The organism is Curtobacterium sp. BNK-1, assembly GCF_048685235.1.
Lineage (GTDB): Bacteria > Pseudomonadota > Gammaproteobacteria > Enterobacterales > Enterobacteriaceae > Pantoea > Pantoea agglomerans.
The window spans coordinates 57,672-114,634 of record NZ_JBLQTJ010000002.1 but is presented as its reverse complement, the minus strand read 5'-3'; the positions used below and the strand labels follow the sequence as shown (position 1 = coordinate 114,634).

The following is a 56,963-nucleotide window of genomic DNA, read 5'->3' as shown; positions in this document are numbered from 1 at the left end:
GCGCCATTTCCAGGGTGATGTGATCCTGTGGGCGGTGCGCTGGTATTGTCGCTATCCGATCAGCTATCGCGACCTTGAGGAAATGCTGGCGGAACGCGGCATTTCGGTCGACCATACGACGATCTATCGCTGGGTCCAGTGCTACGCCCCGGAGATGGAGAAGCGGCTGCGCTGGTTCTGGCGGCGTGGCTTTGATCCGAGCTGGCGCCTGGATGAAACCTACGTCAAGGTGCGGGGCAAGTGGACCTACCTGTACCGGGCAGTCGACAAGCGGGGCGACACGATCGATTTCTACCTGTCGCCGACCCGCAGCGCCAAGGCAGCGAAGCGGTTCCTGGGCAAGGCCCTGCGAGGCCTGAAGCACTGGGAAAAGCCTGCCACGCTCAATACCGACAAAGCGCCGAGCTATGGTGCAGCGATCACCGAATTGAAGCGCGAAGGAAAGCTGGACCGGGAGACGGCCCACCGGCAGGTGAAGTATCTCAATAACGTGATCGAGGCCGATCACGGAAAGCTCAAGATACTGATCAAGCCGGTGCGCGGTTTCAAATCGATCCCCACGGCCTATGCCACGATCAAGGGATTCGAAGTCATGCGAGCCCTGCGCAAAGGACAGGCTCGCCCCTGGTGCCTGCAGCCCGGCATCAGGGGCGAGGTGCGCCTTGTGGAGAGAGCTTTTGGCATTGGGCCCTCGGCGCTGACGGAGGCCATGGGCATGCTCAACCACCATTTCGCAGCAGCCGCCTGATCGGCGCAGAGCGACAGCCTACCTCTGACTGCCGCCAATCTTTGCAACAGAGCCCTTGAGAGAATAGAAGCCCTCCGCGCCGAACTCGCACGTCCTGTTGTCGTGGCGCTTGACGGGGGAAGCGGCTCCGGTAAGTCAACGATTGCGGCAAGGTTGGCGAAGCTGACCGACATAGCCTTGGTTACGCTCGATGATTTCTATCAAACGCAGGTTCCCGAATCCGAGTGGCCTCACAAAACCGTGGCGGAGCGGTTGAATCGCGTTTTTGAGTGGGACCGCGTTCGCGAGGCAATAGAGCCTCTACGCAAGGGGGAACCTGCACAGTGGCGAGCTTTCGACTTCATGCAGGGACTAGGCCCGGATGGCACTTACAGCCTCAAGAACGAATTTACCGAAGTCGCGCCAGCGCCCACGATTCTGCTCGAAGGAGCTTATTCCGCATCTCCGTTCCTTCGGGATTTGATCGACCTCGCCGTGATCGTGGATGTGCCGACCAAAGTGCGGCATGAACGGACTGCTGCGCGCGAACAGGGCGCGGAGGGCTTTTTAGCCGCGTGGCACGCTGTTTGGGACGATGTTGAAAGCTACTATTTCGAGCGCGTCTGCCCGCCAAGGTCTTTTGATCTGGTGATCCAGAATTAAATTCCTTCGCGCCCCTTATGTCGCGCAAATCCTGAAACCTGCACCACGTCCGCAGCGGCGCGGAATCCGGGCCGCGACGTGTCGCGAAAGTCAGTCGCACAAGTTTGACTTTCGCACCTGATTTTTGCGACAGATTTTTCCCTGCAAAATCAGCGCCGGCGATTTTGTCGCAAAAATCAGGAATTTCGCGACAAATTGATCGCGCCCCGGAATGCGAAGCCCCGCTGTCGGCCATTGTCTGAAGTTCCTCACGGGCAGGCGCTTGATACTTTACTAACTTGTCTGTAAAGTTTGGCTACTCTCACTGAATGGTGCTATCATGCCTGCCGCCCACTCGAACCGCTGGGTTCTTCTGGTGACCGTCGCCGCCGGTCTCCTGCTTATCGTTCTGGACAATTCGGTCCTCTACACGGCCCTGCCTACCCTGACGCGCGAGCTTGGCGCGACGGCAACGCAAGGGTTGTGGATCATCAACGCATACCCCCTCGTCATGGCCGGCCTGCTGCTCGGCACCGGGACGCTGGGTGACAGGATCGGTCACCGGCGCATGTTCCTCATCGGCCTCGTGCTGTTCGGTGTCGCGTCGATTGTGGCGGCCTATTCGCCTACAGCGGAAATCCTGATCGGGGCGCGGGCCTTTCTGGCGGTCGGCGCGGCGGCGATGATGCCCGCGACACTCGCCCTCATCCGCGTCACCTTCGAGGATGACCGGGAACGCAACATCGCCATTGCGATCTGGGGGTCGTTGTCGGTCGTCGGCGCTGCGCTCGGACCGATCATCGGCGGTTTTCTGCTCGGCCATTTCTGGTGGGGGTCGGTGTTCCTCATCAATGTGCCGGTAGTGGTCGCTGCCTTCATTTCGGCGCTGATCGTTGCGCCGAAGGTGGCCGGCGATGCGACCAAGCCTTGGGACGTGGTGTCGTCGTTTCAGGCATTGGTGGCGCTGTCGGCTTTTGTGATCGCGATCAAGGAATCTGCCCATGCCGGGCAGTCGTGGGCCGTCCCCGCTATTTCGCTGCTGGTTGCCATCCTCGCCGGAGCGCTGTTCGTCCGCCGGCAACTGCGCCTGCCGTTCCCGCTGCTCGACTTCTCGATCTTCCGCAATGCCGCGTTCACATCGGGCGTTCTAGCGGCCGCGTTCTCCCTGTTCGCCATCGGCGGTGTTGAGCTTGCTACGACGCAACGCTTCCAGCTCGTTGCGGGCTTCACGCCGCTGGAAGCCGGGATGCTGGTTTCGGCGGCGGCGCTCGGATCATTGCCGACTGCGCTGCTCGGTGGTGCATTCCTGCATCGTATTGGCCTACGTATCCTTATAGCTGGCGGGCTTGCGGCGGGATCGCTGGCGGTCCTGCTTGCGACATGGGGCATCACTCATGGCCTTGGCTGGCTGATCGCCGGTCTGGCGCTGACCGGTGCCGGCGTAGGTGCAACAATGTCGGTGGCATCAACGGCTATTGTGGGCAATGTGCCTGTGCATCGCGCCGGCATGGCGTCGTCGGTCGAGGAAGTGTCCTACGAGTTTGGCAGTCTGTTCGCTGTCACAATTCTCGGAAGTCTTTTGGCCTACCTCTATACGGTCAACGTCGTGTTCCCCGCCGGAACCTCGGAAGCGGCCCGCGACAGCATGGCGTCGGCGCTGGTCTTTGCCAACGAGGCGGGGGCCGATGGTGTTGTCGTGCGTCAAGCGGCAGGAATCGCATTCGACCACGCCTATACGGTCGTCATGTACGTGGCGGCGGGTGTTCTGGCCGTGGGTGCCCTGATCACCGGCATCCTGTTGCGGCGCTACGGTCCCGGCTCGCAATCGTCAGCCTATCCCACACAACACTAAGGAAGCCGACATGGCGAGAGCCAGCAAGCGCCTCGAAGTGCTTGAAGCCATTGTGAGCATCATCGAGCGTGACGGCCTCACCGCCGTCACCCTCGACGCCGTAGCGCTCGAAACCGGCATGACACGCGCCGGCCTTCTGTATCATTTCCCGTCGCGCGAAGCCCTGATCCTCGCCACCCATGAGCATCTGACTCGCTCATGGGAACAGGAGCTGGAAGCGAGCGCCGGCAACACCTCGGACAGGGCGACAGACGCCGAACGACACGCCGCCTACATCAACACCTGCGCAAGAGCTGCCCGGCGGGTCGAACTGCTGCTCATACTGGAAAGCTCCGACAATCGGCAGCTTGGCGATCTGTGGCAACAGGTCATCGACCGCTGGGCACCTCCTGCGCCGATTGGAAACGACGCTGCCGAGTTGGACAGGTTCATTTCGCGCCTTGCCGCCGATGGGCTGTGGATTCACGAGGCGCTGTCGTCGCGCCCGCTCCCCGAGCAACTGCGCAAGCGTATCGCGGCGCGCCTCGTCGCGATGGCCGCCGGACCTGTTGAGGCGGAAGAAAACCTCCCGAAATAACTGGTGTCCCCCCACAACCCTACTGCGCCGGTGCTGCCGGCGCTTTCACGGTGATGGTGCATTGCTGATCTGAACCGGCCGTGCGCGCGGCCTCGGCGCATTGCCCGATCGCCTCGGCATTGTCGCGCACGAGCTGCGAGGAATCGGCCACGCCGCGCCAGCTTCGGGGATCGGCCACCCGCATCATGGTGACGCCGGCGTTCCATCGGTCCTGACCTATGACGGTCGCCGCAACATGGGTGTCGGCCGAGAAGGGCAGGAAACGCGGCAACAGCAAAATCAGGAATATGCCGACGAACAGCCCGACAAGGCCGGCCATCCATATGCGGAAATCCTGACTTTTCCGGTCGTAGGCGCTTTTCGTATGAGCGGCGAGGTTCCGGCCGGCGCGCTCGAGGTCGGACGCCTGCCGCTCGAGCTGCTGCGCGGCGGTGCGTATCAGGGCCTCGCCGCTGCGCTCGAGGAGCGCCGCATAGTGTGTCGCACCCTGCCGGAGAATAGGCGATTGCTCTACGCCGTGCAGCCGCTCCGCAACATTGTCGAGCGCCTGCACGAGCTGGGCGAGCTGGGGCTTGTAGTCCTGCGCCGGCTCGATCTTTTCGAGCTGGTCGAAAGCCGCTTCCAGCCCGCGCCGCATCACGGTCATTTCCGCGCCGATCTGCGCGCCCTGCGTCTCGATCGTGCGCCGGAGCGCGTCGAACGCGGCGTGGGCTACCTGAACGATATCCAAGGATTTCCTGACCCTGCGCTCTATCCCGATATTGCTGAGGCGGACTGCAGGCTGGTGGTTATGCACTCAGCGCAGCGGGATGGCATCGCCACCCGCACCGGTCACCTTCGACCCGAAGACGCGCTCGACGAGATTGTGCGGTTCTTCGAGGCGCGGGTTTCCGCCTTGCGACGGAGCGGGGTCGCTGCCGACCGGCTCATCCTCGATCCGGGGATGGGATTTTTCTTGAGCCCCGCACCGGAAACATCGCTGCACGTGCTGTCGAACCTTCAAAAGCTGAAGTCGGCGTTGGGGCTTCCGCTATTGGTCTCGCTGTCGCGGAAATCCTTCTTGGGCGCCACCGTTGGCCTTCCTGTAAAGGATCTGGGTCCAGCGAGCCTTGCGGCGGAACTTCACGCGATCGGCAATGGCGCTGACTACGTCCGCACCCACGCGCCTGGAGATCTGCGAAGCGCAATCACCTTCTCGGAAACCCTCGCGAAATTTCGCAGTCGCGACGCCAGAGACCGAGGGTTAGATCATGCCTAGCATTCACCTTCCGGCCGCCCGCTAGCGGACCCTGGTCAGGTTCCGCGAAGGTGGGCGCAGACATGCTGGGCTCGTCAGGATCAAACTGCACTATGAGGCGGCGGTTCATACCGCGCCAGGGGAGCGAATGGACAGCGAGGAGCCTCCGAACGTTCGGGTCGCCTGCTCGGGTGATATCGACGAGGTTGTGCGGCTGATGCACGACGCTGCGGCGTGGATGTCCGCCAAGGGAACGCCCGCCTGGGACGTCGCGCGGATCGACCGGACATTCGCGGAGACCTTCGTCCTGAGATCCGAGCTCCTAGTCGCGAGTTGCAGCGACGGCATCGTCGGCTGTTGCACCTTGTCGGCCGAGGATCCCGAGTTCTGGCCCGACGCCCTCAAGGGGGAGGCCGCATATCTGCACAAGCTCGCGGTGCGACGGACACATGCGGGCCGGGGTGTCAGCTCCGCGCTGATCGAGGCTTGCCGCCATGCCGCGCGAACGCAGGGGTGCGCCAAGCTGCGGCTCGACTGCCACCCGAACCTGCGTGGCCTATACGAGCGGCTCGGATTCACCCACGTCGACACTTTCAATCCCGGCTGGGATCCAACCTTCATCGCAGAACGCCTAGAACTCGAAATCTAACGTCCGTTCGGGCATCGAGGTCCATGTCGGGGTGGGACGGGCCCGTGGCTTCAAGATCACTTGCAGTCCGACCGCGATGTCTTGGTTGCGCGAGAGGTTGTCGATATCCTCCACTTCCATCATCAACCCTGGATAATGCCGCCGCCGTCATCGCCGCCGACGCCCGTGCCGGGCTTTTCGGGCCTGTCAGGCTTGCTCGGCCTTCAGCCTGCCTGGGCGAGATCTCCGGCGGACGGATTAACGGCGGAGCTTCGCCGCCTTTCGTGCGTGTGAAGGCCGAAGATAGTTCTCTCAAAAACATCCGTTTATGAGAGATACCAAATGTCATTTTCAGAAGACGACTGCACCAGTTGATTGGGCGTAATGGCTGTTGTGCAGCCAGCTCCTGACAGTTCAATATCAGAAGTGATCTGCACCAATCTCGACTATGCTCAATACTCGTGTGGGCTCTGTTGCAAAAATCGTGAAGCTTGAGCATGCTTGGCGGAGATTGGACGGACGGAACGATGACGGATTTCAAGTGGCGCCATTTCCAGGGTGATGTGATCCTGTGGGCGGTGCGCTGGTATTGTCGCTATCCGATCAGCTATCGCGACCTTGAGGAAATGCTGGCGGAACGCGGCATTTCGGTCGACCATACGACGATCTATCGCTGGGTCCAGTGCTACGCCCCGGAGATGGAGAAGCGGCTGCGCTGGTTCTGGCGGCGTGGCTTTGATCCGAGCTGGCGCCTGGATGAAACCTACGTCAAGGTGCGGGGCAAGTGGACCTACCTGTACCGGGCAGTCGACAAGCGGGGCGACACGATCGATTTCTACCTGTCGCCGACCCGCAGCGCCAAGGCAGCGAAGCGGTTCCTGGGCAAGGCCCTGCGAGGCCTGAAGCACTGGGAAAAGCCTGCCACGCTCAATACCGACAAAGCGCCGAGCTATGGTGCAGCGATCACCGAATTGAAGCGCGAAGGAAAGCTGGACCGGGAGACGGCCCACCGGCAGGTGAAGTATCTCAATAACGTGATCGAGGCCGATCACGGAAAGCTCAAGATACTGATCAAGCCGGTGCGCGGTTTCAAATCGATCCCCACGGCCTATGCCACGATCAAGGGATTCGAAGTCATGCGAGCCCTGCGCAAAGGACAGGCTCGCCCCTGGTGCCTGCAGCCCGGCATCAGGGGCGAGGTGCGCCTTGTGGAGAGAGCTTTTGGCATTGGGCCCTCGGCGCTGACGGAGGCCATAGGCATGCTCAACCACCATTTCGCAGCAGCCGCCTGATCGGCGCAGAGCGACAGCCTACCTCTGACTGCCGCCAATCTTTGCAACAGAGCCTCCGTCGCCATGCTCACCTCGCTTTGGTGCACACGAGTATTGAGCATAGTCGAGATTGGTGCAGATCACTTCTGATATTGAACTGTCAGGAGCTGGCTGCACAACAGCCATTACGCCCAATCAACTGGTGCAGTCGTCTTCTGAAAATGACACAGTTAGGGTATAGCTCAGGCTGACATCCAAACAGGACGCCCTAGTCCGGGGGTGACTCGCAGAAATTGCCCTCTTCCTGTAGACTGTTGCGGCCATTGAGTTACTAAAGACACTCGATAAGACCTCATGCTTACCCTGCAAAACATGATCTGGCTGCCTACGCCGCCATAGCGCTTCGCCCCCCCGCATCATCTGTGACTGCTTGCTCTGCCAGCGGTCGCTTTCTGCTGTGCTTTAGGTTTTAACACCCGCCACAGCTCCTCTACATCCGACATTTGACCTCGTATCGACCAGCTGCACTTGGCCTGCGCCATGCTGTGCTGCGCGATCCATTGCCTTGGGAATTCTGATGCTCCACTCGTTAAAACAAACCTGGTTATCCAACATCCGTGGCGACATCCTCGCCGGTCTTGTGGTCGCACTGGCCCTAATCCCTGAAGCCATCGCCTTCTCGATCATTGCTGGCGTTGACCCTAAGGTCGGCCTTTACGCCTCTTTCTGTATCGCTGTGGTGATCGCCTTTGTCGGTGGCCGCCCAGGCATGATTTCGGCCGCAACGGGTGCCATGGCACTGCTGATGGTGACTCTGGTCAAGAACCATGGTCTTGAATATCTGCTGGCCGCCACGCTGCTATGTGGCGTGCTACAAATTGCTGCTGGCTACCTGAAGCTCGGATCGCTGATGCGCTTCGTCTCGCGCTCGGTGGTGACCGGTTTTGTCAATGCACTGGCGATCCTGATTTTCATGGCTCAGCTGCCCGAGCTGACTAATGTCACCTGGCACGTCTACGCCATGACAGCCGCAGGCCTCGGCATCATCTATCTGTTCCCCTATGTCCCCAAGATCGGCAAGCTCATCCCATCGCCGCTGGTGTGCATCATCGTGCTGACCGCCGTCGCCATGTCGGTTGGTCTGGATATCCGCACGGTCGGTGATATGGGTGAACTGCCGGATACGCTACCGATCTTCCTCTGGCCTGATGTGCCGCTGACATTCGAGACGCTGGCCATCATCTTTCCTTATTCGGCAGCACTGGCTGTGGTCGGTCTGTTGGAGTCGATGATGACCGCGACCATTGTCGACGACCTGACCGACACCCCGAGTGACAAGAACCGCGAGTGCAAGGGCCAGGGCGTGGCCAACATTGCTTCGGGTCTGATCGGCGGTATGGCTGGCTGCGCGATGATTGGTCAGTCGATCATTAACGTGAAATCCGGCGGTCGTTCTCGCCTGTCGTCTCTTGCCGCAGGCGTATTTCTGCTGCTGATGGTGGTTTTCCTCGGCGACTGGCTGAAGCAGATCCCAATGGCTGCGCTGGTGGCAGTGATGATCATGGTGTCCATCGGCACCTTCAGTTGGGATTCGCTGCGCAACCTGAAGAAGCATCCGTTGTCGACCAACATTGTCATGGTCGTCACCGTGGTGGTCGTGGTGGCCACCCACAACCTGGCCTTCGGCGTGTTAGCCGGCGTGCTACTGGCTGCGATGTTCTTCGCCAACAAGGTTGGCCATTACATGGCGATCAGTTCTTCGCTGGACGAAGCCGGCGAGCATCGTAGCTATAACGTCACCGGTCAGGTGTTCTTCAGCTCGGCTGACAAGTTCGTCGCAGCCTTCGACTTCAAGGAAGCCCTGAACAAGGTAACCATCGACCTGAATCGTGCACACTTCTGGGATATCACCGCTGTTGCAGCCCTGGACAAGGTAGTCATTAAGTTCCGCCGTGAAGGTACTGAAGTCGAAGTGCTGGGCTTAAACGAGGCCAGCGCCACTATCGTGGATCGCTTTGGTGTTCACGATAAACCTGACGCCATTGATCAACTCATGGGCCACTGAGAAGGAGAACAACAATGACCCACGTAATTGCCTGTATCGACGGTTCCACCTCGGCTCCAGCTGTTTGCGACTACGCGGCCTGGGCCAGTCTGAGCCTGGAAGCGCCGCTGACCTTCCTGCATGTGCTGGATCAGCGCCAGTATCCGGTTGCAGCAGATTTGAGTGGCAACATTGGCCTTGGCAGCCGCGAGCACCTGCTTGATGAGCTTGCTTCCCTGGATGAACAGCGCGGCAAGTTGGCCCTTGAACAAGGGCGAATCATGCTTGCAGCCGCGAAAGAACGGGCCGTGAATGATGGTGTGCGCGCACCGGAGTCCAAGCAGCGACATGGCGATTTACTGGAGAGCTTGCAAGAGCTGCAAAGTGAAACGCGCTTGCTGGTTATCGGTCGCCAGGGCGAGTCTAGTGGCGGTCTGAGTCAGCATGTCGGAAGCCAGCTGGAAAGCGTTATTCGTATCATGCACCGGCCAATCCTGGTCACCCCGGCCAACTTCCAAAAGCCCAAGAGCGCGATGCTGGCATTCGATGGCGGCGCTACAACCCGCAAGGGTGTGGAGATGCTGGCAGCCAGCCCGCTGCTGAAGGGGCTGCCGATCCATCTGGTCATGGTTGGGCCCGTGAACGACGAAGCGTCCGCGCAGCTGGACTGGGCGCAGAAAGTGCTGATCAACGCCGGATTTACCGTTCGCGCTGAGACTCGGAGCGGTGAAATAGAACGTACCCTGCACGCCTATCAGAAAGAGCATGGCATCGATCTGCTAGTGATGGGGGCTTATGGACACTCACGTATCCGGCAGTTCCTGGTCGGCAGCACCACTACCAGCATGCTCCGTACCACCACCAGTCCGCTGTTACTGCTGCGCTAATGAGCCTGGACGACGCCCTCGATCTTGCCCATTTCAAGACCCTACTGGAACAGCGGGCTGCCGAGCTGGATCGATTGCTGGGAGACGCTGAGTCTCGCTCGCAATCGGTAGAGCTGGATCAAAGCAAGGTGGGGCGTCTATCGAGAATGGACGCACTCCAGCAACAAGCGATGAACGATGCGATCCGCAGTCGTGCACGGCATGAACGTGTCCGTCTCCAACTGGCCCTCAAGCGCTGGCACGAGGGCGACTATGGCTGGTGTAACCAATGCGGCGAGTTGATCGCCTCGGGCCGTCTGGAGTTCGATCCGGCCACGCCGTTGTGTATCACCTGTGCCAGCCGCGCCGAGTCGGGTTGAAACCATCACGGCTCGTGGCGTCAGTCTGATTTAACGAGGCTTCTAATGTATTTGATGGCTAAAAACTGGCTGGGCCGAACACGGAAAGTAAGTGTTTGGATGTGGGCGCTTGTATGCCTTGTGTTGCTCACCGTATTCCAAGTACGTACTCATCACCTTGATGATCGTCTGTACTTTTGGATCAAGACCCACTGGCACACAGACGATTGGCAGGAGCGCTCTGTGTGGCTGCCTGGCTATCGGGTTGAGCTGGATGCTAAGGCGGTTCCCGGTGTGGACAACAACCTTTCGGGCCTGACCTTCGATCCTGACCTAAATCTGCTGTGGGCGGTTACCAATGGCCCGAACGAGCTGCTGGCCCTCAGTCGTGACGGTGACGTGGAGCGACGTTACAGCCTGGATGGCTTCCACGACGTGGAAGCGGTGTCCTATGCCGGCAACGGTCAACTGGTCATTGCCGAAGAGCGGCGGCAGAGCCTGGTTATCGTGGATATCCCCATCGACGAATACGGTAAGCTTTCTCCTGATCGACCATTGAGCCTAGACCAGTATTCAGCGCTAACCTTGGCGCTTGGCAAGGAGGACAACAAAGGCCTTGAAGGGCTCGCCTACGACCTAAAAGGTGATCGTTTGTTTGTGACCAAGGAGCGTGACCCCCGGCAATTACTGGAAGTGAGCGGCCTTCGTGCCAGCCTGGAAGGAGGCGTTTCCCTGCACGTCCGCGACATGTCCAACCTAGTAAAAGACAAGGTGTTTGCCACTGACTTGTCTTCGGTTGTATTCGATCAACAGAGCGGCCATCTGATCCTGCTCAGCGACGAGTCGAAACTGCTGATTGAAATGACCGACGAGGGCAAGGTGGTGAGTTTCCGCTCCTTGGCGAGGGGGTTTGCTGGTTTGCTGAAAGGTATACCCCAAGCCGAAGGCGTAACCATCGACGATGAAGGGTATTTGTACGTGGTCAGCGAGCCGAACTTGTTCTATCGCTTTACCCGCGAGACAGATTGACCAGTCAACAAGCTACAGTCAGGCGTGGCCGGGACGCTTGAACTGTTAGCGTACGATTTTTTCCGAATTCTGCGGGCTCCCCTACTGAGCAGTTTTGCCTTTAATGGCCAGATGGTTAATGACATTAACCACTCTGCGCTGGCGGCGACCAGCAAAGCGATCACGCCCGTGCTGTTGCCGATTGGTGTCACTCAGGATAACTGGCAGGCAACAGTGGGGCTGGTGAGCGGCATCATGGCGAAAGAGGTCGTAGTCGGCACGCTCAACAGCCTTTACACCACAGAGGCAATCCAGAGCAGTCCATTTGATCCGCAGGCTTTTGACCTGCCTGGTGAGCTTAAAGAGGCGCTGACAGAGACCTGGGCGGGGTTAACGGCTGCCTTCAGAATTGATGCGCTGGCCCATCCCATCGATGCCAGTAAAGGCGATGGTGAGATGGCGACTGGTTCGATGGGCGTGATGTCAGCCAAATTTGGCAGTGGCTTTGCCGCTTACAGTTACTTAATTTTTGTCCTGCTTTATGTTCCCTGCGTCTCGGTCATGGGGGCTATTGCGCGGGAAGCCGGTAAAAAATGGATGATGTTCTCCTTCTTCTGGGGACTCAATATTGCCTACGCCACCGCCACGCTGTTTTACCAGACCGTCACTTTTGCCGACCATCCTGCATTTAGTGCGACCTGCCTGATAATTGTGCTGGTGCTGAACGGAATCATCCTGCTGGCATTGCGAAAAGCGGGAAGCCGGGTGCAGTCAATACCGGTCATGCTCAGGGAGGAAAAGGGGAGTTGCAGCGGCTGCCACGGCGGCTGTGATAAGCAGAAAGGCTTTGCCCGGTAAAAATAAGTACTGATGACATTCACTCTTTCCGCTGCCGGCGATTCCTGGCCGCAGCGGACAGGTGAGGATTGTCCTGTTGATTGTTCTTACGAATTTGAAGCCAGAATGGTGGGATGATTAGCGTATGAGCAGTGACAAAGGCAGCATGACAATTAACCCCGCCAGAAGCATTATCCTTCCCGCTAAGGCGGATACTTACCAAAGCAGGTCTGACCATGCACTGCAGCATGCCCTTATTATGGATAGCAGCTCCTGTTTTGCAGACAGATTCGCAGCATGCGGTATGGCAGTAAGAATAAATCAATTAAATCAGCCGGATGAACGCTATGGATGCCCGCCGCAGCGATAATCCGTACCGGCTTACACACAGGCTGTCCACTTTTTCTGTGGATAACTTCAGCCTGAATAAGGGCTTTATTCTCATTTCAGGAGCCATCAGCCAGGATAATCAGGGTCACCATATTGCTCCATAAACTCCACCATGGCACCTTTGTGTGCATCCACATGGCGAATATAGCGCATCAGTGTTTCTGGTTTTTTCCACGTGCCTTCCTGCATGATCCTGGCAATCGGATAACCTTTATCTGCCATATCCTGCGCAGCTCCTACCCTGGCGCTGTGGCCACTCCAGCCGGTGTAGCGATTTTTGTTGGCCTTTACTGCGCCCTCTTTTCCGGCAGTGCGCCATGCCCGGCTAAAAATCTGTTCCAGTGCCCTTGTGCTCATCGGCTTTTCGGCAATCAGTGGCCGGCCAGACCGATGTACTGCAGTAAACAGCCAGGCATCAGGCTGGCTGGATAGCCCTGACGCTTCAATCCACTCTTCCAGTCGTTGAGTTGAACGGGCGCTGAGCGCCTTAATCAATCCGCCGGTCTGCACAATAGTTTTTGTCCATGCCACATCCAGAATGATGCGACCATCACCGGCACGCATCACATCCCGCACCCTCAAACGCGACAGTTCACTGATACGCAATAGCGTTGCATAAGCCACATGTAAAAAAGCCAGATCGCGAAGCGCCTGAAGGTTATCAGAACCTGACCATTCTTTATCCAGCGCCAGCAGGTCACTCAGCCTGAAGGGCACGGCCTGGCCTGCCCGCTCACCGTTGATCACCGCCACACGGTTTATCTTCTTCATCGTCCGGAAAACCAGCGGAGAGACATTGGGCACCGGCAATCCGGCGTTACGGTGTAACATCGAAATTAACGCCGCGTGTGAAGTGACGGTTGAGGAGGCCCGGCCGCTTTCAGCCAGAAAAGAAAGATAGTCACGCAAATCGTCTGCACTCATCGGCAGGAAGCTGCGCTGGTTATCTTCCGACCAGCGATTGCAGATTCGCATTACGCTAAGCAGCTGTCGCCAGGTGTTAGGTGAGAAAGCCTCTTTATCCTGAACGAACTGCCGGAGCCGCTCGGTGATATCGCTATTCCGGTCAACCGTCAGAGGGGTTAACGGCACTAACTCACTCATATTTGCTCACTTATCAACCAAAGATGCCGATGATCGCGCTACGTTAATTCTGAGAACTAAGCAGGGGGATAACCGGGCATAATTTACGTAGCGTTGTCATTTTCAGGACGAACTCTACTGCTATCCATCTTAACCCGGCACCTTCCCTATGTCATGACTTCGTATAAGAACAATTATACGAAGTTAGTATATCGTAACTGATCCCGTCTGGCTTTTAACGGATTGACGCTCATCGCAGTCAGTCAGGGCAGGTACAGGTCACACGCTTTATCAATAGCTGAACGTAACTCACTGCGAGTTGTTCAAGTGAAACCACGACGCAAAAAAATGTCTCAAACTAAGGCGCGTTTAAACCAGGGTATGAACGGTTTAATCATTATTTAATTAAATCAGCACATCACGATGCTTTATTTTCCCAGCGCAATAATGAGCCGGAGCATCAAAATAGAGATGTTGAAAAATGGCAGACTACGTTAATTAGTTAGTCAGTTAAATTAATAACTCATAAAAAGGTTCCATATAACACTGCTCACAGGAAATATCCTTTTAAAATTTTTATAGAGTACATAAATTAAACACAACTTCCCGATATTACGTTCATAGTTCTGAACAGGCGACATGTCATTTACGCTACCAAAAGAGACCCAGGCATTAACCCTCAGAACAAAAAACTAAATACCAGCTTATCGCCGATTTAAATACCAGACAGCACTTCCTTTCATCTATCTTGTTCCCCTGCATATCAAAAGCGTCGATAAGTATATGCATCAGCTTTTTAATCGAATAAAGCGGCTAATGTATTTGTCGCAGCAGTCTTATTCTGGCTGATCAGCCGGATTAAAACGTATTAACGAGTTATACACATTTTATGGCGGCGTCTGGAAGAACGCACAGAACGTCGGCTTCACCCAGGGTAAATATGAGGATGTTTTCATGAAAAAAACGTTATTATCGCTGTGCCTTTTAGGTCTCTCCTGCGCCCCAGTTGTTACGCAGGCACAACAGTCTGTGACCTGTGTCAGAGCCTCAGAGCAGGATGTGGCCAACCTGTTTGACGCCTGGAATGACTCTCTGGCAACCGGTGATGCAACAAAAGTCTCTGAATTATATGTCAGCGATGCCGTTTTGCTGCCGACCATTTCAAATCAGGTACGTCTGACCGATCAGGAACGTATCGATTATTTTAAAGATTTCCTGAAAAAAGGGCCGAGCGGTAAAATTGATTCCCGGACTATCAGAATCGGTTGTAATAAAGCGATTGATACCGGCGTTTATACATTTACTTTTAAAGATAACACGCACGTCACAGCACGCTACACCTTCACTTATGTCTGGGATGGTAAGGGCTGGAAAATCTCAACCCATCACTCTTCAGCTATGCCAGAGCCTGTAAGCAAGCCTGAACAGACGCGCTGATGAAAAAAGAGCCAGCGTCATGATGTGATGCTGGCTCTTTTCCCTTTACGCGAAAATAAACGTTCGGGCTTGAAGATAATAATGTCTGACTCATACTTAAGAAATGGCAATTAATATTCTTCGCATTTAGCGTGTCTGTTTCCTGTATCACGGACAGTATAAGTGCCATTAAATGGCCAGCATCAGTTTCCCATCCGAATAAAATGAAATCTGTCGGTTTGGTACTTCCATTGCAGGCTGATCAATTCCCAAACGCAAATATCTGCCCATGAAATAGCGGTTTTACACTCCATTTCCATTGCCTATCTGCCAGATGAAGGTCGGATCGGTGCCGTTCACCTCCCAGTCACCCACGTTACGTAGCTTGTAGATCACCGGATTGTGCGACGACACCGTTCGTGCATTACGCCAGTGGCGGTCGAGTGCCTTGCTGACTCGGGTATCAGATGCACCCAGCGCATTGAAGAATTCTGTTGCCGTACGCGTCACCAGCTCAACGGCCACCGCCTGTGCCTGAGCGGACTCTACTTCGGCCAGCACATTTGCCGCATGAAGCTGTGCCTCATCTGCGCCACTCAGTTGCAGCTCAAATGCCCGCTGCAACGAGTGGGTCGCCCGGTGGACGGCGGCTTCGGCTGCCCATGCCCAGCTGCTTATCTGACCGACCACCTGCAACACCTGAACATCCTGCTTCACCTGCGAAGCATTACCATGACTGTAAATGCGTTTACGCTGCGCCACGCCCTGAGCGGCATCGCGCACCACCGCCCGCCCGATGCCCGCCAGCGTGGCCAGTAAGACATGCTGATAGAATGCCGTCTGATAGCGGAAACGCTCACTGAAATCATAGACATGTGGCAGTTCAACCCGGGCCTGATGAAAGCGCGTAGTACCACTGCCGGTCAGTCGCTGCCCGAAGCCATCCCAGTCATCATCGCGCTCCACCTCATTCTGGTGGGTGTTCACCAGGGCAATCACATCACGACCGTTATCCGCGCGCTGAGCATAGACATCAATCCAGTCCGCATAGAGTGTGCCGGTGCTGTAGAACTTCTCACCGCTGATCCGCCATCCCCCCTCATCGGGAGAAACCTGAGTGTTGACTTCACCCAGCTTAACCGCGCCGATCTCGCTCCAGCCGCTGCCCACCAGCTCACCGTCCACAAAGCGGCGGAACCAGCGACGCCGATCCTCACTGGCTGGCTGGTTCAGGCGATCCTCAATAAATGCGAAGTGCGCACGCAGCGCCTGTGGCAGGTTGGAATCTGCCTCAGCCAGTTCGGTCAGCAGAGCAAATAACTGCGGCAGGGAAACCCCAAAGCCGCCTTCTTCTTTAGGGATACGCAGGGTGCCAAAGCGCGCCGCTTTCAGCCAGCGAATCGGTTCATGCAACAGTGTGCGTTCGGTTTCACGGGCACTTGCCCCCTCAGCGATGCGGGCGAACAGCGGCCTGAAATGCTGAACCAGTTCGTCAAATTCGGTACGATTTAATTCAGACATGATCCTCTCCTGAGTCGGGTTGTTCATCGATGTCCTGTCGGGTCGGTTCAAAACGAATGATTAACAGGAAAATAATCGGGATAAGGGCGGCCAGCGAGACAATCCAGAACATATTGGTGCCGTAACGCGCCTGCAAAATTGGCAGAATAAACAGCGCCAGCGCGCTGCCCACACCGGAGAGCGAACGACTAAAGCCGACACCGGTGGCGCGTATGTGGGTCGGGTAGGAGAGCGCCGGATAGATCATCAACTGCGCGCCGGGTCCGAATCCCTCTGCAAAGAGCCACAAACCCAGCATCAGCACCGCAAACACCACGCCAGCTGTCGCCTGGGGATGACCAATCAATGCCAGCGAAATCAGCGCGATAAACTGCAGCGCAAATCCGGCGATTGCGACATGCCGTGAGGGAAATTTCCACGCCAGTCGCATCCCCAACAGCCCGCCGGTAAAGGCGAACAACGCATTCAGTCCCAGCGAGGCAGAGATAGTTTCAAATACGCCCGCGCCGAGAAATTGCGCCAGGATAGAGGGCAGGAAGAAAGCGATGGCGGTGTATTCAAACGAAATACAGACGTTCATCACCGCACTGACGACCGTGCGCTCCAGATAAGGCTTCTGAAACAGTACGCGAAAACGCACTTTCGGCGTCGCTTTCACCGCATCGGTTTTAGCGGGCGGCTCCTCATGCGCAACAATGCCGTAAGAGTCACGCAGAATACGCACCGCACCGCTCAGGTCGCCCTGATTCGCCGCCCACAGCGGTGACTCATTCATAAACTTACTGCGCACCGCAATAATCAGTAGCGCCGGTACGGCGCCAAACAGCAGCGAGGCGCGCCACAGCCAGTCGATATGTTCGGCGGGCAGCAGGAAATAGAGTGCAAAAATAATAAAGAAGCAGGCAGACGAAGCGGCATACCACATCGGGCACCAGGCTGCGAGGCGCGATGCTTTATTGCCCTTGCCGGAGAACTTAGAGAATTCTGCCAGATAGGCCATGGCAACCGGCAGATCGATCCCGACGCCGATGCCCATCAGAAAACGGGCACCAATCAACACCCAGACGTTGGGGGCTAGACCTGCCGCAATGGCGGAGACGACAAAAAACAGCATGTCCGCCATAAACACTGAGTAACGGCCATATTTATCGGTCAGCCAGCCGCCGACAAGATTACCCACAATGGTGCCGATCATGATTGACGACGTCACCAGGCCCGTGAGTACCGGGGTTAAACCAAACTCCTTCACCACATCATCGATGCCGTAGGAGAGGGTAGTGAGATCGTAGGCATCAAGAAACACGCCGCCCAGCGCCAGGAAAACAATCCAGCGCGCATAGCTGTTTTTCTCGGTGTTACTGTTGATCAGCCGGGCCACATCACTCACCGATCGAACCGGTTGAGAGTGAGGCGGTGGCGCAGTTAAGGTGTTGTCAATTTCTAATGTACTCATCGTATCCTCGTTATTATATTCAGCAGGTAACGAGGGTTTTATATGAATTACTGGCATAGTTAACAACCAACAAAATCAGATAACTATTATAATTAATTCAATAAGATAGATTTATATTTCGCCCACACCAGACCCCGCATGAAATATAAAATTCATCCGGTAGCATTCAGCGAAATGTTGTTTTTATACTGCTGAAACGGGTGAGGTTTCAGCAGCACATGGCAGACCGGTTCAGCAACGGTTAACAGCAATGACCGGTCCGGTAATGCCTGTCCATCTACCGGCGACAAGACGTACTCTTGTTTCTTTGCACTTTGCTATGCGCCGGTTATTCATGCCGGGCAGCCAGCCGTCTCTGTTATGAAACTTCCACCCTTGCTGCTCGCTGTTCCACATCCGCACCCCGGCGATAACCGGCACCCGGATGCGGCAACGCCAGCCGCGGCCCCTGGCCAAATAACTTTTCACGCAGCGTACCGGGCTGATACTGCTGCTTGTAGACGCCACGCTTTTGCAGTTCCGGCACCAGCAGTTCCACCACGTCAGTAAAGGTTTCGTGCGTTACGGCGTAGGCGAGGTTAAAACCATCGACGTCTGTCTCTTCGACCCAGCTTTGCAGCTCATCGGCCACCGTTTCAGCGCTGCCCACCAGCAGCGGACCAAATCCGCCAATGCCCACCCAGTCTGCCAGGCCCTGTACCGTCCATTGGCGGTTGGGATCGGCAGTGGAGAATGTCTCAACCGCCGATTGAATCGCATTGGTGTGCAGATGTTTCAGTACCTGATCCGGCTGATACTGCCCGAAATCAATGCCGGTCCAGCCTGAGATCAGCGCCAGCGCGCCTTCGTAACTGACATAGCGTTTGTACTCCTGCCATTTGGCCTGCGCCGCCAGGTCGGTTTCACCCACAATGACTGTCTGCAGGTTGAAGATCAGTATGGAGCGGGGATCGCGTCCCGCTTCAGCGGCTCTCCGGCGAATATCCGTCACGGTTTTCTTCAGCAGAACTTTCGAAGGTGCCGCCACGAACACGCATTCGGCATGCTCCGCCGCAAACGCTTTACCGCGGCTGGAGGCGCCCGCCTGATATAGTACCGGCGTGCGCTGCGGCGAAGGTTCACACAGATGGATGCCGGGCACCTGGAAGAATTTACCCTGATGATTTATCGGATGGATTTTATTCGGGTCGCTGAAAATATGACGTTTACGATCGCGCAGGACCGCGCCATCTTCCCAGCTTCCCTCCAGCAGCTTATAGATAACCTGCAGATATTCATCGGCATAGTCGTAGCGCGCATCGTGGTCGGTCTGAGCCTGATGTCCGATATTACGCGCACCGCTTTCCAGATAGGAGGTTACAATATTCCAGCCAATGCGGCCTTTGGTCAGATGATCCAGCGTCGAGATCCGCCGCGCAAACGGGTAGGGGTGTTCAAACGACAGTGAGGCGGTCAGGCCAAAGCCCAGATGTTCCGTCACCAGCGCCATCGGCGTGATTAACGCCAGCGGATCGTTTACCGGCACCTGCGTGGCGTGCCGAATCGCGGCCTGGTTATTGCCATTGAGCACGTCGTAGACCCCAAGCACATCAGCAATAAACAGTCCATCAAACCTGCCGCGCTCCAGCAGGCGTGCTAAGTCGGTCCAGTACTCCAGATCTTTGTACTGCCAGGAACGATCCCGGGGATGCGCCCATAAGCCGGGCGATTGATGACCGACACAGTTCATATCGAAAGCATTCAGGCGAATTTCACGTTGCGATGACATAGCGACTCCTGGGCGGATGCGGCAATCGCTTGCCGCCCACCTTTTAGTGATTGTTCCGGAAGGGTGATTCAGTAGATGAGTGAGCCGGGACATCGCTCGCTGAGGGGCAGCGGCGTAGTGGAGAGTAGCTGCCGTGCTACGGACTCAGCATGTTCTGCAACCTGCGGTAATCCCATGAGTTCGCCAAAGCGACCACGCGCGGCAGGCCCGGCTACATAGAGATGAGGATTGGCATCACCCTGCGCATTCAGCGTCTGTGACAGCGCGTTAACCTGGATGCCCAGCGCCAGCGGGTCGGGCTGAATCACGCCGTCGCCGTGGAGCTGGCGCAGCAGCGCGTTACTTTTAAGCAGTGCGTTGTGCGCTGGCCCGGTGGTGACAATCACTTTTTCCACCACCCGGATTTCTGATTGCGCTCCACGCCGGCGCAGCGTCAGCTGAAGATTGTTTCCCACCGCTTCCGCGCCCATCAGACGCGCCGCCAGCAGTGACAACTGACCGCTCGCCTGCTGCTGGTTGAGTATCTGGCTTACCTGCGGGGCAATCCGGTAGCGGTGAACATCCCACCAGGGGCGTAGATGGTGCAGAAAACGCTGCTGCTCATGCAGTGAAAGGCTCTGCCAGATACGCTGGCCGTTACGGCGGATATCATCCAGCACCAGCTGCCAGGGGAGATTTAACGCGGCTGCCTGTTTTACCTCCTGACGCACCCGATGTAACCAGCCACGTGCGCTGGCGGGCTGCGGCTGACTGTAATCCAGGGTGTAGCTCTCATCGCTGCCGCTCAGGTTGGCTCGCGGCAGCTGTCCACGGCGTGAGAAGGCGGTAATCTCTCCGCGATGCTGCTGGCGATGCAGCGATGCCACCACATCGGACATGGTCAGACCTGAACCGATAATCGCTACCCGCTCGTCAGGTGCGACCTGTGCCAGCGCGCCATCCTGCCAGGGATTGGCAATCAACCCGGGATGCCCCTGTAAGGGCTTCAGCAGCGCAGGCAGGTCCGGCGGTGGATGGCTGATTGCCAGCACCACCTGATCGGCCCGGATCTTCTGCCCTGAGGCTGTGGTCACTACGCCATCCTGCAGCGCAACTGCGCTGTCACGCAGATGGCTGAGTTTTACCGGCGAATGCTGCTGCTGATGCACAAACTGCGCCTTGACCCAGCGACCAAACTCCCCGCGTTGCGGGTAGACATTGCCGTCACGCCACAACGCGTCCGGGTCGGCCTGAAAGGCGGGCGATGCGCGATAGTCGCGGTCAAATATGCCCTCCTCATCCCCAGCAAGCTGCATTCTGGCGGCTGGCACATTGATGCGGTGGGCCGGATCGGTGGTGCCGTATGCCACCCCCTGAGCAAGCTGCGCTCGTGGTTCAATCACCGTCACGTGCAACCCTGCCTGGCCAGCCCGGGCCAGATGGATCGCCAGCGCGGTGCCGGTAAAACCACCGCCGATAATGACTATCTGCTGTTGTGACATAAGCGAACCTTCTCTTCTGTTAACTGGCGCTGGCCTGTTTATCAGGACGACGGTCGCCGCCAATGGTTTCACCAAAAGGACCGGTGTTCACGCTGCGCTGTTTCTTTTCGGCGTTGGCAGCCAGGGGTAACAGCGGCATCACCAGTTCAGCGAAGCGGTGCGCCTCTTCAAGGTGCGGATAGCCGGAGAAAATAAAGTTCTCGATCCCCAGCGCCTGATACTCCCGGATGCGATCGGCTACCTGCTGCGGACTCCCCACCAGCGCAGTACCTGCGCCGCCGCGCACCAGGCCGACGCCTGCCCAGAGATTGGGACCAATGCGCAGGCTGTCTCGCGAGCCCTGATGCAGCGCGCTCATCCGCGCCTGTCCGGCTGAGTCCATGCGGGCAAAGATCTTCTGCGCGGCGGCAATAGTCTCTTCATCCAGATGAGAAATCAGCCTCTCGGCCGCCGCCCAGGCTTCCTCTTCGGTTTCACGGACAATGACATGCAGCCGGATGCCGTAGGAGAGGCTACGGCCACTCTCCTGCGCCCGCTGACGAACCACCGCCAGTTTTTCCGCTACCTGTTCAACCGGCTCGCCCCACGTCAGATAAGTGTCGATCTGATTCGCCGCAACGTCGATAGCGGCATCAGACGAGCCACCAAAATAGAGCGGTGGGCCATTTTCCTGCACCGGCGGAAAGAGGATTTCAGCGCCTTCCACGCGGATGTGCTCACCCGAAAAATCGACCTTCTCGCCTTTAAGCAGGCGGGAGTAGACCTCAAGAAACTCTCTGGTCACCTGATAGCGCTCTTCATGACTCAGAAAGATGCCGTCACCTTTGTTCTCCACCGGATCGCCACCCGTGACCACGTTAATCAGTAAACGTCCGCCAGAAAGCCGATCCAGCGTAGCCGCCATACGCGCCGCCAGGCTTGGCGGTTGCAGGCCAGGACGCACGGCCACTAAATAGCGCAGCTTTTTGGTGATCGGAGCCAGTGCAGAGGCGACCAGCCAGGAATCCTCGCAGCTCTTACCGGTCGGGATTAATACACCGTAGTAGCCCAGATTATCTGCCGCCAGCGCAACCTGCTGTAAATAGGGTAAATCGACTGCTCTGCCGCCTTCGGTGGTACCAAGATAGCGCCCATCGCCATGGGTGGGCAGAAACCAGAAGAGGTTGAGGTTTTCCTGTATCGCATGACTCATTAGCAGATTCCTTTATAACGATATTTGAATTTAATACATAGGCATAAATTCTTTAGTTATATAGCTGTTAGCAGGATGCGTGCCAGTCTGCTACTTAATATTTATCTCATTAATTCAACGATATATTCATAATTTCGCTTGATGCATATTGCTGCATTTGCGACAGGTAAAGTTACAGCCTGCTGCATTGGCAACAATCCGGTCCGGTTAGCCTCTCGTTTCCGCGTTAGCCACGCGGTATGGTCATGGCTTTCCTATTAACCCGGTAAATGAGATGCAGATTACCAGCCCTGAGTTGATTGACCCCGCATCGCGCGCCTTTAAAAGCGTGCTGGATCAGCTTGCGCCTACCGACGCGACGGTGCTGATCATTGGTGAAACCGGCACCGGCAAAGAGGTGATGGCGCGCTATCTGCATCATCACAGCGCCCGCAGCAGACAGCCATTTCTGGCGGTCAACTGTGGTGCCCTCACTGAGAGTCTGGCGGAGTCGGAGCTCTTTGGTCATGAGAAAGGGGCATTTACCGGCGCACAGGATCGGCATCGCGGCTGGTTTGAGGCGGCAGAGGGCGGGACGCTGCTGCTGGATGAAGTCGGTGAACTGAGCGCGTCGCTGCAGGTAAAGCTGCTGCGCGTGCTGCAGGAACGCGAGATTACCCGTGTGGGTTCCTCCCGGGCTGTAAAGGTCAATGTGCGGGTCATTGCGGCCACCAACCGCGACCTGGCGGTGGCGATTCGTGAACGGCGCTTCCGGGAAGACCTTTACTACCGGCTGAATGTGGCCAGCGTCACGCTGCCGCCGCTGCGCCAGCGATGCGAAGATATCCCGGTGCTGGCCACTCACTTCCTGCAGCTCTATGCGCGCCGTCTGGGCCGACCTCAGTTACGTCTCAGTGAAGATGCTGTCGCCACGCTGATGAACTACAGCTGGCCGGGCAACATCCGCGAGCTGGAGAACACCCTGCATAATGCCGTCCTGCTCAGCAAAACCTCGCTGGTCACGCCGCAGCAGCTGCGGCTGAATAATCTGACGGGTAGCGAGCTGCCACCGGGAGAGGAGGCGCTGGATCAGTTTTTACGGCAGCAGATGCAGCAGAGCGAAACACCGCTCTATCCCCGGGTGATTGAGGCGCTGATAAAGAATGCGCTGGAACTCACTCAGGGCAATCAACTGCAGGCCGCCGCGCTGCTTGGCATCAGTCGTCATACGCTGCGCACCCAACTGGGCCATCTGGGAGTGATTAAACCGCGCCGCACTTCACTGCGTCAGCGCGACACTTCTCTGAATCAGCAGCCCGAACGGGAGCGGGAACTACGCATCGGTTATCAGAAATTTGGCAACCTCGGCATCCTGAAAGCGCGCCAGTCACTGGAACAGCAGCTGGCCGATAGAGGCGTCAGCGTGCTGTGGAGTGAGTTTCCTGCGGGTCCGCAGCTTCTGCATGCGCTGAACCAACAGGAGATCGATTTCGGGACGACCGGTGAAGTTCCCCCCTTGTTTGCGCAGGCCAGCAACAGCCCGATGGTTTATGTGGCCTGGGAACCCGCCGCGCCGCAGAGCGTGGCACTGCTGGTACCGAACAGCAGCCCGGTTCAGCAGATTGGCGATCTCAGAGGAAAACGCATCGCCGTAAATCGTGGTTCCAACGTTCACTATCTGCTGCTGCAGATTCTGGATGAAGCGGGTTTAGGGCTGGATGATGTGCGCATCGTCTATGCACCGCCCAAATATCCGCTGACGCCCAGCGATCTCAACGCAGTGGATGCCTGGATGATGTGGGATCCGCTGCTCAGCGATGCAGAGAACAGCGGACAGTTCAGGGTGATCGCTGATGGCACCGGCCGGGTCAATAATCATCAGTTTTACCTTGCCGAACGCGGGTTCGCCGCGCAGTCGGGCGATCTGCTGCAGGTTCTGCTCACCGCGCTGGAGCAGACAGGCCGCTACATCGATGCACACCGTGCTGAAGCCGCTGCGTTGCTCTCCACCGAACTCGGGATATCAGCGCCTTCACTGATGCATGCCTTAGCGCGGCGCAGCCACCAGACCCAGCGCATGAACTTAGCCATCATCCGGGAACAGCAGACCATCGCTGACCGCTTCTATGCACTGGGGCTATTGAGTCGCGCCATTCGGGTACGTGAGTCGGTCTGGCATCCATAGCGTTTTTTTCGCTAAGCATCGAACATTTGATCGCTAAGCGCTTCAACCTGCGTTTGTTATGTTGCGCTGACAACAACCAGACTCAGGAATGAGAGATGAAAAGAGTTTTGCTTAGCGCATTAATTATTGCCGCCCAGGCGGGATTAGCGTTCAACACCCAGGCAGCAGCAGAGAAACCCGAAACAGTTAACATTGGTTTTCAGAAAGCCAATATCTTCGCCCTGCTGAAATATCGCGGCACGCTGGATCAGGAATTTAAGAAACAGGGGATTGCGGTTCACTGGATAGAGTTCCCGGCCGGGCCGCAGATGCTGGAAGGCCTGAACATCGGCAGTATCGATCTGGCCGCAACCGGCGACGCGCCACCTACTTTTGCTCAGGCCGCACAGGCCGATCTGGTTTATCTGGCACATTCTCCCGCCAACCCCAAAACTGAGGCGATTGTGGTGCCCGCCGACTCCCCCATTAAAAGCGTGGCGGATCTCAAAGGCAAGCGCGTGGCGCTGAATAAAGGCTCTGACGTTAACTATCTGCTGGTCACTGCGCTGGAGCAGGCGGGGCTGAGCTATAAAGACATTACACCGGTCTATCTGCCACCCGCGGATGCGCGTGCCGCTTTCCAGCGCGGTGCAGTGGATGCCTGGGTAATCTGGGATCCTTACTACGCAGAAGTTGAAACCAACGCCCACGCGCGGCTGATTAAAAATGCCGAAGGCCTGGTGCCACACTACACCTTCTATCTTGCCAGCCGTAAGTTTGCGGAAACCTGGCCGCAAATCGCCAGCCAGGTGGTGGATGAGCTTGGGTCGCTAAGTACCTGGGCCAATCAACATCAGGAAGAGGCGGCAAAAATCATGTCCACCTCAACCGGTCTGCCGCAGCCGATCTGGCAACGGGCGCTGGCAAGGATGCCGTTCGGGGCTGAGCGGATGACACCTGAAGTCTTCACGCAGCAGCAGGCTCTGGCCGATAAGTTTACCCAGATTGGTCTGTTACCAGTGAAGGTCGATATCCGCAGTGCAACCTGGTCGCTGGATAACAAATAGGGTGAGGCGGGCGACGGCTGATTAGGGGAACCTTTGCCTGACGGCTGATAACGTCATCGCCTGGAGTTAATCAAGTGCAGGCGGATTAGCGTGACGTGTTATCCGCGCATCAGCCTGGGCAGATAAGGTCCTGTCACCGACGTTCAGCTCATCCTCGCTGAAAACGGTTTAAAGTCCTGATGATGCTGTAAGAAAGATGCCCTTTACGTTAGTAAAGGGCATCGATTAACCTGTATTAAGAACATATTTCCTGAGGCTCCGAAAAAAATCATCTATTTCAGTCTGTATTTCAGACAGATAGCTTCGTTATTTCGCTATTTTTTCTTGTATACATCAGCGGTACCTTTAATTTTGTTATTCGTATTGGCTGAGGTCAGCACGAACACATCGCCGCCTTTTTTATCGGCCATTTCTGATAGCTCCGCTTTTGCATCTGAAGGGCTGGTCTCACCTGATGTTGAGATATCGCCTATCTTTTCATACTGATCCTTCACTTTCATAAAATCATTCTTTGACATCATTTCGGCAGCAAATGAGCCAAACGATAAAGAGCAAATAACCACACCAAAAATTAATTTTTTCATATGTGTATCCTCGGAATGTTATAAAAGACGATTAGAATTCGTAACTACATTTAAAACATAGCATATTCAATGCAAACAGCTATTTCAAAAGCTTATTTACGATCCTGTTTTGTGATAACCGATCAGTAATTTAATTAACCACCCATCGTGTTTTCAGGGTAATTTCAAATCAGGGCTTATTACAAAGTCAGGCCGCTCATAACTGTTCTGATTAACTTCTTCTGAAAGGAGGCAAACGGTTAATCGATGGAAAGTTAAGGATATATTTATCATCATCAGTGATCCAGGTAGAGGTAATGCACCCAGCTGGTCATTCTCAGCAAAATTTTACGCATGACCGAAACATGCGTGAAGTGGTCAGAATAGACCGCAACCTGAGCAAATATGCCGTCTGGCAATGCATCAACGTCCTGATTTGGGTTTAATTCAATTATGGCTAATACGCCGTCAGAACCTGAAGCAAGGCTCAGTGATTGCACCGTTCCCTGTGCCTGATAAGCTCCGCCTGGAACCACTGGCAAAACTCTGAGCAGTTTTCCTGAGAATACCTGTCCCGGAAGGGCATTAAAAACGACCTCTGCTTCATCTCCCGCCGTCAGGCGAAGCAGGGAATTTTGTCTGAACTGAGCAATGATCTGACGTTTTTGTACAGGGATGAATATCATGACCGGGCGCAGCGGCAGGGCGGCTGCGTAGCTTCCGGGACGGATTAAGACCTGAGTGACATAACCATCACTGGGTGCGCGAACAACCGTCTGATCCAGGTTATACCGGGCTTCTGCTAATTGCGCGCGCAGACTGGCTATCTGGGATTGTTCTCCTCCTGATACACTGGTCAACTGGCTTCTGAGCTGCTCCTGTTCCGCCAGTGAACCTTTTACCAGGGCATCCTGCGCCAGAAATGCCTGCCTGGCATTATCAATGTCACGTTCGGAGAATGGATTGACTTTCGCCTTACTGCCTTTGAGATAGCGTTGATAGTCCAGAAATAATCTATCCCGCTCAGCAGATACATGGGTTGTGTAGGCAACGGCTTCGCTTAATTGTCCTTTCATCGCTTCAATATTGTTAATAGCGGTGCTCAGGTCGGCTTGTAATCTTTCGACGCGGACCTTATAACGTGTCTGATCCAGGGTGAAGAGCATTTCTCCCTTTTTAATAAGCACTTCTTTTTTATCAGTAACTTCATTTACGACGCCGGTCACTTGTGGGGTAACAGGAATCGCGACAACCGCTTTTTGTGCCAGTGACGTATAGGGATGGTTATAATTCATTAGCAGAATTAGCGCGCTGACCAGAAAAACGCCACCGAGGGCCGCTGTTGGCACTGTCCATTTATTGACGGGTATGCGAAATATTTTAAAAACAGCCCAGGCTATCGCAACGTAGCTTAATATAATGAGCAGATCCATATCATCGCTCCGGTCGCAGCGGTTTCGAATCAGCCTGTAAACGCTCCAGTTCTGCTACGCGCTGCTGCAGTTCCAGTAATGAAGTGTATTGACTCTGCATCCCCCAGCCGCGCTCAGGACGATAAAGCGTGGCCCAGATCCACAGGAAAGGCCATATGACATGCAGTGTAAACAAACTCACCCAACCTGCGACGTGAATGGCATCGGCATGAGGATGATTACGGGACTTTGCGATTAAATAAGGAATATCATGAAGAACGATAATTCCATAAAAAATAATTATGAAAACGAAGATCAGCATACCCAAAGCAAAATAGTTAAGGAACATAGGTGCCTCTGCTAAATTGGAATGCGAAGTAAAAATAGATCGGCTGCAAGAATATTTCAATTCGTAAAAGAGTTAACCTGACACACCTCGTTGACAGACGCAATACCATAAAGTCATGCAGCGCTCAGGGATTTGAGGCACTTCAGTAATGACGTAGTTGGGCAATACTGTTCATTGGTGATGATTTTAGTGGATTTATTTCACTTTAAACGCAGGATTATTCCACTTTATTTTGAGTCGCTTACCTCCATGATGTTGGTAACTGATTGATTTGATTTTATTAAAATAACATGAAACGTTGATCACAGATTTGTATTTCTAAAGCTTTATTTAAAAAAATATCTTTATACTTATTAACCATCCTGTCCCGACGTTGTTGCGAATTATCCGATCCATTATTTACTGGAAAATAATGGATCTCCGTTTGATAGCAGATTTTATGATCCTGACTTATCGAAATTTAACGCTTAATGATGAGATTAACTATCATGGCCTCAGGAAAGACCAGCGAATACATAGTCCTGAGATCGAATCCTTGTTCAACAGAACGCCCTGAAAAGTTCAGGTTACTCTGTTCATACACGAGTCCATACTTTGTCGGATAAGCCTGATAGTGCTCATGTAAACCCCAACAAAAGATGGTCTTCTGTCTGGATCATTCCCTTTGTCACGCTGCTCATCGGTGCCTTTTTATTGTATTACCATAAAAGCCAGCAGGGACCTCTGGTGATTCTGATGACCGAAAACGCACAGGGGATTAAGGCAGGTAAAACCGTAATAAAAAACCGCAACATTGATGTGGGTGTCGTTGAAAGTATCGAGCTTACTGACGATCTTAAGCACGTCGAGATCAAGGTTCGCATGCACACTGGTATGCAAAAACTATTGAACGGCAATAGCGCTTTTTGGGTGGTCAGGCCTGAAATTGGATTCGAAGGAATAACGGGCTTAAGTACCTTGTTCTCAGGCGCCTATATAGCCTTACAGCCAGGTTCTCCGGGGTCAGCGCTGGAACGCTATCGGCTGTCAGATGCGCCTCCCCAGGCCTCACCGAATGCAAAGGGGATCAGAATCACGCTTAATAGTCGTGAAGCGGGGCAACTCATGCCGGGCTACCCGGTTCTGTTTCGCGGCCTGCGTGTCGGGTCAGTCGAGAACAGCCGGTTTGATATGGAAAAAAGGATGATGCGTTATCAGGTTTTTATCGCTTCGCCCTTTGATCAGCTTGTCACCTCAAACGTTCGTTTCTGGAAGAATAGTGGGATTGCTGTGGATTTATCCTCATCCGGGATGCGCGTGGAGATGGGCTCCATCACCACATTATTAAGTGGCGGGGTCAGTTTTGACCTGCCTGAAGGCGTGACCCTGGGCCAGCCGGTTAAGGGCTTAGCAACTTATACTCTTTATGACGATCTGCGAAGCATCGCGAATTCACGTTATACCGAACACCTCGACTTCGTGATGTTCTTTTCCGATTCTGTTCGCGGACTTCAGGCAGGCGCGCCTGTCGAGTTTCGTGGAATACGCCTGGGGACGGTTGCTCAGGTTCCTTTTAACTCGCCAGAGATAACCCAGAATTTTCGCAGCCATTATGAGGTTCCCGTACTGATTCACATTGAACCCCAGAGATTCATGAGCGGTATGAGGGAAGACTTTGACCTGGAGAAAAAGCTACAGCTGGGTAAAAAACAGGGGTTAAGAGGCTCGCTGAAAACAGGCAGTCTGCTTTCCGGTTCGCTGTTTATCGACTTAGACTATTATGCAAATGTTGAGCCCGACAAAGGACCGGATATCGTCGCGGGTTACAAAGTCATCCCCACAACGCCTGGTGGTTTAAACCAGATACAGCAAAAGATTGTGGCTATAGTGGATAAGATGAACAGTCTTCCGCTTCGGCCACTGATTTCAGTTGCGACCGGTACGCTAAAACAAAGTCAGCGCACCATGACAGAAATACAAAAATCGCTCAGGCATATTGATGGATTTATCAGCAGCCCTGCAATGAAAACACTGTCTGAGGATATGCAGCAAAGCCTGCAACAGCTCAGCCGCAGCATAAAAGGTATTCAGCCTGGATCGCCCGTATATCAAAAACTGACGGGGGATATGCAGCGTCTGGACCTTGTGCTCAGAGAATTGCAGCCACTTCTCAAGACTTTAGATAAGAAAAGCAACGCGCTGATTGTTCAGGATGCTATGACTGACGATCCTGTTCCTGTCGGCACGAAAAAGAGAAATGAAAAATAACCCCCATCTTCCGGCATTTCAAATGGCTCATTCAGCCTTTGCAGTTCATCAAACATAGCCATTTGTATCTACCGAAAGAGACTGGTTATCAGGTCTTGAGGCTGCTACTATAAAGACCTGTTAAGCAGTCCTGGAGGCTCTATGCCAAACATTATTTTAAGCGATACCAGCGCCAGCGTAAGCGAACTGAAGAAAAACCCGATGGCCACGGTTAATGCAGGTGACGGTTATCCTGTCGCCATTCTTAACCGCAACCAGCCTGCATTCTATTGCGTCCCGGCTGAGCTTTATGAACAGATGCTTGATGCCCTTGACGATCAGGAACTGGTTAAGCTGGTCAGTGAACGCAGCGGCCAGCGTCTGCTTGATGTCGATTTGGATGCGCTTTTGTGAGTTATACCGTCAAATTCAGGGAAGAGGCTTTTAAAGAGTGGCAGAAGCTGGACAAATCTCTTCAGCAGCAGTTTGCCAAAAAACTGAAGAAATGTTGTGACAATCCCCATATTCCTTCTGCCAGACTACGTGGGATTAAAGACTGCTATAAAATCAAACTCAGAGCGTCCGGGTTTCGCCTGGTTTATCAGGTAATAGACGATCAGCTGGTGATTGCCGTTGTTGCTGTGGGTAAACGCGAGCGCAGCGATGTTTATCATCTTGCCAGTGAGAGGATGCGGTAGGGAGGGAGGGCTGTGTCCGATGAGTATTGACGTAATTCAAGCGATTTTGATAATCAGACACTTTATTTAACATAAATTACATTATGCGCACTTCTGCAGATGGCCAATTTGGTAGTGTCACTTGATAGCAGAAACGGCAAGCTATCAGCGTCAGATGGGAAGGGATGAAGACGGTCAGGTGAAAGGGTATAGCCGGTGCATCAGCACCGGGTTTATCCTGCCCCGAAGGGGCTACCGTCCTGGCAGTTCGCGCGATGCAAAAAGGCAGCTCAAGCTTCCTCTGGTTCGCTTATCTCAATACTGGTTATGTGCAGTCCGGCATGTGACATCATGCTGACCAGCTTATCAATTGAAAAGCAGTTGATCCGACCTCCTGCCAGCTCGGACACTCTGGGCTGTGAAACGCCCAGCGCAGCAGCAGCAGTGGCCTGATTCAGGCCATTACGTTTAATCCAGCTATTCAGGCGGCCTACTAACTCGGCGCGGAGTTTCATATTTTCCGCCTGCTCTGGCGTTTCGCTAAGAGCGTCCCACACATTATCAAAAGTCTGAATATTCATTTTTTACGCTCCTCAACCAATCGGCGATAACGATTTCGGGCAAGTTCTACGTCACTCTGGCTGGTTTTTTGTGTCTTTTTCTGGAAACAGTGCAGCACATACACGGCTTCTTCAAATTTGGCGACATACATGATCCGGAAAATGCCGTCATTACCCCGGATTCGGATTTCACGTGCTCCCTGACCTACCGTAGCAAAATGCTTCCAGTCGTCCGGCTCCAGTCCCTGCTGGATCAGGTCAAGCTGATACCCTGATGCGGTCCGGGCCTCTTCCGGGAAAGCCCGTAGATCCTCAAGACTGCTGTCAATAAAACTGATTTTCTTACGCATCATCACCTCATTATACGAAATTTCGTATATTGTGCAATTTCTGCATTACTCATGCACCCCATACAAACCCGTAACCACTGCTTCCCTACCATGTAGTTTCCTGCTGTTTTGTCCATGGCCTACATTGCCCTGATAAAATCCAGCATCGCCTTGCTCCGGCGCTGGCTTTTGAGACGTTCTTCAAAATCGTTGAGATAGTAAGCCGGTGTATAGCGCACCCGGTTAAACTCCAGCGTCAGCGTATTACCGGTGACAACCTCGGCTGCAATGCCCAGCAGGGAAAGTTGTATAAACGCCATATCCACCGTGACAGGATCAATATCAAATCAACTGACGGACATCTGAACTGATGGATTAAATCCGACTTCAATCAGGCAATCTGCATAAGGTAGCATCGGTTATGTGGGTGTAATTAAGCAGGCGGAAGTAACGCACACCGATACGGGCATAAATGTCCGTTATCCCGCCGCAGTACATTTCTGCAAACATGAACGTTTCACAGTCCCCGTTCTCATTGCATGCCTGTTTCAGCGGATAGAGTCTCCCCAGCGCATCAGTAAGCGATGAAAGAGATGGGCAAGCCCGTCTCAGAGTGCATGATGGTGGCTGCGCATGGCTGGGATGTGGGAGGAGCAAAACGTGCAGGCATGAAAACTGCATTTGTTACCCGCAAAGGGCAGGCACTGTATCCGCTGGCACCTGCACCCGATCTGATCGTCAGCGATATTGGCGAGCTGACTGGAAAGATAAAACCGCTTTGCTGACCCGCCGTTTACCGCAAATACTTTAATGCCGCGAGAGTTACTCGCTGCCCGAAAAGGCTAAGAAAAAGCATAGTTGATGCGCAAACGCTAACGTCATTCTTAAATCAGGGCTTAACCACGATACACAGCAGGCCGATGACAATAATCACTACGCCCGCCAGGCTGTGCCAGCTGAACGCCTCATGGAATACTGGCAGACAGACAGCCACCAGCCACACCAGCACATAACTGAGGCTGAGCAGCGGATAGACCCGGTTCAGCGGAAAATAGCGCAGCGCCCGAATCCAGCAGAGCATGGAGACACCATAAGCGCCCAGCCCGGCCAGCAGCAGCAAGGCGGGCAGCAGGGCAACAGCAGGCAGCGACGTTATGCTGCTGACATCGGGCAGACGCGGCATCGCCCAGCGCATCATCAGCTGTGCCGCTGAGACCAGCAGCACGCTGCATGCGACCCATCCATACCCTTTCATAGCTGGCTCGCCATCAGCGCCACACCCGTCACCACCAGTAGCGTGCCGAAGATCTGGCGCAGCGTCAGGCGCTCGCGCCAGAGGATGCGTCCTGCCAGCGCAACGAAAATGAAGTTAAGGCTCAGCATCGGATAGGCCTGGCTGACAGGCACCCGCTGCAGGACCAGCAGCCAGAGAAGCATCGCGACACCCAGCAACAGCACGCTCATCCCAATCCAGCTTAAGCGGACCCGGCGCGATGCCGCGTGAGTCGCCTGTTTCTGGCACAGTTGCGCGCTGCAACTGAGCAGACTGACTAGTACAATCAGCAGCAGCATCACTTCATCTGACTGTAATAGAGGCAGACCAGCCTGCCCTGGCGATAGACGGCGTCCGGCACCGGAACATCCTCGCCGATATCACTGTGTACTGAATCAACCAGCAACAGCAGTGATACGCTTCCCGTACGGCGATGATCGGCAAGCCAGCCGCCGAAGTCCGCCTGAGAGACAAAGCGGGATTGCGCATCCGGGTAGCTCAGCCCATATTCCAGCTCGCCTTTGGTGTCATAGAAGCCGATATCGCTACGTTGCAGATGCCAGGCTGCGGCAGATGCCACGCCGGGATTGTCCGCCAGGATAAAGTGACTTGAGGCCAGACGCTGGCTGATCGTCGAGACAAAACGCTGCGGCTGTTTAGCGTCGCGGATTTTATCCGGGATTGCCGTACCAATAAACAGGGCGACGCCCAGCGGGCAAAGCGCGGCCGCCAGCCAGCGGCGCTGTGCAGAGCGGCAGCTATATGCGCCCACCAGCCCCCAGATGAGAAATGCCAGTGCCCCCAGCGCAAGCTTCAGCATCTCGTGCGTGGCGAACAGCGGATGATGCGTCACACTCCAGGGAGCGAGCACCAGCACGACCGTTGCCAGGGTAATAATGCCGAAAATCAGGTTGAGCCAGCCATTGACTGTTAATGCGCGCCCTGCCCGCTGTGCGGCGTTCAGGCCATAGTGCGCCATCAGCAGCGACAGCGGCACAAAACAGGGAAGAATGTAGGTTGGCAGCTTGCCTTTTGCCAGGCTGAAAAACAGCAGCGGCATCACCGTCCAGCTCAGCAGATAGAGCGCACCGGGATGCTGCTGACGCTCGCGCCAGCCGGTCATCAATGCGCCCGGTAACAGCGCCAGCCACGGCAGCGTTCCCAGCAGCAGAACCGGCAGGTAATACCAGAAAGGCGCTTTGTGCTGGGCATTGTCCTCGGCAAAGCGTTGGATATGCTCAACCCAGAAGAAGTAGTGCCAGAAATCCGGTGCCTGATGATAGATCGCCAGCGCCCAGGGCGCGCTGATCGCCGCGGCTGAGAGCAGCGCCAGCGGACCGAAGCAGAGCAGTTCGCGCAGTCGCTGCCGCCAGATCGCCCAAGGCAGAATCGCCAGCACAGGCACTGCCAGCGCCAGAAAGCCTTTGGTCATAAACCCCATGCCGCAGGCGAGACCCAGCAGCAGATAGCCGCCCGCCCGCCCGTCGCGTCCGCTGGCCTCCGTCGCCAGCCAGAAGCTGCACATCGCGGCCGCCAGCCAGAGCATCAGCATCGGATCGAGCACCGCATAGGTGCCAACGCCATAGACCAGCAGCGAACTAAGGAAAATAATCGTGCCGACGGCAGCCGTGCGTACCGAACCAAACAGCCGCCTGCCGAGCCAGTAGATCAGCACGGCGGTCATCGCCGTGGAGAATATCGATCCCGCCCGCACGCCAAAGTTGTTGTGGCCAAACAGCCACTGACCCAGCGAGTTGACCCAGTAACCCGCAATCGGTTTTTCAAAATAGCGCAGACCGAAGAAGTGTGGCGTCACCCAGTTACCGGTTGCCAGCATCTCCCGGCTGATCTCCGCATAACGGGTCTCATCCGGCTGCCAGAGATCGCGGAACATCGGCGGAAGCAGGTAATAGAGAATAAAAAAGCTGAAAAAAAGTAGCCACTTCGTGTTGTTACGTATCCGCACTAGTTCGCCTCTTCAGTCAGTTTCTGGCAGCCCAGCCACCCTTCCCGTCCGGGGATTTCGCCTCTGACTACTTTGCCCACCGGCAAGGTGCTCAGATCGTCGGGCAGCAGCTCGCTCAACGGGCAGAACTGAATGCCATTACGGGCCGCAGCAGCCAGCAGCTGGTCAAAGTCCGGGTAGCCAATAATCCCTTCGACTTCGGCATGCACGGTGTAGACCGCCCCATCGTCAGAAGAGAGCATTTTCGCCAGAATGTAGTCGTTATAGCCTTCTGCGCTGACCTCGCGGTCAACCACTTCATCCCATGTGGGCAACGTCACCGGAATCTGTACAGTACCAATCTGTCCATCCGGCAACATGGGCCGGAACGGGCCGCTGCCGCGACAGTCGCTGTTGTAGTGAAAGCCAAAGTCCTGTTTGGCGGCGATCACCCGGCCATCGGCTCGCCAGCCCGCGACGGCCGAACAGCTGACAGGATGACCGAGTATCTCACTCAGCGTTTCAGTCCCACGTGCTATCTGCTCAACCAGCTTATCCTGCGGCCAGACGCCGGCCCAGGTCTGCCAGGCAAAGTGGTCCCAGGCGTGCAGACCGACTTCGTGCTGACGAGTGGCGTCCTGCATGATGTGCCGCAATCTCCGTCCCATCTGCTTTCCCGGCCAGGCCGTTCCGGCGAGCAGGATGTCCCAGCCATAGAGCGACGCGGCACGGGAGCGCAGCATCTTCATAAGAAACGCCGGTTTCACCAGCCGCCAGAGATGGCGGCCCATGTTGTCTGGTCCCACGCTGAAGAAAAAGCTGCCCCGCACCGCATGACGCCGGAACAGCTCAAGCAGCGCCGGCACGCCCTGCTTCGTGCCGCGCCAGGTATCTACGTCAATCCGCAGACCGATCTTCTTCATCACTTATCAGCCTGTGGCTCAACGGTGCGCAGGAAGAAGTCGAGCGTGTTGTCGATAGTGACATCCATCGTCACGGTCGGTGTCCAGCCGAGCAGGCGACGCGCATTGCGGATAGCCGGTTTACGGTGTTCCACATCCTGATAGCCTTTGCCGTAGTAGCTGCTGCTTTCTACTTCGCGGAAACCGGCAAACGGCGGGAACTGACTGCGCAGCGGATGACGTTCAAAGCTGGCCAGCAGCTGCTCGGCCAGCTCTTTGATACTGGCTTCGTTGTCCGGATTACCGATATTGATGATCTGACCATCACAATTCAGCTGTTTGTTTTCGATAATGCGGAATAGCGCCTCAACGCCATCCTGAATATCGGTAAAGCAGCGCTTCTGTTTACCGCCGTCGATCAGCTTAATGGGCGAACCTTCTACCAGGTTAAGAATGAGCTGAGTGATCGCGCGGGAACTGCCGATGCGCGCTGCATTAAGGTTATCCAGACGCGGTCCCATCCAGTTGAACGGACGGAACAGGGTAAAACGCAGCCCCTCTTTTTCGCCGTACGCCCAGATAACGCGGTCCAGCAGCTGTTTGGATACCGAGTAGATCCAGCGCTGTTTATTGATCGGCCCGACGACCAGATTAGAGCAATCCTCATCGAAGCTGGCATCGGTACACATGCCGTAAACTTCTGAAGTGGATGGGAAAATGATGCGCTTCTGATACTTCACACAGTCGCGAATGATTTTCAGGTTCTCTTCGAAATCGAGCTCAAACACGCGCAGTGGATTGCGGGTGTACTCAATTGGCGTGGCGATGGCTACCAGCGGCAGGATGACGTCGCATTTTTTGATGTGATACTCAATCCATTCGGAATGGATAGCGATATCCCCTTCGACGAAATGGAAGCGCGGATGATCCAGGAAGCGGCTGATCGCGTCTGAACTGATATCCAGGCCATAGACCTCGAAATGCTCATCCTGTAACAAACGCTCAGTGAGATGATTACCGATAAAGCCGTTAACGCCAAGGATCAGCACGCGGGTACGACGTTGCAGCGCTGACTGCGGTTTTGAATAGAGCAGTGCGCCAGGGACGATGCCCAGACTCTGCGCCAGCTGGCTGCCATTCATGTAAACGCCATGCTCGGACTGGCCGGTCTGGATTTCCAGCGCGCCTTCGCCACAGGCGATCAGGAATGGCTGCTTAGAGAGTACCGTCCCTGGCTTTGCCTGATGCTGCTGCGGATGAACCCGGCTCTTCCAGACGATAAATTTAACCGAACCGGCAAAGGCGAATGCGCCAGGCCAGGGATCGGTAACCGCTCTGACCAGATTGTGAATCGTCTGAGCAGGCTGATTCCAGTCAATGCGGCCATCCTCAGCCGTGCGGCGGTCAACCCGGGTCGCCTGACGCTCATCCTGTGGCCATTCACTCACCTCACCCTCGCGCAGACGAGGTAAAACGTCGCCGAGCAACTGCTCTGCAGCCTGGGTCAGTTTACGATGCAGCGTCAGCGCGTTGTCCTGATCCTCAATAGCGACCTTCTGCTGCGCCAGAATATTACCGGCATCCGCGCGCTTCACCATGCGATGTAGCGTAACGCCCGTTTCAGTTTCGCCGTTGACCAGCGCCCAGTTCAGCGGTGCCCGGCCGCGATATTTTGGCAGCAGCGAGCCGTGCAGGTTAAAAGCACCCTTTTGAGCGCATTGCAGGATCTCATCACTCAGCAGATGGCGATAGTAGAAAGAGAAGATCATCTCTGGTGCCATGGTGCGGATGCGGTCAAGCCAGATCGGGTGATTCGCCTCGTCAGGTGCATAGACCGGAATGCCATGCTCTGCCGCCAGACGGGCTACTGAGCCGAAAAAGTGGTTTTCGGTCGCCACATCGTTGTGAGTAAAAATGGCGGTGATCTCATAGCCTGCACTCAGCAGCGCATTGATGCCGACACAGCCCATGTCGTGATAGGCGAAAACAACGGTCTTCATGATTGAATATCCTGTACTGAAGGCTCTTCTGGAGCGTGAACAATGCGTTGAACGAAATAGCGCGGACGCGCCCGAACGTCGTTGTAAATGCGCCCGATGTACTCCCCGAGCAGTCCCATACCCACAAACTGGGCGCCGATAAACATGAACAGCACGGCGAACAACACGAAGACGCCGTCACCCGCCCAGGCCGCACCAAAAAAGAGTCGCAACACGATCAATATCAAAGAGAAGGCGAAGCCGGAGAGCGCAATCAGGCTGCCGACCACGCTGAGCAATCGCAGCGGCGTGGTGGTCAGACAGGTCACCAGGTCATACATGAGGTTAATCAGGCGCATAAAGCTGTATTTCGAATCGCCAAAAGCGCGCTCGGCATGGATCACCGGCAGCTCAATGGTGTGTCGGGCAAAGGTGTTGGCCAGGATCGGAATAAAAGTGCTGCGTTCGTGACAGTTGAGCATCGCCTCGACGATGTGGCGACGATAGGCGCGCAGCATGCAGCCGTAATCGCCCATCGCCTTACCGGTGACCCGCTGAATCAGCCGGTTGAGCGTGCGCGAGGCCTTCCGACGGAACCAGCTGTCCTGGCGCTGCTGACGGACGGTACCCACCACGTCATAACCCTGACGTGCGGCGTCTACCAGCCGCGGGATCTCTTCCGGCGGGTTCTGCAGATCGGCATCCAGCGTAATAATCAGATCGCCACGAACCTGGCTGAATCCGGCCATGATGGCGGAATGCTGACCGTAGTTGCGGTTGAGCAGCACGCCGGTTATCCGGCTGCCGGGAACGGTGGCGGCCTGTTCAATCAGTTCGGCAGAACGATCGCTGCTGCCGTCATCCACCAGCAGAATTTCATACTCAATCTTAATTGAGTCACAGGCGGCGCAGGTGCGCTGAAGCAGCTCCGGCAGACTCTCCTGCTCGTTATAGACCGGGATGACCACGGAGAGCATGTTGATCGGTTTGATATCGCGCATCTCAGGCTCCGGCAATGTCATGTAAAGCCTGAATCACACGTTCGACATCCTGATCCGTCATTGACGGAAACAGTGGAATCGAACACATCTGCTGGCTGTTAAGTTCACTGGCGGGAAGACGTAAATCGGGATAGTGCTCGCGATAATATTTATGGGTATGCGCCGCACGGAAATGCAATCCGCTGCCGATATCCCGCGTCTTCAGTGCCTGCATAAAGGCATCGCGCGACAGACCGCAGCGCTGTTCATCAATGCGAATAATAAACAGGTGCCACGCATGCTGATGTGGCCAGGCGGGCAGTGACAGCGGCGTGAACGGAAGCGTGCGCAGCGCTTCAAGATAGCGTTCGGCAATCTCACGGCGGCGGGCAATAAAGCCCGGCAGTTTCTGTAACTGCACCAGCGCAATCGCCGCGCTGATATCGGGCAGATTGTATTTAAAGCCCGGCATCATGACTTCCGCCTGCGGCAGACGTCCCTGGGTCTGACGATCAAACGCATCTACTGCCAGGCCATGAAACTTCAGGCTGCGTATACGATCGGCGAGAGTGGCGTCATCGGTCACCACCAGGCCCCCTTCCGCGCAGGTGATATTCTTGATGGCATGGAAAGAGAAAATCGCCGTGCCGCGATGCCCGACCGGTTTTTGGTAATAAGTGGTACCCACCGCGTGAGCCGCATCTTCAATAATGGCGATGCCATGCTGTTGAGCCAGTTGATAGATTGGCGCGAGATCGGCAGGTACACCAGCGTAATGCACCGGAATAATCGCGCGGGTGCGGGGCGTAATCGCCTGCGCTATCCGGTCCGGCGTGACCATCAGGTTGTCGGGATCCACATCAATCATCACCGGCGTGGCACCCAGAAGCGTGATCAGGTTCAGGGTAGAGACCCAGGTCATGGACGGCGTGATCACCTCATCGCCAGGCCCGATCCCCATCGCCATCAGCGTGACATGCATTCCGGCAGTGGCAGAGCTTACTGCAATGGCGTGCTGGTTGCCGGTCATCTGAACAAAGGCCTGCTCCAGTTCGGCGCATTTTGCGCCGGTCGTTATCCAGCCAGAGTCAAATACCGCTTTAACAGCAGCCAGCTCTTCATCACCGAATGAAGGCCGGGAAAATGGCAAAAAATCCATGCTAAAACTCCTGCAGATCAAACCCATAAGCTGTCGCGCGTTGTTAATCAGGCACAACGCCGGAAAATAATTGAAATAGCGAATGACTCACAGTCGGCCAGGGTGTTATCGACACCACGCTTTCCCGTTCTGGAATTAAGGTTACCGGACTGCTAATACAAACTACCGTATGAAAGTTAACTGAACAGTAAATGAAGAGTGTGAATTGAAATAAAATCAAGGGAGAGCAAGTTAAGGATTTCAGAAAAAGTTCACTATAAAATGGCTAATAATAGCTCTGACCTCAACTCTTTTTGATTTATTGATATTTTGTTTAAAATCAGCAGGCTCTGTCAGTCACCAGAGCAGGGTTCAGCTCATCCGGATGAAGTCACTTCTGGAGATAAAAATTAACACGCTGATATTGCTGGGCTAAATTCAGCCTGCTACTCACAGTATCACATAGAAAAAAATAGCGCTCCGCTCATATCAGGAGAATCACAGATTAATAAAGCCGTCTTAATGTATTCTTAATATTTTTCGTTATTAATGTTCTGCCCTTGCAATAATCATTACACTTTGGTGATTCTCAGGTGACAGTCAGTTAATATCTGTCAGATTATCTGTGCCTGTAAGGTAAAAACAGTGCTAAAAAAAGTGAATAGGATCGCGGTTTCAGGCGTTAACGTTGGGTCTGCCTAAAAAAGAGAAAATAGTGATGATGCGTGCCGCCTGTTTATGCACTCTGTTAGCCCTGCTCAGCCCGGTGCTTTACGCCGCGCCGGTAACCTATGCCATTACCCCCGATAAAACGTCGATAGGCCTTTCATGGCGCGCCTTTGGTCACCAATTTTCGCAGGCCAGACTGCAGGGTGTGACCGGTACGGTGACACTCAATCCTGATGAAGACCGTGACGATCATATTGAAGTGACTATTCCGGTAGGGACGCTGGTGGCCTCGAACAGCCTGTTAACCTGGCAACTGAAAAGTAACCTGTTTTTTGATGCAGAGCGTTACCCAAACATTCACTTTGTCAGTAGTCGCGTGGCCTCACTGGGTGGCGGCAATTATCGTATTTTTGGTGTGCTGACGGTTAAAAATGTCAGCCGGCCAGTCGTGATGCTGGCCTCGCTGGACAGCGGAAAGACAATTGATCCGGCTTCAGGTTCGCTGGCGCTACATGCCTCCACCGCCATCTCCCGCTCAGCCTTCGGAATGGATCGGCTGGTCGGGGTGGTTGATGATCGCGTCAACATTGCGCTGGCCATTGCCGCGCAGGGCAGAAAGCCGCTGTAGCGGTAACCGCTGAAGGGTCCGATTAACTGAGTGCTGTCTGCAATGTTTCCGCTGTGGCAGCCAGTTGAGCCGGTGGGTTGCGGCCAATCAGCACATATTGATAGCCGTCACGCTTCCACCAGGCCAGTTGCATGCCATGGCGCTTTTCATGGGCGATGGGATTCGCGCTGTCCGGCTCAGGCGAGATACAGAGCGCCATCGGGCCATAATCAGCATGCAGCCAGGCGATTTGTGCAATCGACGTCCGTTCGTAGCGCAGGATCCGCACCATTTTCAGTTCAGCCCCTGGCAGGCTGAGTTGCTGTTGATGCAGCTGCAATCCTAAATCGAGTCGGGTACGGTCCAGCCCCCTTTGCAGCATGGCGGCGTCATCAGGCGTATCGGCCAGCGTTTCAGCACTGTAGAGCGACATATAACGCGCCTCCAGATCGCGGATATTCTGGCTTTCATCTTTCTCATCATCTTCCGGTCTTGCCAGGAAACCGATGCCACTGCCCACCAGCAAAAAGCTGACAGACGCAGCAATCAGTGCCCGACGGCTGTAGCCTTTGGCTGGCATTGACTCTGGTGCCGTGATGGCTGCCAGTTGCTGTGCCATTCTGGCCTGCGGTGCCTGTTCCAGCAGCGGCGCAAAAGCCTGTTCAAAATCGAGATTACTTTGCTGTAAATGCTCAACCCGTGCCGCCAGTTCGGGATCCCCTGCCATCGCCTGCTCAAACTGCACGGCTTCCTGTGGCGTCATCTCACCATCCAGCCAGGCAACGATTGCCTCATCGCGCCACGGTGGCGTAAAAGTTTCCCTGTTCATCTCCGTTTCTCCTGCGGTGCGGGCGAGGTCGCCGGCTGTCTGGCCAGCGTGGCACGTGCGGCGGCCAGACGGCTCATAATAGTGCCAATGGGAACCGAGAGCGTCTCTGCCGCCTCCTGATAGGTCAGACCTTCGACATACACCAGAAACAGTGCATTACGCTGCGCCTCGGGTAAGGCGTTAACCTGTAGCATAATGCGCTGGAAATGGCGGTTGTCGTCGCTGGTGGCGTGGTTGTCTGCGGCCAGCAGCGCATCGGGATCCACGAATCCCTGTCCCTGCCGGACCTTTCGCGCCCGTAAATCACTGGCCCAGATGGAGTGAAGGATCGAAAAAAGCCATCGATCAATGCGTGTGCCCGGCGTGAACTGCGCGCTGCGTTCCAGCGCGCGTACGCAGGTTGACTGCACCAGCTCTTCTGCCATGTCACGGTTGTGTGACAGCACATAGCCGTAACGCCAGAGCCGCGTCAGATGTTCCGCAAGGTGCTGACGGATGTCACTGTGAGTGATTTTTCGCTCCTCCCTTCCGCATCAGACCTCGGGGTGGCCATTGATCGCGGCCTGCAGATCGCGATATTCCTCGCAGTCTGTGCCACAAATCCCGGCAATGGTTTTTAACTGTTCGCGCGCCAGATCCGGACGCCCTTTGATCATCCAGGCTTCGCCCAGATATTCACGCACTTTAGCGTAACGGGGATCAAGTGCAATGGCGCGCTGATAATAGCCAATGCCCTCGTCCGTGCGGCCCAGTTTACGGGTAGCGTAACCACGATAGTTCCAGGCTTCGCGGGTATCCTGATTTTTCAGCGTATCCAGCAGGTTCAGCGCCGCCTGATATTCGCCCTTTTTCGCCAGATGCCATGCATAGCGGGTTTTATCGTCGTCACTCAGCTTGCTGGTCTTCTCAGGCACACAACTTTTAGTGTGACTGTCATAGACCTGACCTTTGGGGCAGTCAGGCGTCTTTTTATCACTGTCATTGTCGCCCATCGCCATACTCAGCGGAGAGTGCAGCATCAGCAGCAGTGCCGGAACGGCAAGCAGAGAAAAACCAGAACGCGTTGTCATAATTTATCCTTATCGGGTCTGTGAGACAGGCGATAAAGCCCGCCGGATGCAGTCCGCTAGCGCGGCGCTGTACGGTAAACAGCTCAGCGCCGGTTTCTATTCGATAAAAATAAAATTATTTTTTGCCAGGGTGCCACGCTGAATCAGAACGGTAGTTTTTCCACCGCACAGAAACGCCGTTCCGCCAGGGAGATCACCGCAGCTTCCGCAATCGCCTGGGCTTTCAGTCCATCCTCAAGGCCAGGAAGATCGTCAACCTGCTCACCGTTCAGCGATCGGATAAACGCATCCAGATGAGCATAATAAGTTGGCTGCACCCGGCTGAACCAGTCGGGCAACAAGCCGGGCTGCTGAATCTGCGCACCCTGATAGCAGCTGACGCCGCGCTGTGGCTGAGAGGCTGATTCCAGCATTCCGTGCGGTCCCATCACACTGATGCGTTCATCGTAGCCATAGCCGGTGCGGCGGGCATTATCGAGCTGTGCCAGCGCCCCGCCCTGCAGCCGCAATAGCAGCGTGCTGGTGTCCACGTCGTCAAATTCGCTGATCGAGGGCAGAGCCAGCGCTGCACCCATCGCTGCCACCTCTGTCACCTCCTCTTCAGTCAGCCAGCGCAGCAGGTCAAAAAAGTGGATAGCCTGATCGCGCATCTGTCCCCCGGACGCCTGAAGATAGGCCAGCGGCGGCATGGCTGAGGATCGGCAGACCATCTGAATCAGTTCTGCCGATCCGATCCGCCCCTGGCGGAGTTGTTGCTTCAGCTGCTGATGGCTGACATCAAAACGGCGATTAAACCCTACTGTGACCGGCACGTTGTAAGGAAGAACATTAGCCACGGCAGAGCGGGCCCGCTCAAGAGAGAGATCGACCGGTTTTTCACAGTAGATGGCTTTACCGGCGCGGGCTGCGGCTTCCAGTAAGTCAGCATGGGTCGGCGTCGCGCTGGCGATCAGCACCATACCAATCTGCTCATCATTTATCGCCTCGGTGACAGACGCGGCCCGGGCACCAAAGCGGGTCGCAAAGGCGGCGGCGCGCGCGGGATCCGCATCCGCGACCCATACCAACTCAACTCCGGGGTGCGCCTGAAGATTCGCGGCATGAACTTCACCAATAAAGCCACACCCCAGCAGGGCAACACGTTGCTTTTTATTCATTTTTTTGAACTCCATCATAGTCCGGCAGAAAGATGCATCTGCAGGATAACGCTGCGTTTTACACTGGCGGCACGGTGTTTTGAGGTGTTTACCTCAGAGGAGATCGTCATGTCGCTGAAAGAGGTCGCCCGACGGGCAGGTGTGGGACTGGCAACCGTGGATCGGGTGCTCAATGAACGTGGCGGCGTCGCGCCGGAGACGGTTCACAGGGTGCTGCAGGCAGCACGTGAAGTCGGGCTGAAGCGGATCCTGCCGGAGGAGCATCGTCATCCGTGGCAGATAGAACTGCTGCTGAGCAGCAACGATTCGTTTTTCTTTAAGCAGCTGGCACAGGATTTTACTGAGGTTGCCTCGCATCTGGGCTATCGCCGGTTAACGCTGCGCCGCACTTTTGTCCCCGAGGCTCAGCCAGAACGTCTGGCAAAGCTTATCAGGCAGGGCGGTGAGACACGGGATGGTCTGATCGTTTTTGCCCATGAACATCCGGCGATCTATGAGGCGCTGGACCATTGCCAGGCGCGTGGCGTACCGGTGATCTCGCTGGTCACCGATTTACCCGGTGCCGCCCGACTCTGTCATGTGGGGATCAATCAGTTGCAGGCCGGACGTACAGCCGCTCAGCTGATGGGCAAAATGCTGCATCAACCCGGTGAGGTGTTGATGGTCAGTGGGCACCGGGATTACAGCGCACATCGTCAGCGTATTGAAGGGTTCCGTGACCTGATAACCAGTCGGTTTCCCCATCTTCAGTTACGTGAAGTTCTGGCCGCCCAGGAAAATCGCGACACCCTCAGTAAGTTGCTGGAGAAGCAGCTGGTTCAGAGCGGTCATCTCCAGGGCATTTATAACACCGGGCTGGGGAATACCGAGATCGGGCAGGCGCTGGCACGACATCGTCGGCTGAATCAGTGCATCTGGATCACTCATGAGCTTTACGCCACCACCCGCACGCTGATGGCGCAGCAGAGCGTTGCGCTGACACTGGATCAAAACACCGGGCAGCATGCCCAGCTCGCGCTGCAGCTGATGCTGAATTATCTGGAGCAGGGAGAGAGACCCGATATCTACATTAACGGAAAAGTGGATTTCATCATTTATACGGCAGAAAACTGTCTGTAAAGATTGCCCGTCGTGTCATATCCACCGGTAAAGAAATATGCTTTACCTGCCGTCGATCATTGCATTCAGCACTATTTCCCGCGCGAGACAGTGCCCGGGAAAGTGGCTCACTGGCTCAAAAGTGCATAAAAAACAGCCTGCCACAGATAATCTGATCGCAGTGACAAGCTGAAACCGCCCCTTTATGTCAGATAAAAAATCTAACTATTATCTAAATATTAAAATATAAATCTATATATGCATTTTTTATGGTTTTAATATTCAGATGCAGAGTAATGACGTTAATATCGTATCCGACTGAACAAACAGCGAAGTGAAACGGGTGAATTAATGTGCGACAGAGGTGCGGAAACGGAGCAGGAATAACACTCGCAGTCCTGAACGGTTAGCCATTAAAAGCGTACTTTGCAGAGTTGATCAATATCAAAACTTAATGGGTTTTTATCGTCATATTCCTATTGGGTTTCACTTTCTGCCAGGTTGATGCTAAGTTCTCGTCGGTTTAAAACAGGGCAGTATGAAGAACCGTTTCACTGATATTACGGCCACCCTGAATTTTTCCTGCGCCAGTTCGGTGCCTGACTAATTAATGAGCGTATGATTTGGAAAAGTGTTTATATCCGGTGCGTACCAGAACTGAGAGAGTGCTGCACGCGGTGGTATTCGAAGTTGTCGCTAATGTGCTGGTTTTCTTTATCCTGATTATTTTTACCTCCGCAGCACCATCGCAGTCGTTGTTGCTTACATTGGTTTCATCAACTCTGGCTATGGGATGGAACTACCTTTTCAACCTGATGTTTGACAGTGTTCAGCTAAAAACAGGATTTAAAAAGAACTTGCGAGTGAGATGCCTCCATGCCGTTCTGTTTGAGGCGGGTCTGTTATTAGTGTTAATCCCCTTTGCAGCATGGTGGCTGGATATTACGCTATTCTCAGCATTGAGACTTGAATCCGGACTGGTGCTATTTTTTCTGACCTATGCTTTTCTGTTCAATTTGTTATGGGATTGGGGAAGATCAGCAAAATCAATGAAGATATTAAATTAATGTATCATGCCATTAAAATTTACTTTCAGAAATTAACCTTTCGCTTAGCCGGCTAATGGAACTTCGCGTGCGAGTGATCGCGCCCGAATGTATCCGATGCGTAAGGAAACAAGTATATCTGTTGTCAGGAGAAGCTTACTCTCGCCTGGCAGCATTGATATAACGGCGCGTCTGCATAAATTAAGTTCAGACTGCGTATAAGCTCATTTCACAGGTTAAAGCAGCAAGAATATTATGGACAAAGTCTACTATCTGAATAAGTTAAGGAACTGCCCGTCAACCGATATTCTGGATATCGTAACAAGCTATATGCGGAAAAAACTGCCTGGTGACGACCTCTCTTCATTTGAAGGCGCTTACGATCATCGTAAAGCCGAACTAATAATGAATGAAACCTACAGTGAAGTTCCTTCAGAAGTATGGAGACTGGTGTGCTGAGGCGTAAAAAGGAGGGCATGATCACTCATAACCCATTATCTGCTGAGGGCTGATCACCCTGCAGATCATCAATTCCTGATAATCCTGGCGCGATGCATTTTGATCTCCGTCGGGCAGAATCGGTGAACAGATAAATCAGAGCATCACCTTTAGTGCTGTGATGCTCTGTCATTCTCAACAAACGCACGACATAAAGCGCTGTAAGAAATAGTAAGACAAACCTGCCAGACCACTGTAAACCGTTTTAAATATGACGCCAAAACTGGCTTCATCTGTTGTATTCAGAAAAGCTCGTACAAATAATGCCTTACGGACTCACACGACTACGATAATGATTATCTGTTCAGGCGATATGCTGCCAATTTAGCTCATGCTCCACCAGCACCGATCACGGAACGGCAAATCGTGTCAGGGTGATAAAAAAGGCTGCTCAGTCGTTAAGCAAGGGTGTATTAAGCAGATTCAGATGATGCAATACCATTAAATTTAAATGTTGTTCGCCCGAACAGGGAGCATGCAGGCGAACAAAACGGGAATTCATTTCAGATGGTCACGATGATACAGAGCCCACTGCTCAATCCTTTCTCCAGAGGGTAGCAGGCAATAGGTTGTTATACCTGCCGAAGATTTTTCCTGGACCTGCTGACCACCGCGATTAACGCAATATTCACTGGCTGGATTACGCATTGTTAAACGCTGCGGTTCCTTGCTGTTCGGTGTGCAGGCGATAAGTAGTGAAGCCAGTAACATCAGTGAAACTCCTGCTAACCTGTTTGTGACGGTCATAAAACCTCTCTTAACCTTATTTTTGTGAATTAAGCATTTACCCTCCAGTGGTGTGATTAAGTCTGATAGCACAACAACGACTTTATCAGGAATCCTCCTTTCTCCTGCCACATGTTAACCTCAGGGGTGACAATCATCATGTTTCCATTCTGCCGTCCACTCTGCACTCACCACTATGGGTATCGATGCATAATTATAGCGTGCTGCCACTAAACCCGCGCTTAACAACCTCACGCGACACATAAGCAGATAGACCTTTAATGCAGTAATTAAAAAATGAATAAAGCCAAAATTAGAATGCATGTGAAGATAATTAACAAAAACCCCATTATTACAATCGATGCATTATCTTAATTTTTAATGGAAATTCATCGCGGATACGGCATCGCCTTTAACGTTTACTTAAAACAGGCACAGTTGCGATGCCTTTACATAAATCCTTTTCCCGCTGCATAATCCCGCAACATTTGTATGCGCACTGCCATTAATGGGATCAATAAAACCTACAACTTATTGGTATCGCTTAAATATCGCTGCTGCTTAACACCTGAATAACAACTCACGATTCAGGTGCCATTTAACGATCAGACTATCAATAAATTCTTAAGGAAGAGTGACTGAGATGAATAATAAATTCCCGCGAAATAAAATCGCAAAAGCATTAATGCTGGCAAGTGGGATGGGGGTTGTGCCTCTGATTAGCTATGCTGCAGTCATCGGAAGCCAGACAGGCAATGAGATCATCTTAACTGATGGCACCACGCTGATTGCCGACCAGTCATCTGGCGACGGTTATTATGGCATCCTGGTTAATGGCGCTACCGCCGCAACGGTTACCATCGGCAGCGGCAGCACAGTTCGCGTGACAGATGCTGAACGTTATGCAAAAGGGATTTTTATTGAAGCGGCAAACAGTGAATTTACTGCAGATAAGTTAACCCTCAACGTTTCCGGTAAAACAGCGGTCGGCATTGAGTTCGGCGGAAAAAATGTAACCGCCAGTTTAGGATCAGGTTCCTCGGTCACCACGGTAGCATCAGGTGATTCTTTCGCCGAGGGCGTCGTTGTCAGCAATAGTTCCTCGCTGCAGGCAAATAACCTGCAAATAAGCACCCAGGGCACTGGCGGAACGGCTCTGCGCGTCAGTGGTTACGGAAGTCACGCCAGTCTGGGCGACGACAGTAATTTACAGACGAATGGTCTTAACAGTAATGCCGTTCAGGTTGATAACCTGACCGGTGAGTCGATTAATGGCGTGGCCACGTTGAAAGCAAATGCATTGACGATCAACACCCTTGGCAATAATTCGCAGGGTATTAATATCCAGGATAATGGTTCTGTTGATCTGGGCAGTAACTCGACCATTATTACCACTGGCGATCTTTCTGCTGGCATCTGGAGCTGGGGTGAGCTGAAGGCCGATCATCTGACAATCAGTACTGCGGGTGAGACCTCTGCAGGTCTGTCAGGCCGTGACAACAGCCTGTCAAACATTGGTGCCGGTAGCGTGATCTCCTCTGATCAGACTGGCGGCATTGTGGCTATGGGCGACAATGCCATCGTTAACTTCATTGGCAGTGAAGAAGAACGCAATACGGTCTATTCAGCAGGTTTTTATGGCGTATCCGCACAGTCAATCGGCGCAACCATTAATCTGCAGAACACCGATATTATGATGAAAAATGTGGATACCATGACCCTGGGTATTTGGTCCACAAGCGGTGGCACAGTTAACGGTGATGCAGTGACCATTACCGGCCCGGAGAATGCTACAGGTGTCTTCGCCATGGCTGGTGGTAAAGCGAATCTTATAGGTGATCTGACCATTGATATGGGCTCTCCGAATGGGATAGCCATGGCTACGCAATATGATGATGGTTATGCAGCAGGTGTCATCACCACCGACGGAAAAGCGCAGATCGTTGGTAGCGTTTTATCCCGGGCCGGACTCATCGACCTCAATCTGACATCGGGTTCACTCTGGTCTGGCAGCGCCAGCAGCGATAACGTCAATAATGGCCATCTGAACGTTAATCTGACCGACAGCACCTGGAGTGTATCGCGAACATCCAATGTCGATAATCTGACATTGAGTAACTCGCTGGTTGACCTCTCTGCAGCCTCGGATGACGCAACCTATTCAACATTGACTATCGCCAACCTCAGCGGCAGCGGCGACTTCGCCTTGCGCACCAATCTGGCAGGCGATGGTGCTGGCGTGAATAACATTGGCGATAAAGTTGTGGTGACAGAGAGTAGTTCCGGTGATTACGGTCTGACCATACAGAACCGCGGCAGTGCCGTCACCACTGGCAACGAAGTACTGACTGTGGTTGAAACGACTGATGGCATCGCCACCTTTAAAGGTAACGCCGACGTGGAACTTGGTGGCTATGTTTACTCGGTCAATAAGCAAGGCAACAACTGGGTACTCTCCTCACCTAAAGCACCAGAAACCCCTGAAGCAGATGATCCGGCCGTTATCCCTGCGGATGAGCCTGCCGCGACTCCTGCTAATGAGCCTGCCGCAACTCCTGCTAATGAGCCTGCCGCGACTCCAGCCGATAACGGTGGTACGGCGCCTGCCGGGCAAGACAACGCAACTTCCCCTATTACCAGCACGGCCAACGCAGGGGCTAACTTCCTCAACACTGGCTATCTGATGAACTATGCCGAAATGCAGACGCTGATGCAGCGTATGGGTGATGTTCGTCAGGGTAAGACAGCCGGGAATGTCTGGCTGCGCGCTATAGATGGACGGTTCAGCGGCTTTGATAATGGCAAGCTGAGCCGTTTCAGCCTGAACTACACCGGTTATCAGTTTGGGGTCGATAAACGTTTGTCCGATGAAATTCCGATCTATCTGGGCCTGTTCATGGGGGTAACTGAAGGATCGCCTCATTACCAAAATGGTAACGGCAACATCCGTTCTGAGCATTATGGCTTCTACACCACCTGGGTAAATGATGCCGGTTTCTATGTTGATGGCGTTGTGAAAGTCAACCGGCTGAGGAATCAGTTCAATGTTCACGATACACAGAATAACCAGGTATCCGGTAACGGTGTCTCTTCAGGTCTGAGCGGATCGCTTGAGGCGGGCAAAAAGTTCAGCTTCTCTGATCGGCTGGCAGGTTTTTATCTTGAACCGCAACTACAGCTGACAGCAGGTCATCAGGATGGTGCTTCCGTAGGTGCGTCTAATGGTCTCAATATCACACTTTCAAGCTACAAATCACTGATGAGCCGGGCAAGCGTGCTGGCAGGGTATGAAATCAATCAGAGCAATTACAAACTCAACACCTATGTAAAAACGGGTGTAATGCGCGAGTATGCCGGGGATGCTGCTTATGCTCTGAACGGATCAAATGAACGTCTTTCCTTTAAAGGAAATGGCTGGAATAACGGCGTCGGCCTGAGTGCCCAAATCAGCAGCCATACGCTCTTCCTGGAGGCAGATATGGTAGACGGAAAACGTTTTAACCAACGTCAGGTTAATGCTGGCTACCGTTTTAGTTTTTAGAATCAACGTGCAGCAAGCGCTCGTATAACAGGAGGTGTTAATGAAAAAAACATTATGGATGCTGCTGGCCTTGATCTGCTCAGGATCCGCTTTCGCACGGCAGGAGTCCACCATCGCAGAAGCAAAAAACATGCGAGACGAACGTCATGTTACCCTTACCGGTACGATTAGTGGACGGGCTGACGATGACCACTACTGGTTACAGGACTCAACGGGTCGTATACGTATTGATGTCGACGAGGATGACGAAGACGACGACGGCTTCCTTATTGGTAAAAAGGTACGGATAACGGGTGAGGTAGATCGCGATGACGGTCATAGCGAAATCGATGTTGATCGGCTCTTCATTCTGAAATAATTCCGGACTTCTGTGTAAAAAAGCCAGCTATAGCGCTGGCTTTTTTACATTCAGGCAGGTTTTACTTTTCGCGAAACGCTTCCTGTACGCGCAACAGAGGACGCAACAGATATTGCAGCAGGCTCTTCTCTCCCGTACGAATATCAACGGTGGCCGTCATACCGGGAATAACCCGTAGTTCCTGACTGCCGCTTTTCGTCAGCGTATTATTTTCCGTTAATACCATCACCCGGTAATAAGTATCATCGACGCCTGGCCTGCGGGCAGCCTTACTTTCCTCATCTTTTAGCGCGCCCGAACTGATACTTTGAACATGTCCGGTCAGGCCGCCATAAATCGAATAGTCATAGGCAGAAATTTTTACCACAGCTTCCTGACCGGGTGCCAGAAAAGCCACATCAGAGGGCCGGATACGGGTTTCTACCAGCAGCTGGTCATCCAACGGTGTCACCTCCATTATTGCGGCACCAGGCTGGATCACACCGCCAAGCGTATTGATTTTAATACTGTTAACAATGCCTCGTACTGGCGTGCGGACTTCAGTACGCTCAAGCGTATCATGGCGGCCATGGGCAGTTTCCTGCAGGCTTGTCATCTCAACATCGACTTTGGACAGTTCATCGTTAGCCTCGTTACGGTAGCGGTTTTTTCGCTCGGTAATTTGCAATTCGGCATCATTCATCTGACGCTCAAGTTTCAGAACCTCAGTTTTTGACAGCAGCGATCTGGCTGAGAGCTGTCGCGCCATTTCAAGCTCTTTCTGCAGCAATGTTTTTGACTTCAGATAGCCTTCAATTGATTCATTTACCGCCCTTTTGCGTAGTTTCCAGGCATCGGTTTCACGGGTAACCAGTTCAGGTACTTTCATGACCTCTGGCGGGAACACAAGCTCGCTGCCGGTCGCTTCTGCTTCAAGACGCGCAGCCTGGGCTTTCAGTGCCAGCAGGCGGTTAGCGCTTTCGCGGAAGGAGGCTTCGGCGCGCGTGGGATCGATTTTGGCCACAACCTGACCTTTTTCAACCGTATCGCCTTCATGCACCATTAACTCCTGCAAAATACCGCCCTCAAGGCTTTGCAAAACCTGTTCGCGGGAACTGGGAACAATTTTGGCTGACCCGGTTGTCACCTCTTCGATGTTGAAATTGGCGGCCCAGACGATTACCAGCACCATTAACGCCACGCTGCCCCAGGCAATAAATAGCCAGCCTTCCCAGCGATCCTGACGGGCGGCCCTCACCATGTCACTGGCTGTATGTTCGGTCAGGCGCTTTTGATCAACGTTTTTATCAGGGGACAGGCTGCTCATACTGTTACCTCGCCAGATTGTGGCTGACGCTCTGTGCTTATCTCAACGCCAGCATGTTTCGCTGCGTTACGCAGCACCGATGCGGCCGGGATCTTCCCGCTGTTTAATAAACCGATAATTTCTTCACGCGGCCCATCAGCTACTTTGATGCCTTCATCCATCACAATCACCCGATCAACGTATTTCAGCACTGCCGGACGGTGGGTCACGATAATCACGGTTCGGCCTTCCATTGCCGGGATGAGCGCCTGCAGGATAGTGCGTTCCGACCCCATATCCATCCCCGATGTAGGTTCGTCCAGTAGCAGAACATCCGGATTCGACAGAATGGCGCGAGCCAGGGCTATCGCCTGCTTTTGTCCACCGGAAAAGTTTTCACCACGCTCACTGACAGGCATACCAAAGCCCATGGGATGGGCCGCGACAATATCACTCACCCCGGTCATTTTGGCAGCGGCCATCAGTTCTTCGTCGCTGGCATAGGGTGCTCCCATCACCAGGTTGTCACGCAGCGAACCATACATAAAACGTGGTTCCTGATTGACCAGCGCGATACGAGTCCGTAATTCCACCGGCTCGACCTGGCCTATATCTACGCCAGCAATGGTGATCGTGCCTGTTGTGGGTGGATATAGCCCAACCAGCATGCGCAGCAGCGAAGATTTACCGCTGCCCATTTTGCCCAGTATGGCAACCCGCTCGCCCTGACAGAACCGGACATCTAGCTGCTCAACGATGGCCGGTAAATCGTCTTTATAACGTAATGAAACGCCCTGACAGACAATCCCGGTCTGGCTGCCCTGGGGAAGCTGCACATAAACCTTCTCATTATCGCGTTCAGCAGGGGCCTGCATCACTTTATTGAGGATGGCCAGCGAGGTTTTTGCCTGCTGAATACGCAATCCCAGCGCGGCAAGCGTTGCTATGGGCATTATGGCGCGCCCCATCAGGGTCATAGTGGCAATGATGCCTCCCATTGAGATATCACCATCACCGACCAGATAAGCACCCCAGACCAGCAGAATAACGGTACCAAACTGCTGGGTCGTCTGAATGACGCTTGAGCCCATAGTGGCAAGGAACCGCGATTTCATATTCACTGCAGAGAGTTTTACGCTGGCAACATCGTGTTTAGAGGCGACCAGGTTTTCAGCACGCAGAACTTTAATGGTTTCAAGATTATCCAGTGATTCAATAACCAGACCGTAACGGTTACTGCCTATTTTCATTGACTCTTCAGCGTGGCGTTTCAAAGGGATCTGCATCAGCAGCACCATCGCCACGATGACCACTAATATCAGGATCACACACCAGACCAGTGGCCCGGCAACCAGATGGATTACAACCAGGAAGAGTAAAACAAAGGGTAAGTCAGCAACCGTCGTTAAAGCGGCTGACGTAGTAAGCTCGCGGACGCTGTCAAAGCTTTGCATGACATTGCCAAATGCACCGCTGGATTGGGCTCGACCCGACATTTTGCCGTTCAGCACGTGACGAAAAAGTTGTGCGCCCAACACCAGATCGATCTTTTTACCGGCGCGATCGGTAATCCAGGCCCGACCCAGCCGTGCAGCCAGTTCAAACAACAACGCCAGACTCACGCCGATAGCCATCGTCCAGAGTGTTACGTAGGTCTGGTTAGGCAGTACCCGGTTATAAACCGTCATGGTGAATACGGACATCGCCAGAACGAGCAGGTTAATAACGACTGACAATGCGGCGGCTTCAAAGATATAACGTTTGAATCCCCACAAAGTATTCCAGAACCAGTGCCCTTTACCGACATGGACAATGTCATCGGCACGATGATCAAGATAAGACTTAGGTCGCAGCAGCAACAACTCGCCGCTATAGTGCTGAGCCAGGCGAGCGAAATCGACCTCAACAGGCTGGCTGCCCAGTGCGGGATCGATAATGGCGCACTTCTTTTCGCTACACTGTGTCAGCACGCAGTAGCCCGTTTCCAGACGCATGATGGCGGGGAGAACAAAGCTTTTCACATCCGTCAGGTCAATCTTCTGCCAGGCAGCACTCATGCCGCGGCTCAGCAGCGTGCGCAATGCCCAGTCATTCTGGGCGCTGATATCAGCGTCTGGTGGAAATGCAGGCATACCCACACGTAAAGCATTTAGCGTAAGCCGGACGTCAAACAGGCGCAGTGCGCTTTGCAGTGCAACCAGCAAAGTCTCCTGCGTATCTGATGGCGATCTGGATAACACTCTGTTTTCAGCATTCAGTTCAGAGCCAGCAGGCTCAAATTGTATATCAGTCACAATGGCGTCCCCTGGACAACTAATTCATTCTGGTCTGGCGGCAAAGCATGACAGCGGCCAGAAATACTCGTTTTTTACGTCAGCGTGATTAGTGCACCGCTTCGATGATATTCGCTGGTAAAGCGTTAACCTTCTGCACCAGTTGGCTGGTTTTACCCAGTGCCGCAACGATGTTCCATTGCGCAGCCAGATACTGCATCTGCTGCTCCTGATAACTTGCGAGACTGGTGTAATAGTCGGTAGCAAACGAGATTAAATCCGTTAACGGGCGCTGCCCCGCGAAGAACTGCACTTCCCCCGCTTTCCAGGTTTTCAACGCGGTTTCTGACTGTCTCTGTAATGCATTGAGCTGGCGTTCACGAAGCGGTAAGGAGACCCACAGCTGATCCAGCTGCTGTTTCAATGTCCGGAGTGTTGCATCCTGATCCGCCTCTGCGGCAATGAGTCGCTGAGTTTCAGCTTTGGCATTTGCCCTGCCAGCCCCACCATCCCAAAGATTGATATCGCTGCTCACCTGTAACGTCACCGCTTTAAACGGTTCCATTTCACCGTTGCGCTTTGGACTGTCCATACTCAGTTGCACACTCCATTTCGGCCTGTTCCACTTAGAGGCCAGATCCACTGCGGCTCTCGCCTCCTCTTTACGCTCGCGTGAGACCGCCCAGTTGGGATTTTCTTTCAGTACCTGTTGTGCCTGTGCCAGTGACGCGGGCAACAGACCCGCTTTTTTCAGATCGGGCAGGCCTCTGGTGATAACAATCTCGTGGTTCAGCAGCGAGCTGAGTTGCTGCTGCGCTTGTATATAGGTGGTGTAGCTCATTTCACGACTGGCAATCACCGAATTGAGGCGAGTCGCAACCTGATTGATCTCAGAAGCTCTGCCGCTATCAATACTGGCAATATTCTTTACCCGATTAAGCAGATCCTGCAGTGCGTTAATTTCTTTATCCAGCACAGCGACAACTGTGGCATTAGTGGCTGCAGAGGTAAAAAGAGTAAGCACCTGCTCGTTGAGATTTTCGCGCGTGACATTTACCTGAGCCTGCTGCATGGAATAAGCTGCCTGCTTTCCGGCAACGCTCGCATCAGTACGTCCGTGATCGTAAAGTAATTTACTAACAGTGATATGCGGGGAGACCGGGTTATTCTCATAACCGGGTTGACCTGAATATCCTGATGCGCTGATACCCGTGCTGACCTGAAAACCATCAGCGGCTTTTGCCTGATCGATATCATACATAGCACCGGTGCTGTTTGATAAAGCAGACTTTACCGACGGATGGTCGGCTGTCATACGAATCATTTCAATAAAGTCCGTTGCATGGGCATTTAACAGGGGATTAAAAAATAGCAATCCCGCAATTAAACCATGCAGCGAACATCTGGATTTTGTAGTGAACAAGGTTTTTTTCATAGTTAACTCAAAATAACAAATAAAGTGGGATGGCTAATTTTCTCTGTCGCTAATTCAATCCTGCGACCGGAACTGTTTTAACCGCCCGACATGTCATATGGCAACGTTAATTCTGCTAAAAATAAATATTTAGGTTTTACATGCTACTCACATGCCTTTATTTATTTTTTTCATCTATGCAATCAGATCTGAGGCTCACCTGATGGGCCTGCCTTAAACAGGCCCATCAGGTGAGTTTGATGTGAAAAAAAGCTGGCGATGACCGAAGTCATCGCCAGTTCTATCAGATAACGTTTAAGCCATGCTGGATTAACAGCTTGACAGTGGTGTCATCATTATTGGTATAGACGTCATAATTAACGCCATTTTCAGTTTGTGCGGCTGAAGCCGTCCATTCTGATTTTCCAATATTAACGGTATCAGTTGCATTACTATTGTTTGAACTTCCAACATCTCCCGTAATATGTAATGTGTTC

53 protein-coding genes and 1 pseudogene (2 of these 54 cut by a window edge) are annotated in these 56,963 nt (G+C 54.0%); 25 read left to right on the top strand and 29 right to left on the bottom strand.

Annotated elements, in window-relative coordinates; translation table 11 throughout:
- The 4 genes from ACMGGP_RS19575 to ACMGGP_RS19560 form a co-directional block, all read left to right on the top strand.
- Window positions 1-748, top strand: partial view of an IS6-like element IS6100 family transposase gene (locus tag ACMGGP_RS19575; protein ID WP_001389365.1) — the 3' portion only. It extends 17 nt beyond the left edge of the window; the window shows 748 of its 765 coding nt (coding positions 18-765); the start codon falls outside the window, past its left edge; its stop codon occupies window positions 746-748.
- A gap of 102 nt (window positions 749-850) precedes the next feature.
- Entirely contained in the window at window positions 851-1,390 is a 540-nt protein-coding gene (locus tag ACMGGP_RS19570) for a uridine kinase family protein (protein WP_158268867.1), read from the top strand.
- Between the two features lie 319 nt (window positions 1,391-1,709).
- Window positions 1,710-3,221, top strand: coding sequence for an MFS transporter (locus tag ACMGGP_RS19565; RefSeq protein WP_003830786.1), 1,512 nt, complete (start codon window positions 1,710-1,712; stop codon window positions 3,219-3,221).
- 10 nt (window positions 3,222-3,231) lie between these two features.
- Window positions 3,232-3,798 carry a TetR/AcrR family transcriptional regulator gene (locus tag ACMGGP_RS19560; protein ID WP_003830785.1) on the top strand — a complete coding sequence of 189 codons (567 nt, stop codon included), beginning with the start codon at window positions 3,232-3,234 and terminating at the stop codon, window positions 3,796-3,798.
- Between the two features lie 19 nt (window positions 3,799-3,817).
- On the opposite strand, the gene ACMGGP_RS19555 is transcribed toward ACMGGP_RS19560, so the two are convergent.
- Entirely contained in the window at window positions 3,818-4,594 is a 777-nt protein-coding gene (locus ACMGGP_RS19555) for a DUF6118 family protein (protein WP_425267986.1), read from the bottom strand.
- On the opposite strand from ACMGGP_RS19555, the pseudogene ACMGGP_RS19550 reads away from it, so the two are divergent.
- From ACMGGP_RS19550 to ACMGGP_RS19515, 8 genes and pseudogenes are all read left to right on the top strand, one after another.
- Window positions 4,493-5,056 (top strand): annotated as a pseudogene (locus ACMGGP_RS19550) (dihydropteroate synthase); the annotation flags it as partial. The gene ACMGGP_RS19555 and the pseudogene ACMGGP_RS19550 overlap by 102 nt on opposite strands.
- A gap of 127 nt (window positions 5,057-5,183) precedes the next feature.
- Entirely contained in the window at window positions 5,184-5,684 is a 501-nt protein-coding gene (locus tag ACMGGP_RS19545; RefSeq protein ID WP_000376623.1) for a GNAT family N-acetyltransferase, read from the top strand.
- Between the two features lie 506 nt (window positions 5,685-6,190).
- The gene (locus ACMGGP_RS19540; protein WP_498798748.1) at window positions 6,191-6,955 is read left to right on the top strand and encodes an IS6-like element IS6100 family transposase; all 765 of its coding nucleotides are present in this window, start codon (window positions 6,191-6,193) and stop codon (window positions 6,953-6,955) included.
- Between the two features lie 556 nt (window positions 6,956-7,511).
- Complete coding sequence (locus tag ACMGGP_RS19535) at window positions 7,512-8,999, top strand: SulP family inorganic anion transporter (RefSeq protein WP_003090759.1); 1,488 nt, start codon at window positions 7,512-7,514, stop codon at window positions 8,997-8,999.
- A 14-nt stretch (window positions 9,000-9,013) separates the two neighbouring features.
- On the top strand, window positions 9,014-9,865 hold the full coding sequence (locus ACMGGP_RS19530) for a universal stress protein (RefSeq protein ID WP_003090760.1): 852 nt from the start codon (window positions 9,014-9,016) through the stop codon (window positions 9,863-9,865).
- Complete coding sequence (locus ACMGGP_RS19525; RefSeq protein ID WP_003090764.1) at window positions 9,865-10,224, top strand: TraR/DksA family transcriptional regulator; 360 nt, start codon at window positions 9,865-9,867, stop codon at window positions 10,222-10,224. Before ACMGGP_RS19530 ends, ACMGGP_RS19525 begins: the two co-directional genes overlap by 1 nt.
- A 45-nt stretch (window positions 10,225-10,269) precedes the next feature.
- Window positions 10,270-11,232 (top strand): SdiA-regulated domain-containing protein, encoded by a 963-nt coding sequence (locus tag ACMGGP_RS19520; protein WP_010794530.1) that lies wholly within the window; start codon window positions 10,270-10,272, stop codon window positions 11,230-11,232.
- A 111-nt stretch (window positions 11,233-11,343) separates the two neighbouring features.
- Window positions 11,344-12,069, top strand: a complete 726-nt coding sequence (locus ACMGGP_RS19515; RefSeq protein ID WP_498798747.1) for a nucleoside recognition domain-containing protein — start codon at window positions 11,344-11,346, stop codon at window positions 12,067-12,069.
- 435 nt (window positions 12,070-12,504) lie between these two features.
- On the opposite strand, the gene ACMGGP_RS19510 is transcribed toward ACMGGP_RS19515, so the two are convergent.
- Window positions 12,505-13,542 carry a tyrosine-type recombinase/integrase gene (locus ACMGGP_RS19510; RefSeq protein WP_010671927.1) on the bottom strand — a complete coding sequence of 346 codons (1,038 nt, stop codon included), beginning with the start codon at window positions 13,540-13,542 and terminating at the stop codon, window positions 12,505-12,507.
- A 933-nt stretch (window positions 13,543-14,475) separates the two neighbouring features.
- Here ACMGGP_RS19510 and ACMGGP_RS19505 point away from each other — a divergent pair.
- Complete coding sequence (locus tag ACMGGP_RS19505) at window positions 14,476-14,958, top strand: SgcJ/EcaC family oxidoreductase (protein ID WP_336999744.1); 483 nt, start codon at window positions 14,476-14,478, stop codon at window positions 14,956-14,958.
- Window positions 14,959-15,240: 282 nt separating this feature from the next.
- Here ACMGGP_RS19505 and ACMGGP_RS19500 read toward each other — a convergent pair whose 3' ends face one another.
- The 5 genes from ACMGGP_RS19500 to ssuD all read right to left on the bottom strand — a co-directional run bounded on the left by ACMGGP_RS19500 (window position 15,241) and on the right by ssuD (window position 22,352).
- The gene (locus ACMGGP_RS19500) at window positions 15,241-16,458 is read right to left on the bottom strand and encodes an acyl-CoA dehydrogenase family protein (protein WP_498798746.1); all 1,218 of its coding nucleotides are present in this window, start codon (window positions 16,456-16,458) and stop codon (window positions 15,241-15,243) included.
- The gene (locus tag ACMGGP_RS19495) at window positions 16,451-17,911 is read right to left on the bottom strand and encodes an MFS transporter (RefSeq protein ID WP_029519691.1); all 1,461 of its coding nucleotides are present in this window, start codon (window positions 17,909-17,911) and stop codon (window positions 16,451-16,453) included. The genes ACMGGP_RS19500 and ACMGGP_RS19495 overlap by 8 nt, the downstream gene beginning before the upstream one ends.
- 358 nt (window positions 17,912-18,269) lie before the next feature.
- Complete coding sequence (locus tag ACMGGP_RS19490) at window positions 18,270-19,679, bottom strand: LLM class flavin-dependent oxidoreductase (RefSeq protein WP_498798745.1); 1,410 nt, start codon at window positions 19,677-19,679, stop codon at window positions 18,270-18,272.
- A 68-nt stretch (window positions 19,680-19,747) separates the two neighbouring features.
- A complete protein-coding gene (locus ACMGGP_RS19485) occupies window positions 19,748-21,160 on the bottom strand; it encodes an FAD/NAD(P)-binding protein (RefSeq protein ID WP_498798744.1) in 1,413 nt (470 codons plus the stop codon).
- Between the two features lie 19 nt (window positions 21,161-21,179).
- On the bottom strand, window positions 21,180-22,352 hold the full coding sequence (gene ssuD / locus ACMGGP_RS19480; RefSeq protein ID WP_498798743.1) for an FMNH2-dependent alkanesulfonate monooxygenase: 1,173 nt from the start codon (window positions 22,350-22,352) through the stop codon (window positions 21,180-21,182).
- 274 nt (window positions 22,353-22,626) lie between these two features.
- Here ssuD and ACMGGP_RS19475 point away from each other — a divergent pair, with 274 nt between their 5' ends.
- Together ACMGGP_RS19475 and ACMGGP_RS19470 are read left to right on the top strand one after the other, a co-directional pair.
- Window positions 22,627-24,516, top strand: coding sequence for a sigma-54-dependent Fis family transcriptional regulator (locus ACMGGP_RS19475; protein ID WP_022624277.1), 1,890 nt, complete (start codon window positions 22,627-22,629; stop codon window positions 24,514-24,516).
- Between the two features lie 95 nt (window positions 24,517-24,611).
- On the top strand, window positions 24,612-25,562 hold the full coding sequence (locus tag ACMGGP_RS19470; protein ID WP_010257101.1) for a sulfonate ABC transporter substrate-binding protein: 951 nt from the start codon (window positions 24,612-24,614) through the stop codon (window positions 25,560-25,562).
- A 314-nt stretch (window positions 25,563-25,876) separates the two neighbouring features.
- Here the strand turns inward: ACMGGP_RS19470 and yahO are convergent, their stop codons facing one another.
- The 3 genes from yahO to ACMGGP_RS19455 form a co-directional block, all read right to left on the bottom strand.
- The gene (gene yahO, locus ACMGGP_RS19465; RefSeq protein ID WP_010257103.1) at window positions 25,877-26,146 is read right to left on the bottom strand and encodes a DUF1471 family periplasmic protein YahO; all 270 of its coding nucleotides are present in this window, start codon (window positions 26,144-26,146) and stop codon (window positions 25,877-25,879) included.
- A gap of 275 nt (window positions 26,147-26,421) precedes the next feature.
- Window positions 26,422-27,558: an HlyD family secretion protein gene (locus ACMGGP_RS19460; protein WP_033786324.1), complete on the bottom strand. Its 1,137-nt coding sequence runs from the start codon at window positions 27,556-27,558 to the stop codon at window positions 26,422-26,424.
- 1 nt (window position 27,559) lies between these two features.
- Window positions 27,560-27,886: a DUF3302 domain-containing protein gene (locus ACMGGP_RS19455; protein WP_010257107.1), complete on the bottom strand. Its 327-nt coding sequence runs from the start codon at window positions 27,884-27,886 to the stop codon at window positions 27,560-27,562.
- Window positions 27,887-28,480: 594 nt separating this feature from the next.
- Here ACMGGP_RS19455 and pqiB point away from each other — a divergent pair.
- From pqiB to ACMGGP_RS19440, 3 genes are all read left to right on the top strand, one after another.
- Window positions 28,481-30,133 carry an intermembrane transport protein PqiB gene (gene pqiB / locus ACMGGP_RS19450; protein ID WP_163641613.1) on the top strand — a complete coding sequence of 551 codons (1,653 nt, stop codon included), beginning with the start codon at window positions 28,481-28,483 and terminating at the stop codon, window positions 30,131-30,133.
- 141 nt (window positions 30,134-30,274) lie between these two features.
- Window positions 30,275-30,526: a type II toxin-antitoxin system Phd/YefM family antitoxin gene (locus ACMGGP_RS19445; protein ID WP_039387444.1), complete on the top strand. Its 252-nt coding sequence runs from the start codon at window positions 30,275-30,277 to the stop codon at window positions 30,524-30,526.
- Window positions 30,523-30,810, top strand: a complete 288-nt coding sequence (locus tag ACMGGP_RS19440) for a type II toxin-antitoxin system RelE family toxin (protein ID WP_010257115.1) — start codon at window positions 30,523-30,525, stop codon at window positions 30,808-30,810. Before ACMGGP_RS19445 ends, ACMGGP_RS19440 begins: the two co-directional genes overlap by 4 nt.
- A gap of 269 nt (window positions 30,811-31,079) precedes the next feature.
- Here ACMGGP_RS19440 and ACMGGP_RS19435 read toward each other — a convergent pair whose 3' ends face one another.
- From ACMGGP_RS19435 to ACMGGP_RS19425, 3 genes are all read right to left on the bottom strand, one after another.
- Complete coding sequence (locus tag ACMGGP_RS19435) at window positions 31,080-31,370, bottom strand: helix-turn-helix domain-containing protein (RefSeq protein ID WP_022624282.1); 291 nt, start codon at window positions 31,368-31,370, stop codon at window positions 31,080-31,082.
- Window positions 31,367-31,702: a type II toxin-antitoxin system RelE/ParE family toxin gene (locus ACMGGP_RS19430; RefSeq protein WP_022624283.1), complete on the bottom strand. Its 336-nt coding sequence runs from the start codon at window positions 31,700-31,702 to the stop codon at window positions 31,367-31,369. The genes ACMGGP_RS19435 and ACMGGP_RS19430 overlap by 4 nt, the downstream gene beginning before the upstream one ends.
- 116 nt (window positions 31,703-31,818) lie before the next feature.
- Entirely contained in the window at window positions 31,819-31,998 is a 180-nt protein-coding gene (locus ACMGGP_RS19425; RefSeq protein WP_498798742.1) for a hypothetical protein, read from the bottom strand.
- A gap of 273 nt (window positions 31,999-32,271) precedes the next feature.
- Here ACMGGP_RS19425 and ACMGGP_RS19420 point away from each other — a divergent pair, with 273 nt between their 5' ends.
- A complete protein-coding gene (locus ACMGGP_RS19420; RefSeq protein WP_346532288.1) occupies window positions 32,272-32,463 on the top strand; it encodes an HAD family hydrolase in 192 nt (63 codons plus the stop codon).
- A 104-nt stretch (window positions 32,464-32,567) separates the two neighbouring features.
- Here ACMGGP_RS19420 and arnF read toward each other — a convergent pair whose 3' ends face one another.
- The 7 genes from arnF to arnB are packed head-to-tail and all read right to left on the bottom strand — an operon-like array spanning window position 32,568 to window position 39,916.
- Window positions 32,568-32,933, bottom strand: coding sequence for a 4-amino-4-deoxy-L-arabinose-phosphoundecaprenol flippase subunit ArnF (arnF, locus tag ACMGGP_RS19415; protein WP_010257128.1), 366 nt, complete (start codon window positions 32,931-32,933; stop codon window positions 32,568-32,570).
- Complete coding sequence (gene arnE / locus ACMGGP_RS19410; RefSeq protein WP_346532290.1) at window positions 32,930-33,250, bottom strand: 4-amino-4-deoxy-L-arabinose-phosphoundecaprenol flippase subunit ArnE; 321 nt, start codon at window positions 33,248-33,250, stop codon at window positions 32,930-32,932. Before arnE ends, arnF begins: the two co-directional genes overlap by 4 nt.
- Window positions 33,250-34,917, bottom strand: a complete 1,668-nt coding sequence (gene arnT, locus ACMGGP_RS19405) for a lipid IV(A) 4-amino-4-deoxy-L-arabinosyltransferase (RefSeq protein ID WP_122889884.1) — start codon at window positions 34,915-34,917, stop codon at window positions 33,250-33,252. The genes arnE and arnT overlap by 1 nt, the downstream gene beginning before the upstream one ends.
- A complete protein-coding gene (gene arnD / locus ACMGGP_RS19400; RefSeq protein ID WP_346532294.1) occupies window positions 34,917-35,819 on the bottom strand; it encodes a 4-deoxy-4-formamido-L-arabinose-phosphoundecaprenol deformylase in 903 nt (300 codons plus the stop codon). Before arnD ends, arnT begins: the two co-directional genes overlap by 1 nt.
- Window positions 35,819-37,798, bottom strand: coding sequence for a bifunctional UDP-4-amino-4-deoxy-L-arabinose formyltransferase/UDP-glucuronic acid oxidase ArnA (arnA, locus tag ACMGGP_RS19395; protein ID WP_132499717.1), 1,980 nt, complete (start codon window positions 37,796-37,798; stop codon window positions 35,819-35,821). The genes arnD and arnA overlap by 1 nt, the downstream gene beginning before the upstream one ends.
- Window positions 37,795-38,778 (bottom strand): undecaprenyl-phosphate 4-deoxy-4-formamido-L-arabinose transferase, encoded by a 984-nt coding sequence (arnC, locus tag ACMGGP_RS19390; RefSeq protein ID WP_033759991.1) that lies wholly within the window; start codon window positions 38,776-38,778, stop codon window positions 37,795-37,797. Before arnC ends, arnA begins: the two co-directional genes overlap by 4 nt.
- A gap of 1 nt (window position 38,779) precedes the next feature.
- Entirely contained in the window at window positions 38,780-39,916 is a 1,137-nt protein-coding gene (arnB, locus tag ACMGGP_RS19385) for a UDP-4-amino-4-deoxy-L-arabinose aminotransferase (RefSeq protein WP_154210936.1), read from the bottom strand.
- A gap of 667 nt (window positions 39,917-40,583) precedes the next feature.
- Between arnB and ACMGGP_RS19380 the strand changes: the two genes are divergently transcribed.
- Complete coding sequence (locus ACMGGP_RS19380; protein WP_250489541.1) at window positions 40,584-41,192, top strand: YceI family protein; 609 nt, start codon at window positions 40,584-40,586, stop codon at window positions 41,190-41,192.
- A 22-nt stretch (window positions 41,193-41,214) separates the two neighbouring features.
- On the opposite strand, the gene ACMGGP_RS19375 is transcribed toward ACMGGP_RS19380, so the two are convergent.
- The 4 genes from ACMGGP_RS19375 to ACMGGP_RS19360 form a co-directional block, all read right to left on the bottom strand.
- On the bottom strand, window positions 41,215-42,000 hold the full coding sequence (locus tag ACMGGP_RS19375) for an anti-sigma factor family protein (RefSeq protein ID WP_201500440.1): 786 nt from the start codon (window positions 41,998-42,000) through the stop codon (window positions 41,215-41,217).
- Window positions 41,997-42,497, bottom strand: coding sequence for an RNA polymerase sigma factor (locus tag ACMGGP_RS19370; RefSeq protein WP_187492299.1), 501 nt, complete (start codon window positions 42,495-42,497; stop codon window positions 41,997-41,999). Before ACMGGP_RS19370 ends, ACMGGP_RS19375 begins: the two co-directional genes overlap by 4 nt.
- Before the next feature lie 36 nt (window positions 42,498-42,533).
- Window positions 42,534-43,070, bottom strand: coding sequence for a tetratricopeptide repeat protein (locus tag ACMGGP_RS19365; RefSeq protein WP_010257155.1), 537 nt, complete (start codon window positions 43,068-43,070; stop codon window positions 42,534-42,536).
- Window positions 43,071-43,213: 143 nt separating this feature from the next.
- A complete protein-coding gene (locus tag ACMGGP_RS19360) occupies window positions 43,214-44,227 on the bottom strand; it encodes a Gfo/Idh/MocA family protein (protein WP_498798741.1) in 1,014 nt (337 codons plus the stop codon).
- A gap of 108 nt (window positions 44,228-44,335) precedes the next feature.
- Here ACMGGP_RS19360 and ACMGGP_RS19355 point away from each other — a divergent pair, with 108 nt between their 5' ends.
- The 3 genes from ACMGGP_RS19355 to ACMGGP_RS19345 all read left to right on the top strand — a co-directional run bounded on the left by ACMGGP_RS19355 (window position 44,336) and on the right by ACMGGP_RS19345 (window position 46,830).
- Window positions 44,336-45,346: a LacI family DNA-binding transcriptional regulator gene (locus ACMGGP_RS19355; RefSeq protein WP_033781102.1), complete on the top strand. Its 1,011-nt coding sequence runs from the start codon at window positions 44,336-44,338 to the stop codon at window positions 45,344-45,346.
- Between the two features lie 602 nt (window positions 45,347-45,948).
- A complete protein-coding gene (locus ACMGGP_RS19350) occupies window positions 45,949-46,392 on the top strand; it encodes a PACE efflux transporter (protein ID WP_033744181.1) in 444 nt (147 codons plus the stop codon).
- 234 nt (window positions 46,393-46,626) lie between these two features.
- Window positions 46,627-46,830, top strand: coding sequence for an Hha/YmoA family nucleoid-associated regulatory protein (locus tag ACMGGP_RS19345; RefSeq protein WP_010257166.1), 204 nt, complete (start codon window positions 46,627-46,629; stop codon window positions 46,828-46,830).
- Window positions 46,831-47,367: 537 nt separating this feature from the next.
- Here the strand turns inward: ACMGGP_RS19345 and ACMGGP_RS19340 are convergent.
- A complete protein-coding gene (locus tag ACMGGP_RS19340) occupies window positions 47,368-47,580 on the bottom strand; it encodes a putative hemolysin (RefSeq protein WP_228312813.1) in 213 nt (70 codons plus the stop codon).
- 658 nt (window positions 47,581-48,238) lie between these two features.
- On the opposite strand from ACMGGP_RS19340, the gene ACMGGP_RS19335 reads away from it, so the two are divergent.
- Window positions 48,239-51,136 (top strand): autotransporter outer membrane beta-barrel domain-containing protein, encoded by a 2,898-nt coding sequence (locus ACMGGP_RS19335; RefSeq protein WP_498798740.1) that lies wholly within the window; start codon window positions 48,239-48,241, stop codon window positions 51,134-51,136.
- A gap of 40 nt (window positions 51,137-51,176) precedes the next feature.
- Window positions 51,177-51,494 (top strand): NirD/YgiW/YdeI family stress tolerance protein, encoded by a 318-nt coding sequence (locus ACMGGP_RS19330; RefSeq protein ID WP_033760000.1) that lies wholly within the window; start codon window positions 51,177-51,179, stop codon window positions 51,492-51,494.
- A gap of 61 nt (window positions 51,495-51,555) precedes the next feature.
- Here the strand turns inward: ACMGGP_RS19330 and ACMGGP_RS19325 are convergent, their stop codons facing one another.
- The 4 genes from ACMGGP_RS19325 to ACMGGP_RS19310 all read right to left on the bottom strand — a co-directional run.
- A complete protein-coding gene (locus ACMGGP_RS19325) occupies window positions 51,556-52,800 on the bottom strand; it encodes an HlyD family type I secretion periplasmic adaptor subunit (RefSeq protein ID WP_010257175.1) in 1,245 nt (414 codons plus the stop codon).
- Window positions 52,797-55,073: a type I secretion system permease/ATPase gene (locus ACMGGP_RS19320; RefSeq protein WP_309600721.1), complete on the bottom strand. Its 2,277-nt coding sequence runs from the start codon at window positions 55,071-55,073 to the stop codon at window positions 52,797-52,799. Before ACMGGP_RS19320 ends, ACMGGP_RS19325 begins: the two co-directional genes overlap by 4 nt.
- An 88-nt stretch (window positions 55,074-55,161) precedes the next feature.
- Window positions 55,162-56,376 (bottom strand): TolC family protein, encoded by a 1,215-nt coding sequence (locus ACMGGP_RS19315; protein ID WP_498798739.1) that lies wholly within the window; start codon window positions 56,374-56,376, stop codon window positions 55,162-55,164.
- A 394-nt stretch (window positions 56,377-56,770) separates the two neighbouring features.
- Window positions 56,771-56,963, bottom strand: the 3' portion of a protein-coding gene (locus ACMGGP_RS19310) for an Ig-like domain-containing protein (RefSeq protein ID WP_498798738.1). It continues 8,117 nt past the right edge of the window; 193 of the gene's 8,310 nt are visible here — the last part of the coding sequence; its start codon lies beyond the right edge, outside the window; its stop codon occupies window positions 56,771-56,773.

What these genes read in the sequence shown, in the direction of transcription:
- ACMGGP_RS19565 (WP_003830786.1), top strand. Translation starts at nt 1,710, where the DNA reads ATGCCTGCCGCCCACTCGAACCGCTGGGTTCTTCTGGTGACCGTCGCC.
- ACMGGP_RS19560 (WP_003830785.1), top strand. Translation starts at nt 3,232, where the DNA reads ATGGCGAGAGCCAGCAAGCGCCTCGAAGTGCTTGAAGCCATTGTGAGC.
- ACMGGP_RS19545 (WP_000376623.1), top strand. Translation starts at nt 5,184, where the DNA reads ATGGACAGCGAGGAGCCTCCGAACGTTCGGGTCGCCTGCTCGGGTGAT.
- ACMGGP_RS19540 (WP_498798748.1), top strand. Translation starts at nt 6,191, where the DNA reads ATGACGGATTTCAAGTGGCGCCATTTCCAGGGTGATGTGATCCTGTGG.
- ACMGGP_RS19535 (WP_003090759.1), top strand. Translation starts at nt 7,512, where the DNA reads ATGCTCCACTCGTTAAAACAAACCTGGTTATCCAACATCCGTGGCGAC.
- ACMGGP_RS19530 (WP_003090760.1), top strand. Translation starts at nt 9,014, where the DNA reads ATGACCCACGTAATTGCCTGTATCGACGGTTCCACCTCGGCTCCAGCT.
- ACMGGP_RS19525 (WP_003090764.1), top strand. Translation starts at nt 9,865, where the DNA reads ATGAGCCTGGACGACGCCCTCGATCTTGCCCATTTCAAGACCCTACTG.
- ACMGGP_RS19520 (WP_010794530.1), top strand. Translation starts at nt 10,270, where the DNA reads ATGTATTTGATGGCTAAAAACTGGCTGGGCCGAACACGGAAAGTAAGT.
- ACMGGP_RS19515 (WP_498798747.1), top strand. Translation starts at nt 11,344, where the DNA reads ATGGTTAATGACATTAACCACTCTGCGCTGGCGGCGACCAGCAAAGCG.
- ACMGGP_RS19510 (WP_010671927.1), bottom strand. Translation starts at nt 13,542, where the DNA reads ATGAGTGAGTTAGTGCCGTTAACCCCTCTGACGGTTGACCGGAATAGC.
- ACMGGP_RS19505 (WP_336999744.1), top strand. Translation starts at nt 14,476, where the DNA reads ATGAAAAAAACGTTATTATCGCTGTGCCTTTTAGGTCTCTCCTGCGCC.
- ACMGGP_RS19500 (WP_498798746.1), bottom strand. Translation starts at nt 16,458, where the DNA reads ATGTCTGAATTAAATCGTACCGAATTTGACGAACTGGTTCAGCATTTC.
- ACMGGP_RS19495 (WP_029519691.1), bottom strand. Translation starts at nt 17,911, where the DNA reads ATGAGTACATTAGAAATTGACAACACCTTAACTGCGCCACCGCCTCAC.
- ACMGGP_RS19490 (WP_498798745.1), bottom strand. Translation starts at nt 19,679, where the DNA reads ATGTCATCGCAACGTGAAATTCGCCTGAATGCTTTCGATATGAACTGT.
- ACMGGP_RS19485 (WP_498798744.1), bottom strand. Translation starts at nt 21,160, where the DNA reads ATGTCACAACAGCAGATAGTCATTATCGGCGGTGGTTTTACCGGCACC.
- ssuD (WP_498798743.1), bottom strand. Translation starts at nt 22,352, where the DNA reads ATGAGTCATGCGATACAGGAAAACCTCAACCTCTTCTGGTTTCTGCCC.
- ACMGGP_RS19475 (WP_022624277.1), top strand. Translation starts at nt 22,627, where the DNA reads ATGCAGATTACCAGCCCTGAGTTGATTGACCCCGCATCGCGCGCCTTT.
- ACMGGP_RS19470 (WP_010257101.1), top strand. Translation starts at nt 24,612, where the DNA reads ATGAAAAGAGTTTTGCTTAGCGCATTAATTATTGCCGCCCAGGCGGGA.
- yahO (WP_010257103.1), bottom strand. Translation starts at nt 26,146, where the DNA reads ATGAAAAAATTAATTTTTGGTGTGGTTATTTGCTCTTTATCGTTTGGC.
- ACMGGP_RS19460 (WP_033786324.1), bottom strand. Translation starts at nt 27,558, where the DNA reads ATGGATCTGCTCATTATATTAAGCTACGTTGCGATAGCCTGGGCTGTT.
- ACMGGP_RS19455 (WP_010257107.1), bottom strand. Translation starts at nt 27,886, where the DNA reads ATGTTCCTTAACTATTTTGCTTTGGGTATGCTGATCTTCGTTTTCATA.
- ACMGGP_RS19445 (WP_039387444.1), top strand. Translation starts at nt 30,275, where the DNA reads ATGCCAAACATTATTTTAAGCGATACCAGCGCCAGCGTAAGCGAACTG.
- ACMGGP_RS19435 (WP_022624282.1), bottom strand. Translation starts at nt 31,370, where the DNA reads ATGAATATTCAGACTTTTGATAATGTGTGGGACGCTCTTAGCGAAACG.
- ACMGGP_RS19430 (WP_022624283.1), bottom strand. Translation starts at nt 31,702, where the DNA reads ATGATGCGTAAGAAAATCAGTTTTATTGACAGCAGTCTTGAGGATCTA.
- ACMGGP_RS19425 (WP_498798742.1), bottom strand. Translation starts at nt 31,998, where the DNA reads ATGGCGTTTATACAACTTTCCCTGCTGGGCATTGCAGCCGAGGTTGTC.
- ACMGGP_RS19420 (WP_346532288.1), top strand. Translation starts at nt 32,272, where the DNA reads ATGGGCAAGCCCGTCTCAGAGTGCATGATGGTGGCTGCGCATGGCTGG.
- arnF (WP_010257128.1), bottom strand. Translation starts at nt 32,933, where the DNA reads ATGAAAGGGTATGGATGGGTCGCATGCAGCGTGCTGCTGGTCTCAGCG.
- arnE (WP_346532290.1), bottom strand. Translation starts at nt 33,250, where the DNA reads ATGCTGCTGCTGATTGTACTAGTCAGTCTGCTCAGTTGCAGCGCGCAA.
- arnD (WP_346532294.1), bottom strand. Translation starts at nt 35,819, where the DNA reads ATGAAGAAGATCGGTCTGCGGATTGACGTAGATACCTGGCGCGGCACG.
- arnA (WP_132499717.1), bottom strand. Translation starts at nt 37,798, where the DNA reads ATGAAGACCGTTGTTTTCGCCTATCACGACATGGGCTGTGTCGGCATC.
- arnC (WP_033759991.1), bottom strand. Translation starts at nt 38,778, where the DNA reads ATGCGCGATATCAAACCGATCAACATGCTCTCCGTGGTCATCCCGGTC.
- arnB (WP_154210936.1), bottom strand. Translation starts at nt 39,916, where the DNA reads ATGGATTTTTTGCCATTTTCCCGGCCTTCATTCGGTGATGAAGAGCTG.
- ACMGGP_RS19375 (WP_201500440.1), bottom strand. Translation starts at nt 42,000, where the DNA reads ATGAACAGGGAAACTTTTACGCCACCGTGGCGCGATGAGGCAATCGTT.
- ACMGGP_RS19365 (WP_010257155.1), bottom strand. Translation starts at nt 43,070, where the DNA reads ATGACAACGCGTTCTGGTTTTTCTCTGCTTGCCGTTCCGGCACTGCTG.
- ACMGGP_RS19360 (WP_498798741.1), bottom strand. Translation starts at nt 44,227, where the DNA reads ATGAATAAAAAGCAACGTGTTGCCCTGCTGGGGTGTGGCTTTATTGGT.
- ACMGGP_RS19355 (WP_033781102.1), top strand. Translation starts at nt 44,336, where the DNA reads ATGTCGCTGAAAGAGGTCGCCCGACGGGCAGGTGTGGGACTGGCAACC.
- ACMGGP_RS19345 (WP_010257166.1), top strand. Translation starts at nt 46,627, where the DNA reads ATGGACAAAGTCTACTATCTGAATAAGTTAAGGAACTGCCCGTCAACC.
- ACMGGP_RS19340 (WP_228312813.1), bottom strand. Translation starts at nt 47,580, where the DNA reads ATGTTACTGGCTTCACTACTTATCGCCTGCACACCGAACAGCAAGGAA.
- ACMGGP_RS19335 (WP_498798740.1), top strand. Translation starts at nt 48,239, where the DNA reads ATGAATAATAAATTCCCGCGAAATAAAATCGCAAAAGCATTAATGCTG.
- ACMGGP_RS19330 (WP_033760000.1), top strand. Translation starts at nt 51,177, where the DNA reads ATGAAAAAAACATTATGGATGCTGCTGGCCTTGATCTGCTCAGGATCC.
- ACMGGP_RS19325 (WP_010257175.1), bottom strand. Translation starts at nt 52,800, where the DNA reads ATGAGCAGCCTGTCCCCTGATAAAAACGTTGATCAAAAGCGCCTGACC.
- ACMGGP_RS19315 (WP_498798739.1), bottom strand. Translation starts at nt 56,376, where the DNA reads ATGATTCGTATGACAGCCGACCATCCGTCGGTAAAGTCTGCTTTATCA.